Raw genomic sequence first — 57,671 nt, 5'->3', positions numbered from 1 at the left:
GGAATGTCGAACAGCTGCGGCACCTGGCCGACTTCCACCGCCTGGCCTGCGTACATCACGCACACGCGCTGGGCGGTTTCGGCAACCACCGCGAGGTCGTGAGTGATCAGCACCAGGCCCATGTTCTGCTCTTTTTGCAGGGCCAGCAGCAGTTCCATGATCTGCGCCTGGATGGTCACGTCCAACGCAGTGGTCGGTTCATCGGCGATCAGCAACTTGGGCTCACCGGCAATCGCCATGGCGATTGCCACGCGTTGGCTCATACCACCGGACAATTGATGCGGGTAGGCATCCATTCGGCTGGCAGCGCCTGGGATCTCGACCTTTTCCAGCAGCTCGATGGCGCGTTTGCGTGCTTGTTTGCCGGACATTTTCAAATGCAGGCGCAGCACTTCCTCGATCTGGAAACCCACGGTGTAGCTGGGGTTCAACGCGGTCATCGGGTCCTGGAACACCATCGCCAGGTCTTTGCCGACAATCTGGCGGCGCTGGCGGTTGCTCAACTTGAGCATGTCCTTGCCGTCGAAGTTCAGCGCATCGGCGGTGACGATGCCGGGATGCTCGATCAGGCCCATCAGCGCCATCATGGTCACGGATTTACCCGAACCCGACTCGCCAACGATCGCCAGGACTTCGCCTTTGTCGACGGAAATGTCGAGGCCATCGACCACCGGCACGGCGGTCTTGTCGCCGAAGCGCACGTTGAGATTCTTGATTTCTAACAGTGACATGGGAATCTCCTCAGGCGGCGTTCTTGAGTTTCGGGTCCAGCGCATCGCGCAGGCCGTCACCCATCAAGTTGATTGCCAGCACGCTGAGCAAAATGGTCAAGCCAGGCAGGCTCACGACCCACCAGGCGCGTTCGATGTAGTCTCGGGCCGAAGCCAGCATGGTGCCCCACTCAGGGGTTGGCGGTTGTACGCCAAGGCCGAGGAAGCCCAGGGCCGCGGCATCGAGAATCGCCGAGGAAAAGCTCAAGGTCGCTTGTACGATCAGCGGCGCCATGCAGTTAGGCAGCACGGTGATGAACATCAGGCGTGGCAGGCCGGCGCCAGCGAGGCGGGCGGCAGTCACGTAGTCGCGGTTCAGTTCGCCCATCACGGCGGCGCGGGTCAGGCGCACATAGGATGGCAACGACACGATGGCGATGGCGATCACGGTGTTGATCAGGCCAGGGCCGAGGATGGCGACAATCGCCACGGCCAGCAGCAGCGATGGCAGGGCCAGCATGATGTCCATCAGACGCATGATGGTTGGGCCGAGCAAGCGCGGGAAGAACCCGGCGAACAGGCCCAGCAGGATACCCGGGATCAGCGACATCACCACCGACGACAAACCGATCAGCAACGATAGACGCGAGCCCTGGATCAGGCGTGAGAGCAAGTCACGGCCCAGTTCGTCGGTGCCCAGCAGAAATTGCATTTGCCCGCCCTCCAACCACGCCGGTGGTGTGAGCAGGAAGTCACGGTATTGCTCGCTGGGGTTATGCGGTGCAACCCACGGGGCGAAGATCGCGCAGAACACGATCAGCAACATGAACAGCAGGCCGGCGACCGCGCCTTTGTTCTTGGAGAAGGCTTGCCAGAATTCTTTGTACGGGGACGGGTACAGCAGGCTCTGATCGACTGCTGACACTTGAGTAGGTGTGGTCATGGTCATGATCTCAGCGCTGGTGACGGATGCGTGGGTTGGCGAAGCCGTAGAGGATATCCACCACGAAGTTCACCAGGATCACCAGGCAGGCGATCAGCAGAATGCCGTTCTGCACCACCGGGTAGTCCCGCGCGCCAATGGCTTCGATCAGCCATTTGCCGATGCCGGGCCACGAGAAGATGGTTTCGGTCAGTACCGCACCGGCCAGCAGCGTGCCGACTTGCAGGCCGACCACGGTGAGCACCGGGATCAGTGCGTTACGCAGGCCGTGCACGAACACCACGCGGGCTGGCGACAGGCCCTTGGCCTTGGCGGTACGGATGTAGTCCTCACGCAGCACTTCGAGCATCGACGAACGGGTCATGCGCGCGATCACCGCCAGCGGGATGGTGCCGAGCACGATGGCCGGCAGGATTAGGTGGTGCAATGCATCCCAGAACGCGTCCGGCTCGTCGGCCAGCAGGGTGTCGATCAGCATGAAGCCGGTGCGCGGCTCGATGTCATAGAGCAGGTCGATACGCCCGGATACCGGGGTCCAGCCCAGGCTTACCGAGAAGAACATGATCAGGATCAGGCCCCACCAGAAGATCGGCATCGAATACCCCGCCAGGGAGATGCCCATCACCCCATGGTCGAACAGGGATCCTCGCTTGAGTGCCGCGATCACCCCGGCCAACAGGCCCAGGATACCGGCGAACAACAGCGCGGCCATGGACAGCTCCAGGGTCGCGGGGAAGAGAGCGGTGAATTCGGTCCACACGCTGGTGCGTGTGCGCAGCGATTCGCCAAGGTCGCCCTGGGCGAGCTTGCCGACATAGTCCAGGTATTGCGCATACAGCGGCTTGTTAAGGCCAAGGCGCTCCATTGCCTGTGCGTGCATTTCGGGGTCAACCCGTCGCTCGCCCATCATGACTTCTACGGGGTCGCCTGGAATCATGCGAATCAACGCAAAGGTCAGCAACGTGATGCCGAAGAACGTGGGGATCAATAACCCCAGTCGGCGGGCAATAAAACTAAACATCTTGGTGTGTACCTCAATCAGCCGGTTAGGCAGGTCCGGCACCGTCAGTGTCGACGGTGCCGAGCGTTTTTCTTATTACTTCACCTGGGTGGTGGCGAAGTTATTCGTACCCAGAGGGCTTTGGATGAAGCCTTCTACGTTCTTGCGCATGGCGGTGAATAGTTTCGGGTAAGCCATGGGAAGCCATGGTTGGTCTTTTTCGAAGACATCCTGTGCTTGTTCATAGAGCGCGGCCCGTAAGGCCGGTTCCTTTTCCGCACGAGCTTTGTCGATCAAGTCCTGAAACTCTTTGTTACACCAGCGGGCGTAGTTTTCGCCGTTTTTTGCCGCATCGCAACTCAGGTTCGGGGTGAGGAAGTTATCCGGGTCGCCGTTATCACCGACCCAGCCTGCCGACACCATGTCGTGCTCGCCGTTTTTAGCGCGTTTGAGCATTTCGCCCCATTCCATGACTTTGATATTGACCTTCAGGCCAACCTGCGCCAGATCCGCCTGCATACGCTGGGCGCCGAGCATCGGGTTAGGGTTTGTCGGGCCGCCGCCGTTACGGGTGAACAGCGTGAACTCGGTGCCTTCCGGCACGCCGGCTTCCTTGAGCAGGGCGCGCGCCTTATCCAGGTCGCGCGGTGGGTTTTTCAGCTTTTCACTGAAACCCAGCAAGGTCGGCGGATACGGGCCGGTGCCCACGACTGCATTGCCTTTGCCGAACAGCGCTTCGGTATAACCGGCCTTGTCGAACGCGATGTTGATCGCGTGACGTACTCGGGCATCGCTCATGTATTTGCGAGTGGTGTTCAATGCGGTGTAGCTGGTGGTCATCGCCGCCAGTTCATCGACCTTCAGGTTCGGGTCTTTCTTGATGCTTGGAATGTCATCCGGCTTGGGGAACAACGCGATCTGACATTCGTTGGCCTTGAGCTTTTGCAGGCGCACGTTGTTATCGGTGGTGATCGCCAGAATCAGCGGGTCGACCGCCGGCTTGCCGCGGAAGTAGTCCGGGTTGGCCTTGAAGCGCGCCTGGGCATCTTTCTGATAACGATTGAAGACGAATGGGCCAGTGCCGATAGGCTTGGCGTTGAGGTCTTCAGTTTTACCGGACTTGAGCAACTGGTCGGCGTATTCCTTCGAGTGGATTGAAGAGAATGCCATACCCAGGTCGGCCAGAAACGGAGCTTCCGGACGGGTCAAGGTAAAGACGACGGTGTGATCGTCGGTCTTTTCTACGCTCTTGAGCAGTTCCTTGAACCCCATGCTTTCGAAGTACGGGTAGCCCACGAGGGACTTGTTATGCCACGGGTGATTCGGGTCCAGCTGGCGCTGGAAGCTCCAAAGCACATCATCGGCATTCAGGTTGCGCGTGGGTTTGAAATAGTCGGTGGTGTGGAACTTGATGTCGTCACGCAGATGGAAGGTGTAGGTCAGGCCATCGGCGCTGATTTCCGGCAGGTCTTTGGCCAGGGCAGGGACCACTTCAGTGGTGCCGGGCTTGAAGTCCACCAGGCGGTTGAACATGGTTTCAGCGGCGGCGTCAGCAGTCACAGCAGTGGTGTACAGGACCGGGTCGAAACCTTCCGGGCTGGCTTCGGTGCAGACCACCAGCGGTTTGGCCGAAACGCCGATCGCCACGCTCAACAGCGCAGCGGCCATGGCGGCTTGTAGTGGGAGCATTTTCATTCAGAGCCCTCTGCAATCGATGGAGCCAGAAAAGCGTAGGCGGCGGGCTCGTCCTGAGCTCGCCGCCTGCCTGGCGCTAATTAAAGGATGTTGAACGGGATGGTGGTAACCAGACGGAACTCTTTGATGCTGCCGTCGGACTGGAACTCGCTGCCACGGTGCTCAACATAGGTTGCGCGCACGGTGGTGGCTTTGAGTGGGCCGCTCTGCAGCGCGTAAGAGGCGCCTACACCGTATTCCTGGTGCTTCTCGCCGTCCTGGGACTGGATGCCGTCATAAGCAAACTTGGCCCGGCCATTGTTGCCGGTGTAGTGGGTACCGTCGATGCCCCAGCCGCGTGCCGAGTAAGCGTTGAACTTCAGGCCGGGTACGCCGTATTCAGCCATGTTGATGGCATAGGCGATCTGGAAGGATTTCTCGTTCGGGCCGTTGAAGTCAGACGTCAGGGAGTTGGCCAGGTAGATACCGTTGGTTTCGTGCAGGTAGTCGAAGTACTCGTTACCGTTCACTTGCTGGTAGCCGAAGGTCAGGCTGTGTGCCTGGTGAGTCAGGCCCAGGGAGAGGGAGAAGGTATCGTTGTCGATTTCCCCCATCTCTTTTTTGCCTTCATCGACAGTCTTGTAGTAGTTGAAGCCGGTGGTCAGGCCCAACTGCTGCGCGTCGCCCAGCTCGTGGGTGGCGCCGAAGTAGTACTGGTTCCAGAAGTCCTTCACGTTGGCGGCGAAGAAGCTGGTTTTCAGGCTTTTCAGCGGCTGGTAGTTCACACCCAGGGTCGACACTTTGTCGGTTTCTGCGCCATTGCCGTATTCGCTACGGAATTTCGACAGGCTCTGCTCGCTACGTGGCGAAACGCGGTCGAACACGCCGCCCTGGAACGACAGGTTGCTGAACTCTTCGCTGTTGAAGCTCACACCCTGGAAGCTCGAAGGCAGAGCACGGTTGCCGATGGTGTCGACGATGCCGCTGCTGAAGTTCTGGCGACCGGCGGTCAGTGTGGTGTTGGACACGCGGAATTGCACGTTGGCCAGGCCCAGTTTGCTCCACTGGTCTACGGCGTCACCGTTGGAGTCGGCCAGGGTACGGTTGGAGCCGCCTTTGATATCACGCTTGCTGCGATCCAGCACCAGGGCGTTGTACACCGCCACTTCAGTCTTGACCCCTACGGTGCCCTGGGTGAAACCCGAGCTGGCGTTGAGGATGGTGCCCTGCACCCAGTTGGTACGGTTGCGATCGGTCAGGGTCTGGCCGTGCTTCTGGTACGAGAAGGTGCCCCCACGGTATTTGCTTTCATGGGAGTACCAGTTACGTGTGGTGCCGCCCAGGCTGAAATCTTCGATAAAGCCTTTGGCCTCGCTTTGGGCGCTGGTGCCGGCCAGGGTGGTAGGAACGAAGTCCTGGCTTTGCGTTTCAGCGTAGGCGGTGGCCGTGATGCTGCTGATGGCCAAGGCCAGAAGCGCTTTGCTGCTCAGTTTCATGGGTGAAGCTCCTTTGGTTCTCTTTTTTAATGCCGGTCTTTTTGGGTGATCCGGCTATTGGGTGTGGAACTCGTTCAAGCTATTGCAAACGTTTGGCGTAGGAAATTTCCCAACAAAAGCCTGCACGTTTGCCGGGGAGCGTATTTCGCTCCCCGCCATCCGGTTATTTTCTTATGGGTTGATGCTGACGCCCGAGAACACGTTGCGGCCGAAGGGGCTTACCTTGAAGCCTTCGACTTTGGCGCTTAACGGCTGGTTGACCGTCGAGTGGGCGATGGGCGTGATCGGCACCTGCTGCTTGAGCAGTTGCTGCGCCTGTTTGTACAGAACAGTCCTTTGTTCGCGGTCGGTCACGACCTTGGCTTGCTTGATCAGCTTGTCGTACGCCGGGTCGCACCACATGGAGTAGTTGTTCCCGCCGATGGCGTCGCAGCTGTAGAGGGTGCCGAGCCAGTTGTCCGGGTCACCGTTGTCGCCAGTCCAACCGATCAGGCTGACATCGTGCTCACCGTTCTTGGTGCGCTTGATGTACTCACCCCATTCATAGCTGACGATCTTGACCTTGAGGCCGATCTTGGCCCAGTCGTTCTGCAGCATTTCCGCCATCAGCTTGGCGTTGGGGTTGTACGGACGTTGCACTGGCATGGCCCACAGGGTGATCTCGGTGCCTTCCTTGACCCCGGCGGCCTTGAGCAACTGCTTGGCTTTTTCCGGGTCGTAGGTGGCGTCCTTGATGCTGTCGTCGTAGGACCACTGCGTCGGCGGCATGGCGTTGACCGCCAGTTGCCCGGCGCCCTGGTACACAGCATTGAGGATGCTCTGCTTGTTCACCGCCATGTCCAGCGCCTGGCGTACTTCAAGCTGATCGAATGGCTTGTGGCGCACGTTGTAGGAGATATAGCCCAGGTTAAAGCCCGGCTTGGTCAGCAGTTGCAGGTTCGGGTCGGCCTTTAGGGCCTCGACATCGGCAGGGCGTGGATGCAAGGTCACCTGGCATTCGCCGGCCTTGAGCTTCTGTACGCGTACCGAGGCGTCGGTGTTGATGGCGAAGATCAGTTGGTCCAGCTTGACGCGGCTCGGGTCCCAGTACTGCTTGTTGCCCACGTAGCGGATCTGCGAGTCTTTCTGATAGCGCTGGAACACAAACGGGCCAGTGCCGATCGGCTTCTGGTTGATGTCGCTGGGCCGGCCTTGCTTGAGCAACTGCTCGGCGTATTCCGCCGAAAGGATCGCGGCAAAGCTCATGGCGATGTTCTGCACGAACGCGGCGTCGACCGTGTTCAGCGTCATCACCACGGTGTACGGGTCGGTTTTCTCGACCTTGGCGATGTTCTTGTTCAGGCTCATCCCGTTGAAGTACGGAAACTCGGTGGGGTAGGCCTTGCGGAACGGGTGTTCGGGGTCAAGCATGCGGTTGAAGGTGAACAGCACGTCGTCGGCGTTGAAGTCCCGTGTCGGCTTGAATTCCTTGTTGCTGTGGAACTTCACCCCTTCACGTAGGTGGAAGGTGTAGGTCAGGCCATCCGGGGAAATATCCCACTTGGTTGCCAGCCCAGGGACGACGTCGGTCGCGCCTTTTTCGAACTCCACCAAACGGTTATACAAAGGCTCCGCCGCATCGTTGTCGGTCGCGGTGGTGTATTGCGCAGTGTCAAACCCTGCCGGGCTGCCTTCGGAGCAGAACACCAGGCTCTTTTTCTCGGCGGCTTGGCCCATGGTGGCCATGGCCAGCAGGCTGGTGGCAAACAGAGCGGATACAACGGTGGTATGGCGCATGACGATCCCGGTCCTTGTTTGTAGTTATCAACAGCGAGCCTTCCTGCTGGCTTACAGCCAGGCAGACATCACTGATCCCACACACAGCAAGTGCCCTTCCCAGAGTGATGCCTCTGCTGTCCTACGACCTTATGGGGCGCTGACCTTGCAGTAAATGCGTCAATTCTGACTGACCTTGTAGGCAACGGAGGCACGGGTCGCAGTTCATTGCTGTAAGACGGCAACGCTTGCAAACGTAGTCTGTTTCCTAAGGTCCAGGCGGATGGAATAACGGCGACGTTAGGAAACGTCGCCGTTATTGAACCTTACTTGCCGCTGACGCTAACGCCGTAGAAGGAGTTCAAGCCAAACGGGCTGATCTTGAAATCCTGCACGGTATTACGCATGGGTTGATACACCGTCGAGTGCGCGATAGGTGTCATCGGGACTGCATCTTTGAGGATATGTTGCGCCTGCTTATACAGCTCGGTGCGTTTGGCGACATCCGATGTGGCCTTGGCTTCTTTAACGATGCCGTCGAATTTCTTGTCGCACCATTTGGAGAAGTTGTTGCCCGACAGCGAGTCGCAGCCGAACAGCACGTTCAGCCAGTTGTCCGGGTCACCATTGTCGCCGCTCCAGCCAATGATCATGGCCTGGTTCTCGCCGCCTTTGGAGCGCTTGATGTACTCGCCCCACTCGTAGCTGACGATGTTGACCTTCAGGCCGATCTGTTTCCAGTCGTTCTGCAGCATCTCGGCCATCAATTTGGCGTTGGGGTTGTAGGGGCGCTGGACCGGCATGGCCCACAGGGTGATCTCGGTGCCTTCCTTGACGCCAGCGGCCTTGAGCAATTCCTTGGCCTTGGCAGGATCGTACTTGGCATCCTTGATGGTGGTGTCATAGGACCACTGGGTCGGCGGCATGGCGTTGACTGCCAGTTGGCCGGCACCCTGGTACACGGAGTCGATGATCTGCTGCTTGTTCACCGACATGTCCAGGGCTTCACGGACGCGCAGGTCAGCCAGCGGGTTCGCGGCGGTCTGGCCCTTGAGTACTGGCATGACGTTATAGGCGATGTAGCCCAGGTTGAAACCGGCCTGGTGCGGCAGTTTCAGGTCCTTGTCCTCACCCAGCGCCTTGAGGTCGGCCGGACGTGGGAACAGGGTGATCTGGCATTCGTTTTTCTTGAGCTTCTGGATACGCACCGACGGGTCGGTGGTGATAGCGAAGATCAGGTTATCGATCTTCACGTCTTCAGGTTTCCAGTAGTCCTTGTTGCCGGTGTAGCGAATGTTCGAGTCTTTCTGGTAGCTCTTGAACACGAACGGACCAGTACCGACCGGCTTCTGGTTGATGTCGGCAGGCTTGCCTTCCTTCAACAACTGCGCAGCGTATTCGGCGGACTGGATCGAGGCGAAGCTCATGGCCAGGTTCTGGATGAACGCGGCGTCCACGGTGCCAAGGGTGAACTTGACGGTGTGGTCATCGATTTTTTCGATGTTCTTGATGTTGGTGTCCATCCCCATGTCCGTGAAGTACGGGAACTCGGTGGGGTAGGCCTTACGGAATGGATCGTCTTTATTGATCATCCGGTTGAAGGTGAACAGTACGTCGTCAGCCGAAAATTCACGAGTTGGCTTGAAGTACGGGGTGGTATGGAACTTGACGCCTTCGCGAAGGTGGAAGGTGTACGTCAGGCCATCCGGGGACACGTCCCAGCTAGTGGCCAGGCCAGGAACGACGGCGGTGCCGCCACGTTCGAACTGGCTCAGGCGGTTGAACATGGTTTCGGCCGAGGCATCGAAGTCTGTTCCGGTGGTGTACTGGCCTGGATCAAAACCGGCCGGGCTCCCTTCGGAGCAGAACACCAGGTTAGTTGCCGCAAGGGCTACGGGGGCTGCGGCCATAAGGCCAGCGCTCACTAATAACGGAAGGACTGCGTGTTTAAGCATGTTGGCCTCATGATTTGTTGTCATTTTTGGTGGTGAGGGCGACCTCGTGAGTCGGCCTGCGGATACTTATGCAGGCGCCATACCCAATGCAAGATGCAGAGCGGTTGCAAAGGGAAAACTGTGGTACGAACGTACAGGAATGTCGCAATTATGAAAGTTTCGACACAAAAGTGCCTGTTTGGAGGGTTTTTTCGGTGCAAATGGCGCACCAAAAAAGCCCAGCCGAGGCGTCTAGCGCACTCGGTTGGGGCGCGGCTGTTACTTATCTAGACCCACACCGTAGAACGGCGTTAGCCCAAACGGGCTGATCTTGAAGTCACGCACTTGCTTGCGCATAGGCTGGAAAACCGTCGAGTTCGCAATAGGCGTTATAGGTACTTGTTCCTTAAGGATTTTCTGTGCCTGCTGATACCACTTGATGCGCTGCTCGCGGTCACTGCTGACCTTGGCTTGCTGCACCAGCTTGTCATAGGCCGGGTTACACCATTTGGCGTAGTTGCTGCCCTTGACCGCAGCACAACTGTAGAGCACGCCCAGCCAGTTATCGGGGTCGCCATTGTCGCCGGTCCAGCCATAAATCATTGCATCGTGTTCGCCATTTTTGGCGCGCTTGATGTATTCGCCCCACTCATAGCTGACGATGTTGGCCTTGATGCCGACCTTGGCCCAATCCTGTTGAATCATTTGTGCAGACATCCGCGCATTCGGATTTGAGGCGCGTTGTACGGTCATTGCCCACAGGTTGATGGTGGTACCTGGTGCAACCCCTGCTTCTTTTAGTAGCAACCTTGCCTTGGTCGGGTCGTAGGGGGCGTCCTGGATTTTCGGGTCATAAGACCACTGCGCGGGAGGTAGTGCGTTCTGCGCCAATTGCCCGGCGCCCTGGTACACGGCCTTGATGATTGCGGGCTTGTCGATGGCCATGTCCAGTGCCTGGCGAACCTTGAGTTGATCCAGCGGCGGGTGAGTCACGTTATAGGCCAGGAAGCCCAGGTTGAAGCCCGCTTGTTGCAGTACGCGCAGGTTGGGGTCTTGCTTCATCACCTCGATATCGGCGGGGCGTGGGTAACCGCTGACCTGGCATTCGCCCGCCTTGAGTTTCTGCAGGCGCGCGGCGGCGTCCGGGGTGATGGCGAACACCAGGTTATCGAGCTTCACGTCCTCGGGCTTCCAATACTGTTTATTGGCCACATAACGGATCTGCGAGTCTTTCTGGTAGCGCTTGAACACAAACGGCCCGGTGCCGACCGGTTGCTGGTTGATCTGCTCCGCCTTGCCTTCTTTCAACAACTGGGTGGCGTATTCAGCCGATTGCACAGAGGCGAAGCTCATGGCCAGGTTTTGCACGAACGAAGCATCGACCGTGTTCAGGTTGAACCGCACGCTGCGCTCGTCGAGTTTTTCGACGTTCTTGATCGTGGTGTTCAAGCCCATGTCGGTGAAGTAGGGCGACTCTGAGGGGTAGGCCTTGCGAAACGGGCTGTCGGCATCGAGCAGGCGATTAAAAGTGAACAGCACGTCATCGGCGTTGAAGTCACGAGTCGGGGTGAAGAAGTCGGTGGTATGGAACTTGACGCCTTCACGCAGGTGAAAGGTGTAGGTCAGGCCATCCTTGGAAACATCCCAACTGGTGGCCAGGCCAGGTTCGACTTCGGTACCGCCGCGCTTGAACTGGGTCAGGCGGTTGAACACGGTTTCGGCGGACGCATCGAAATCGGTGCCGCTGGTGTATTGGCTGGGGTCGAAGCCGGCGGGGCTGGCTTCGGAGCAGTAGACCAGGGTGGTGGCTGCCTGGGTCATTGGTATAAAGGCCAGAAGGCTTGCGGCGAGGAGCAGTGGCTTTACGGCGATTTTTTCCATGGAGACCCCTGAGGCGGCGGGCATCTTAAAGCAGCCCAAACAAAAACGGCGGTCACCGAGGTTACCGCCGTTCAGCTGGCTTAGGTAGGGGATACCTTTATGCGGGGGATACCTCTATACGGGTGGGAGCCGATTTATCGATTGTAACGGGCGGGCCGTCTATTTCATTACTTTCACGAAGGGTGAAAGTCCGAGTGGCTGTTATGTTCACGTCATCGACGAGGGTGGACTCACCTCTAACATCATATTTCAGGTGCCATTGGGTGACTATTGTGACCTCGGTCTCATTTTTTAGAGGGTTGTAGTCGATGAAGTACTGCCGGTCGCCAACGCTGCTGCTATAGCCGTCTTTCACTCGCGGAGGTTGCAATTCAAACCACGCAGGAGCGGAAGAACCTTGATGAGCAACCTCTGAAATTGCCGCTCGCATGTCAGGATTGGGCACGGTGCGCTCAAATGTATCGATCCCGTCCCTTACCAGACCCTCACGAATTGACCCTTCTAAGTTATCTGGGATGGTCATTCCTGCTAGCTGCCGGGGTATGTTGATCTCAACGTTCTCCAGGCCAGGGCGTCTTATTGTGTAAGGGTCTCGGTCGATGTCTTTGATAAAGTATTCGGAGTAATTGCTGCTACCAAACGAGGAGGGGGAGGCTGTTTCCGATTCAAGTACGGTGAAATCCGCGCTGTCTGCTGTCCAGGAAAAGACAGGACGATTTTCTAAAATACCGTTATTTTCCCTGAAAGTGACGCCATATTTATAGTTCGCTTGCTCTTCAACGTTGAAATACTTGTCGAATAGGTCAGCGCCTTTCATTTTGGTGCCGTCTAACTCAATAAAATTATCCGATACATGTGCGGGCGTTTTTAAATCGTTACTGGGTGTCGGGGACACAGGACGTTGCCACGGCCACGGCCATTTTATCCCGCCATCACCCGGTGCCCGCGCCCACTCTCCGTTACGCCCGGGTGTGATGACCATCAGCCCCGCGCCGTTATCGGGGTTGATGACTCTGGCAAATGCATCACCGGTCCGGTAACGCCCCGATATCTCAAATACCTTGCTCGCCCCCGTCTCGTCGGTAAGGCGCACTAACTGGCGCAGCACTCCCTGACTGTCGGTTACTCGATAAACACCCAACGCGTCGCGAGGCGCGTTCTTTATCAGCTGTTCACCCTCCGGGACGGCATATTGCGCCATTGGAATGAGTGAACGGGATCTGGGGAGTGGGGCGTTAACGGAGTCGCTAACCACAGGGGTGCCTGTGGACGTCCCAGGTTGTGGTTCGCGAGCGTTTGCCCTGGGGAGAGACTGGGGCTTAAGGCGCGGCAGTTCTTTTTCTGCGGGCAGTGCAAAAGGGTCTTCCGGCACAGCACTGGCACCGTAGGAAAACACTGTATTGAGTAAGCCATCGAACGCTTTGGAGGCGCCCTCATCCCGCTCTGTCACGGTGTCGCCAGACGAGGTTTTTTCTGCCCCTAGCACCACCTCGGTCAACCCGGCCGCCACCGCTGCGGCGGCTACGGGCGCGGCGATGGGCGCGAGTTTGACCAGCAGGCCGGCGGCTACGGTGATGTCGTTCAGCCACGTATCGCGAATCACCTCGCTGTCGGACTTGATGACTACATCGGCATCACTGTTCATCCGCTCTTTGGCGGCCGTCGCCAATGTGGAAAAAACGTCGTCTTTAATGGCAGCGTGGCTGCGGTCAATCGCTGACCCCTTCAACTCACCACTGGCCATTTTCGCCAAGAGGGTGTCCAGGCCATCCTTCTTTTCGCCCACATGGGTGAACCACAGAATGGGCATCAGTACTTTTGCCGCGCGTTCAGCAAAGCTCTTGGTCTGGTCCTGGCGATAGATCATCGGGAAGTGAGCCGCCAGTGCTTCGCGTTTTGCAGGGTCCTTGGCTTGCTCGAGCAGCCACTGATCCAGCTTCTCAATAGAATCAAAGCGCAAGAATGCGGGTTCGGCGCCCGGTATATAGAGCACTTGCCGGCCACCGTCCGCAGCGCTGAATCTCACTATATCGCTGGACGTAACCCCGTGGAGGCTCAGGGCATGCGCTTGAACGTTGCCGTTTGCCGGTGCTTTGGCCTTGAGTTGTTCCACGGTGATCGGGGCGTTTTCATCGAGCGTAAGGTTGGACACAGCACCCATCACCAAACGGTAGTCGTCACGGGTGAACTGGTGCTCGGGCGCTTGCAAGGAACGTTCAAGAGGGGGTCTGCTCTCGGCGCTTTTCAATTGCTTGCGGGCCTGGAAGATGAATTCACCTTTGATCGTCGTCTCATACTCGTCGTTATGCGTGCTCCAGAAGTGGTCAATCTTCTGGGTCATTTGGGTCTGAAAGTCGGTTTTCCAGCTTTCATGCATCACTTGGGACGGCTTGAGGTCGATTTGATTGTGTTTGCCGTAGCCGCCTTTTTCGCTTTGCCCAGCAGGCTGGGTATACAGCCCCGCTTCCAGGTCCAGGTTGCCGGGCACCCAGTCGTGCTCGGAGAAGTTCTTCAGCAAGGCGTCGGGCAAGCGCAGCGAAGACCAGGGTTCTTGAAAGGTGTGTTCCCAGCCGGTCGCCGTGTCTGCGCTTTCGCCACCTTTGAAACGGTTCAAGTACACGGTGTCGGAGTCGATAGGTTTGCCCGTGAGTTTGAGCAGCAGGTCATCCGCCCACTTTTTGGCCTCTGCCCGCGTATTGGGCAGGTTGTCTGCGACGTCAACGGCCAGGCGCTTGTAAGCCAAGGCTTGTGGTGCGGTGCTGTAGTAGTTGGCGGCGTTGTGTTTTTGCACCTGCAGCGCCTGTGGCGAGCGGCTGCTGGCAGGGCGCAGGCGGTCATCGGCGGGGATAGGATCGAAGGTGTCTTTGTGTTCCAGGTGCCTTATTTGTGTTCGAGCCTGTGACAGCTTTTGGGGAAGGGGCACACCTTCAAAGTTGGCCACCACTTTTGCGCTGACCTTGATGGAGTCCTTGCCCAGCCTCACACGTAAATCACCGTTATTTCCAGGGGCGATAATCTTTGCGGCGTCCAGCAATGGTCCTGAAATTTGTCCCCAGCCTGATGAATCCGAGAGATGGAAGGTTTTAGTTTTGCCCTCGACCTTGGCGGACAAGGTACCTGTAGACGGGTTGATTGAAAGCAAGGTGTCCGGGGCGAAGTGTTGTTCCTGCAGCCAGCCTTGTACCACGGCGTTTTCCAAATGCATGCGATACAGCCCAAGCCACTGGCCCAGAGTGCTCTGGGGCGGCACGGTTATAAGCCCGGCATTGCCGTGTAACACCTTACGTTGTGCGGCCTCGAGATAGGCCTTGAGCAGTGCTGTTTCGTCGGGTTGGGCGGTTTTTGCAGTGGGCGGTGTCGCCTGCGCTTGAATGGCCGACGTCGGTTTGGCGACTACGAGTGGCAGCGATAACCTGTGGGTTGAGTTGAGTGACAGGGACATAAATTCGGCTCTCATTGTATGAATAAATGCCAGCACATCCCTCCCTGGTAGCTATGGCAGTAATGAGTCGTGGAAGCCGGGCACTTGATTCCTGCGAGATGTACTGCTGGATATGACGTGGCGCTAACGCGCAAAAAAAAGGCGCAAGCCCCGTGGGGTTGCGCCGTTGTCCTGTCTAAAAAAGTTACTGTAAAACTTCGATCACGCCGTCGGCGCTCATGTTGACCTGGCTGGTGCCGGCTTCCACTTCAGGCGTCGGTGCTGAATCGGCCATGGCGGCTTTCATCATCATGCCGCCATTGCGGGCGTAGGGCATCGGGTAGCCATTAGTGTTGAAGTTCAGGTTGACGATCTTGTAGCCCTTGCCACCGAGTGCATCGGTAGCCAGTTGCGCACGCGCCTTGAATGCAGCCACGGCATCTTTGAGCAGCGCATCTTCGCTGGCCTTGCGCGTGGCATCGGCGATGGCGAAGTCCATGCTGTCCATCTTCAGAGTGTTGAGCAGCTCGCCGGTAAGTTTGGACAGTGCCGGGAAGTCCGCGCTTTCCATACGCAGTTCTGCACGTTCACGCCAGCCAGTGATCTTCTGGTTCTTGCTGTCGTAGATCGGGTAGCTGTTGCGGCTGCCCTGGCGCAAGGTCACGCCTTTGACTTCGCGAGCCTGGCCCAGCGCCTGGTTCAGGGTGGTGGTGATTTCGGCCGCGAGCTTGGCCGGGTCGGCGTTTTGCGATTCGGTGTAAAGGGTGACGATCATCTTGTCGCGGGCCACTTCCTGGCTGACTTCGGCGCGCAGGGAGATCTGGTTGTAATTCAGTGCATCGGCGGCCATGGCCGGCAGGCTGGCCAGGGCGCTGGCGCTGAGGGTGAGAACAACTGCACTGCGAGTGAAACGAGACATGGAAGCTCCTGGGGATATTCGTGTTCGGTAAGACTGTAGACGTAGCCTTGGGGTTCGTCGGGTTTACCCAATACAAATAAATTTCAGCGTGGCGTGCGCTACCCTCACGCCACGCGAGGACCCTGTTACAGGGTGGCCCCTTTTGGAGTAAACGTCACAGGCTTGTAGCTGAAATTCCACCATTTGAACGGGTGATCGAAAATCGAATATGGGTTGGTCTTCACCGGCTTGAATTCTTTACCCGAAACGCCATCGTCGGGACTGGGATGATCGAAGGTTACAGGGGGTTTGCCACTTTCGTAGATTGTCTGGTTATCTCCCAGGATCTCTTCGGGCGAGTACCTGGCAGTCAGTTCACCTACATAGCCTTTCACTGGGCGTCCGGTGAGTCGCTGAAATTGAGCGGCGAAGGAGTTCTCGCCCTGCGCCCCGGAGTAACAGCTCAGAATGCGAATATTGTCATAGCTCTCCGGGAAGATGCCATTGCGCTTGAGCGTGTTGTACAACCCCTGCGGGGTGTGTTTGCCGCCTTTGTAATAAATATGGGTGCCATCGCCGTGGCCAATGATGTTGAGGCGATGCTCCAGACCATTTTTATTCATGTCGGTGAAAATGTGCAGGTTGTCCTCGACTTTGACCAGGTTATCCTTGGTGCCCGTGAGGGTGACCAACTTACCGTCCGTCGACAGTGTTTCGGAGACTGGCGCCACAGGTTTCGATTCGGGGAGTAAGGAGGCAAAGTTATTGTCGACGTTAAGGTCGACCGAGGGCTTGCCCAGATGGGCATCAGTCACTGGCTGCCCAACAGGGCGTTGCGAACTGGCCGAGGCCCCTTCTTCCACCACTGTACCGGCCTGGGACACCAGGCGTGTGGCTACAGGCAGCGCGGCATTGAGCACGCCAAAAATCAAATGCCCGACGCCGCCGGGTTTGCCCTTGGCCAAATCGTCGGCGCCAATGCCTGCTTCGGTGATACCCGAGGCGATGTACAGCCCATCCAACGCCAAAGCCACTTCGGGCACGGCGATGGCCACCGGGGCAAAGAGCATCGCGATCATGGCTGCCTTGCTGAGGCCCGACAGGATATTGGCTTTGGTGACGTCGGCATCGGAGGTGATCTGCGACTTGGCGTCGTCGAACGACCGATCGTATTGGCGTTGGCCGATCTGTTGAAAGACATCGGCGGTGGCGTCGATATCAGGCCCGGTGTTTGAACGCCCGGTGGCGTTGAAGCGCTGGAGGCTCAAGGTCGTTGCAGGAGGCCAGGTACGGTGGTGCGCATATTTGGGCCACACGGCCATCCCTTTGAGCATTTCACGCACGCCGCTTTTGAACGGGCCGCTGTTCAAGTCCTTGAAGGTGAAGTGTCCTTCCAGTGCCTTGAGTTTTTCCGGGTCTGCGGCTTGGCTCGCCAACCACTGCTTCATTTGCTCTACGCTGTCAAAAGCGTGGATTGGCGAAGAGTTGCCCGGGATGACCAGCAGTGTGCGGTTGATCGGTTTGCCATCGGCACCCTGGCGGGTGTTTTTGTCGGTGATCACCATCAGGTCGGTGGATTTGTATTGCCCTACGCTCAACAGGCCTACGTCTAGTCCAGGATCAGGCGGCGTCGGGCGTGTGAGGTCGTTGAACTGCGTATCGGCCCAGGCCAGGGTGTTGCCAGGCAGCCCCGCTGCGCGCAGGACCAGTTGTTTGTCTTCCTGCGTCAGGCTGCCCTCCTGATGTTGCGAGTGTGCAGCTTTGACGAGTGCTGCCTTGGCCACAATAGGGTATTGACGGTCGTGCTTGTCCCAGAAGTCGTTAAGGAACTCGATGTAGGGGCGCTGGAAGTCGGTGGCCCAGATTTGCTCCTTGAAGTCCTTTGGCGATACTGACAGCTGGGTTGAAGGCGCATAGACCTGCGGGGTGCCGGGCGTGGAGGCGGTATAAATGCCTTGGTAGGTGTGGGTAATGTGGGCCGACTCGCGATTGGGGTTGAATCGGTCGGCGACGTCGAATACGCCTGGTGCAATATGGGGCAGGTCATCGACCAGCCTCACTGCTGGGCCGCCGACATAATGAGGAACCAGCGCCCCTCTTCCTTCGGGCGTGGTCTGGCTGTTTTTTACCAGGGCGTCCGTCAGCGTAATCTGTTCGACCAGCTTGGCCGGGTAGGGCGGCTTGCCGGTAGTGTTGTAGTTGAACGTCGTCAGATACGTTCTGTCCGGGTCGATGTCCAGGTTCCACTTGTCTTTGAACAGTTGCTTGACCGTCTGCGCGGCATCTTGCGTTACCGACTTGAAGGCCAAGGCCAGGTTCTCGGCATTGCTGGCGCTGTCGATATTGATCCCCACATCCACGGGTACAATTGTTTTGTCATGGGCTCCCACCGTCTTGCCGGGATCGTGGTTCACGCTGACGAGTTCGTAACCGTCACCACCGTTATTGGATAAATCCCTGCGCACGCTTTCCACGAGGTATTGCTCGTTGTTTGGGCTCTGGTCTATTGCACGTCGCTGGCGGCTAAGAGTGGCACCAGATGGCGGTTCAGCGGTGTAGGGCCTTTGAGTGGGGAGTGCGTTATTCATCTGCATGAAATCGTTCCTGAGTGGCGAGGCATGATGATGCCCATCGGTGGGCGGTAGGCCTCTGGGTGGTCCGATGCTCACCTTGGTTCCTGTAAGTAATGCGCCAAATTATGTGGGCAGGAGAAGGCCGCGCTGTGGCGGTTTGCCGCATAAGCCCTGCCGTCCTCGTGTCTTGGTTATACTCGGTGCGATATACCTGCAGCGCTCATCAGGAGAGCTCATGCTCGCCGCCGTAAAACTGACTTCCGCCACCCGCCAGAACCTTTGGCGCCTGACGTTCATTCGCACCCTGGTATTGGCCGCACAGGCCGGTTCCGTCGGGCTTGCCTATTGGTTCGACCTGCTGCCGCTGCCCTGGCTGCAATTGGCCGTGACCCTGGGGTTCTCCACCGTATTGTGTGTGTTCACCGCCATTCGACTGCGCACCACTTGGCCTGTGACCGAGCTGGAATACGCCCTGCAACTGGCCTGTGACCTGTTTATCCACAGCGTGTTGCTGTACTTCTCCGGTGGTTCTACCAACCCCTTCGTCTCCTACTACCTGGTGCCTTTGACCATCGCTGCCGTCACCCTGCCGTGGCGCTATTCGGTGGTGCTGTCGGGCATTGCGCTGACGCTGTACACCCTGCTGTTGGCGCAGTTCTACCCCTTGCAGACATTCCCGATCGCCCGGGAAAACCTGCAGATCTACGGGATGTGGTTGAGCTTTGCCTTGTCTGCGGCAGTCATTACCTTCTTTGCCGCGCGCATGGCCGAAGAATTGCGCCGCCAGGAAGAACTGCGCGCCATTCGCCGTGAAGAGGGCCTGCGTGACCAGCAACTGCTGGCCGTTGCCACCCAGGCCGCTGGCGCCGCCCATGAGTTGGGCACGCCGCTGGCGACCATGAGCGTGCTGCTCAAGGAAATGACCCAGGACCATCACGATCCGGCCCTGCAGGATGATTTGAGCGTACTGCAGGAGCAGGTCAAACAGTGCAAGTTGACACTCCAGCAACTGGTGCGCGCCGCCGAAGCCAACCGCCGTCTGGCGGTCGAAATGCAAGATGTCACCCAGTGGCTCGATGAGGCGCTCAACCGCTGGCACCTGATGCGCCCCGAAGCCAGTTACCGTTTCAACCTGTTGGGCCAAGGCAGCGTACCGCGCATGGCGCCACCGCCGGACCTGACCCAGGCGCTGCTCAACTTGCTGAACAATGCAGCCGACGCCTGCCCTGAAGGCCTCGGGGTGCAGTTGGACTGGGACGCGGAAAACGTCACCATCAGCATTCGTGACCACGGCGCGGGCGTGCCGCTGGCCATTGCCGAGCAAATCGGCAAACCCTTCTTTACCACCAAGGGCAAAGGCTTCGGCCTGGGCCTGTTTTTGAGCAAGGCCAGCGTGACCCGCGCGGGCGGCTCAGTGAAGCTCTATAGTCATGAGGAAGGTGGCACGCTCACCGAGCTGCGCCTGCCCCGTGTCGCACGAGGAGATATCGATGAGTGACGAGATCCAAGTCGAAGGCGAAGAACTGCCGCACCTGTTGCTGGTAGATGACGACGCGACCTTTACCCGCGTGATGGCGCGCGCCATGAGCCGGCGCGGTTTTCGCGTCAGCACCGCAGGTTCCGCCGAAGAGGGCCTGACCATCGCCCAGGCCGACCTGCCGGACTACGCCGCCCTCGACCTTAAAATGGACGGCGACTCTGGCCTGGTGCTGCTGCCCAAGCTGCTGGAACTCGACCCGGAAATGCGCGTGGTGATCCTCACCGGTTACTCCAGCATCGCCACCGCCGTCGAGGCGATCAAGCGCGGCGCCTGCAATTACCTGTGCAAACCCGCGGATGCCGACGATGTGCTGGCCGCCTTGCTGTCCGAGCATGCCGACCTCGACACCCTGGTGCCGGAAAATCCGATGTCGGTGGACCGCCTGCAGTGGGAACACATCCAGCGCGTGTTGACCGAACACGAAGGCAACATCTCCGCCACCGCCCGCGCCCTGGGCATGCACCGCCGCACGCTGCAACGCAAGTTGCAGAAGCGCCCGGTACGACGCTGAACGGCGACTGAACAACTCGCTTCAGGCTGCACGGACGCACGAACCGATCACCTATGATCGGTTCAAACGCCTGTGACTTTTTCCTACCGAGCCTGAACGATGAATCAGAATGCTGAATATCGCGCGGTCAACGACGCGGTGCGTGGGCAATTCTTCCGCCGAACCTGGGCGATGATCACACCCTATTGGCGCAGTGAAGAGAAGGGCAGGGCCTGGCTGCTGCTGGCCGCAGTGATTGGCCTGTCGCTGTTCAGCGTGGCGATTTCCGTGTGGATCAACCACTGGTACAAAGACTTCTACAACGCCCTGGAGAAGAAAGACACCGCGGCCTTCTGGCAACTGATCGGCTATTTCGGCGGGATCGCGGCGGTGGCGATACTCGGCGCGGTGTACCGCCTTTACCTGACCCAGATGCTGACAATCCGCTGGCGCGCCTGGCTCACCGAAAAACACTTCAGCCGATGGCTGGCCCACAAGAATTATTACCAGCTGGAGCAGGGCGGCTACACCGATAACCCGGACCAGCGGATTTCCGAAGACCTTAACAACTTCACCTCCGGTACCTTGAGCCTGGGCCTTGGGTTGCTGCGTAACGTGGTCAGCCTGGTGTCATTCTCGATCATCCTGTGGGGCGTCTCGGGTAGCATCGAAGTGTTCGGCGTCACCATCCCCGGTTACATGTTCTGGTGTGCACTGCTGTACGCCGCTGTGGGCAGTTGGCTGACGCACTTGATCGGCCGGCGCTTGATCGGCCTGAGCAACCAACAGCAACGCTTCGAAGCGGACCTGCGTTTTTCCATGGTGCGGGTGCGTGAGAATGCCGAAAGTATTGCCCTGTACAACGGCGAGCCGAATGAAAGGCAACGCCTGAGTTCGCGCTTCGGCAAAGTCTGGCAGAACTTCTGGGACATCATGAAAGTGTCCAAGCGCCTGACCTTTTTCACCGCTGGCTACAGCCAGATCGCGATCATCTTCCCCTTTATCGTCGCCGCGCCGCGCTACTTCACTGGCAAGATCGAGCTGGGGGAGCTGATGCAAATCAACTCGGCGTTCGGCAACGTGCAAGAGAACTTCAGTTGGTTTATCAACGCCTATTCGGAACTGGCGACATGGCGCGCCACCAGCGACCGTCTGCTGAGTTTCCAGCAGGCCATGAGCGACAACGAGCAACGCACGCCGGCGATCGACGTGCGCCCTGAAGGCGAGCGCCTGGTGATCAAGGACCTGGGCATGGACCTGGCCGACGGCCGCCATTTGCTCACCGACGCCGACATGACCGTGGAGCCTGGCCAGCGCGTCATGCTCAGCGGGCGTTCCGGCAGCGGCAAGAGCACTTTGCTGCGGGCGATGGGGCATCTGTGGCCCGCCGGTCATGGCAGCATTCGCTTGCCGGCGACGCGCTACCTGTTCCTGCCGCAAAAGCCTTACCTGCCGATTGGTACACTCAAGGCCGTGTTGAGTTATCCACAGGACGACAGCGTCTATTCACCAGAACGTTATGCACAGGTGCTGGAAACCTGTCGCCTGCCCCATTTGGTCAGCCGCCTGGATGAAGCCAACCACTGGCAACGCATGCTCTCGCCCGGCGAGCAACAGCGCCTGGCCTTTGCCCGTGCGCTGTTGTTTGCACCGCGATGGCTGTACATGGATGAGGCAACCTCGGCCATGGATGAAGAAGACGAAGCAACCTTGTACCAGGCGTTGATCGATGAGTTGCCGGGGTTGAGCATCGTCAGCGTCGGCCACCGCAGCAGCCTCAAGCGTTTCCATGGGCGGCATGTGCGCATCGACGGTGGGCGGTTGCAGGAACAACAACTCACTTGAGTGCCTGCTCGCTCAATGTGGGAGCCGGGCTTGCCCGCGATGGCGGAGTGCCTGAGGCAGGTGTGTCAACGGGCACACCGCTATCGCAGGCAAGCCAGCTCCCACAGGGGCATGGTGTTGTCTGATGGTTCAGGCACCCAACAAAAAGCCCGGCAGATCATCGATCAGCCGGGCTTTTTGTTGCTCGAAGATGACTTACTTCTTCAAGCCGTAATGCTCATCCAACATGCCTGGAGCGTTCGGCGTCTTTGGCGCGTAGTCCCGTGGTGGCTCCTGGTTTTCCCGAGGCGGGGTCAGGCGTTCCCGTGGGGTTTGCGGTGCATCGGAATGCAGCGCGGCCAGCAGGCGCTGGCGGGTGATGTCGTCGAGGGCCAGGCGGTTAGCGCCATCGGCGAGGTGATCCTGTACTTCCTGGTAGCTCTGGGTGAGCTTCTTGACCAGGGTCGCGGTGCTGTTGAAGTGGGTAACAACCTCGTTCTGATAACTGTCAAAACGTTCCTGAATGTCATCCAACTGACGCTGCGTGCGGTTAGGCGCGGCATTCGGCAGCAGGCGGGCAACCAGGAAACCAATGGCGACACCGGCAACCAGGGCAAGAGTCGGCAACAACCAAACTAAGAGCGAGTGTTCCACGAGTCCTTCCTCTATAAACGGCTTTGCTTTACGTTAACGGCTCAAACCTGCGCTGTATACCGCGATTAAGCTCGCAATGATGCCATGCACAGACTTTTAGCTAGACGAGTCGACCCCTTGAGAGGTCACGGAGTTCATCCTTGCTCATGCGTGAAACCCCCGTTTTGATCGATGGCCCGGTAGGCCAATTGGAAGCCTTGTACCTGGATCACCCCGAACCACGTGGCCTGGCGCTGGTTTGCCACCCTAACCCGGTGCAGGGGGGGACCATGCTCAATAAGGTCGTCTCGACCCTGCAACGCACTGCCCGCGATGCGGGTTTGATTACTTTGCGCTTCAATTACCGTGGCGTGGGTGCCAGTGCCGGTACTCACGATATGGCCACCGGTGAGGTCGACGATGCTGAAGCGGCCGCCGCCTGGCTGCGTGAAAAGCACCCGGACCTGCCAATCACCTTGCTCGGTTTTTCTTTCGGTGGATATGTGGCCGCCAGCCTTGGCGGCCGCCTGGAAGCCAAAGGTGAAAAGCTCGCACACCTGTTCATGATTGCGGCTGCGGTGATGCGCCTGCGCGATACCGACGCGTTACCGCTGGGCTGCCCGTTGACCCTGATCCAACCGGAAAGCGACGAAGTGGTTGACCCGCAGCTGGTCTACGACTGGTCCGCCGCCCTCAAACGCCCCCATGAGTTGCTGAAAGTGGCAGAATGCGGACACTTTTTTCACGGCAAGCTGACCGATCTCAAGGATCTGGTGCTGCCACGCCTTTCGAATTGATGACAAGCGATCACCCATGACGACCCGTACCCGTATCCTCACCGGCATCACCACCACCGGCACGCCGCACCTGGGCAACTACGCCGGTGCGATTCGCCCGGCGATCCTCGCCAGCGAAGACGCGAATGCCGATTCCTTCTACTTCCTGGCCGACTACCATGCCCTGATCAAATGCGATGACCCGCAGCGCATCCAGCGCTCGCGTATGGAAATCGCCGCGACCTGGCTGGCCGGTGGCCTGGATGTGAACCGGGTGACCTTCTACCGCCAGTCGGACATCCCGGAAATCCCCGAGCTGACCTGGCTGCTGACCTGCGTTGCCGCCAAGGGCCTGCTCAACCGCGCCCATGCCTACAAGGCCTCGGTGGACAAGAACGTGGAAAACGGTGAAGACCCGGATGCGGGCATCAGCATGGGCCTGTACAGCTACCCGGTGCTGATGGCAGCGGACATCCTGATGTTCAACGCGCACAAGGTGCCGGTGGGCCGCGACCAGATCCAGCACGTGGAAATGGCCCGCGACATCGGCCAGCGCTTCAACCACCTGTTCGGCAACGGTAAAGAATTCTTCACCATGCCCGAGGCGCTGATCGAAGAAAGCGTCGCCACCTTGCCGGGCCTGGATGGTCGCAAGATGTCCAAGAGCTACGACAACACCATCCCGTTGTTCACCAGCGCCAAGGACATGAAGGACGCGATCTCGCGGATCGTCACCGACTCGCGCGCGCCAGGCGAAGCCAAGGATCCGGACAATTCGCACCTGTTCACCCTGTACCAGGCGTTCGCGACCAAGGCCCAGGAAGCCCAATTCCGTGGTGAGCTGCTAGAAGGCCTGGGCTGGGGCGAGGCGAAGAACCGTCTGTTCCAACTGCTCGACGGCCAGCTCGGCGAAGCGCGCGAGCGTTACCATCAACTGATGGCGCGCCCATCGGACATGGAGGACCTGCTGCAGGTCGGCGCCAAGAAGGCCCGCGCTGTGGCGGCACCGTTCCTGGCCGAGCTGCGTGAAGCGGTGGGCCTGCGTTCGTTCGTCAACCAGGCGGCGGCGCCGGTCGCCACCAAGAAAAAAGCAGCGAAGGCTGCACGGTTTGTGAGCTTCCGTGAAGACGATGGCAGCTTCCGCTTCCGCCTGTTGGCCGCCGACGGCGAGCAATTGCTGTTGTCGCGCAACTTTACCGATGGCAAAGCAGCCGGCGCGGTGACCAAGCAACTGCAAAGTGGCGATGCGCTGGACGTACGCGCCGAGGCTTTGGGCTTCAGCGTATGGCTGGACGGCGCCGCAGTAGCTGACAGTGCCGAGTACGCCAATGAAGCATCGCGTGACGCGGCCATCGAAGCCTTGCGCGCTGCGTTAGCCCCAATCGAGGATTAACCCGACCAAGGGTTGATTGCCATTATCCAGGGCCGTCGTTACAGTGTCGGCCCGTTTTTGTTGCCTTGCTAACGAAATTATGACGCCCCTAGAACGATATCAAGCTGATCTGAAACGCCCCGAGTTCTTCCACGACGCGGCCCAGGAAAATGCCGTGCGTCATTTGCAGCGCCTGTACGAGGACCTCGTGGCCGCGTCGCAAAGCAAGCCAGGGATGTTCAGCAAGCTGTTTGGCAAGAAAGACCACACGCCGGTCAAGGGCCTGTATTTCTGGGGCGGCGTGGGCCGTGGCAAGACTTACCTGGTAGACACCTTCTTTGAAGCGCTGCCGTTCAAGGAAAAGGTGCGTACGCACTTCCACCGCTTCATGAAGCGCGTGCACGAAGAGATGAAGACCCTGCCGGGCGAGAAAAACCCGCTGACCATCATCGCCAAGCGTTTCTCCCAAGAGGCCCGGGTGATCTGCTTCGATGAATTCTTCGTCTCCGACATCACCGACGCCATGATCCTTGGCACGCTGATGGAAGAACTGTTCAAGAACGGTGTGACCCTGGTGGCCACGTCGAACATCGTGCCCGATGGCCTGTACAAGGATGGCTTGCAACGTGCGCGCTTCCTGCCGGCCATTGCGCTGATCAAGCAGAACACCGATATCGTCAACGTCGACAGCGGCGTCGACTACCGCTTGCGTCACCTGGAGCAAGCCGAGCTGTTCCACTTCCCGCTCAACGAAGCGGCGCACGAAAGCCTGAAGAAAAGCTTCCGTGCGCTGACGCCGGAATGCACCCAGGCGGTGGAAAACGACAAGCTGATGATCGAGAACCGCGAAATCATCGCGCTGCGCACCTGCGATGACGTGGCCTGGTTCGAGTTCCGCCAACTGTGCGATGGGCCACGCAGCCAGAACGATTACATCGAGCTGGGCAAGATCTTCCACGCCGTGATCTTGAGTGGTGTGGAACAGATGGGCGTGACCACCGACGATATCGCCCGACGGTTCATCAACATGGTCGATGAGTTCTACGACCGTAACGTCAAGCTGATCATCTCGGCGGAAGTCGAACTCAAGGATCTCTATACCGGTGGTCGCTTGAACTTCGAATTCCAGCGCACCTTGAGTCGCCTGCTGGAAATGCAGTCCCACGAGTTCCTGTCGCGCGGCCACAAGCCTTAATCAATCTCCGGCTCAATGGAGATCTAATGTGGGAGCCGGGCTTGCCCGCGATGGGGGTGTATCAGTCAACTATAGGCTGGCTGATACACCGTCATCGCAGGCAAGCCAGCTCCCACAATGGTTTGTGTTGGCCTGGAGTCAGGCGGCCTGCTGAAATTGCTGGCGATACTGGTTGGGCGACAACTCCGTGTGCTGCCTGAACAACCGCGCAAAGAAACTCGCATCGTCGTAACCCACCTCGTAGCTGATGGTCTTGATGCTCTTGCGGCTGCCCGAGAGCAGGCCCTTGGCGGTCTCGATGCGCAGGCGTTGCAGGTAATGCAGCGGCTTGTCACCGGTCGCGGTCTGGAAGCGGCGCATGAAGTTGCGGATGCTCATGCCGTGTTCCCGGGCGACGTCTTCAAAGCGGAATTTGTCGGCAAAGTGCTCTTCAAGCCAATGCTGGATCTGCAGGATGATCACGTCCTGATGCAGCTTCTGCCCGCCAAACCCGATCCGCCCCGGTGAATAGTTGCGCTGCACCTCATAGAGAATGTCGCGGGCCACCGCCTGGGCGATGTTGGCGCCGCAGAAGCGTTCGATCAGGTAGATATAAAGGTCGCAGGCCGACGTGGTGCCACCGGCGCAATACAGGTTATCGGCATCCGTGAGGTGCTTGTCCTGATTGAGCTGCACCTTGGGGAAACGCTCGCTGAAGGCATTGAAGAAGCGCCAGTAGGTGGTCGCCTCCTTGCCATCGAGCAGCCCGGCTTCGGCCAGCCAGAACACCCCGGTGGCCTCGCCGCAGAGTACGGCGCCGCGGGCGTGCTGTTCGCGCAGCCACGGCAGCACTTGCGGGTAGCGCGAGCACAGGGCATCGAAGTCGTCCCAGAAAGCTGGCAGCACAATGATGTCGGCGTCTTCGAGGCCGCCGTCCACCGGCATGATCACATCGCTGAAGCTGCGCACGGACTGGCCGTCGGGGCTGACCAGGCGCGTTTCGAACCCTGGGGTCAGGCCCAGGCCTTGCTGTTTGCCATGGCGCAGGCTGGCGAGATGGAAGAAATCCTTGGCTTGCATGAGGGTTGAAGCGAATACCCGATCAATGGCCAAAATGCTGACGCGCCGCAACGGCGTGGAGATTTGGTTAGACATAATTTCATTTATTCTTATAGGGGAAAGTGGTCACCAGACGGCTGGATCGTCTTATTTTTTGTCGCATGTGTCCAGTGTCCCGTGACGCCTTCGGGGCATAGGCTCTGTGGGCTCGTCCTTGTCCGACAATCCACGCAGGTGACCCATGATCCCCAGAACCTTGTTCAGCTCGGAGCACGAACTCTTCCGTGAGAGCGTGCGCACCTTTCTCGAAAAGCACGCCGTGCCCTTCCATGGGCAATGGGAAAAGCAGGGCTATATCGAACGTAACCTGTGGAACCAGGCGGGGGAGGCGGGCATGTTGTGTTCCCACCTGCCAGAGGAATATGGCGGGCTGGGCGCGGATTTTCTCTACAGCGCGGTGGTGATCGAAGAAGTCAGCCGCCTGGGTTTGACCGGCATCGGCTTTTCCCTGCACTCGGATATCGTCGCGCCTTACATCCTGCATTACGGCAGTGAAGCACTGAAGCACAAGTACCTGCCCAAGTTGATCTCCGGGGAGATAGTCACGGCCATTGCCATGACCGAGCCGGGCGCTGGTTCCGACCTGCAGGGCGTCAAGACCACAGCGGTTTTGGAGGGTGATGAGTACGTGATCAACGGCTCCAAGACCTTTATCACCAACGGCTACCTGGCCGATCTGGTGATTGTCGTCGCCAAGACCGACCCCAAGGCCGGCGCCAAGGGCACCAGTCTGTTCCTGGTGGAAGCCGACACGGCGGGCTTCGACAAGGGCAAGCGCCTGGAGAAAGTCGGCATGAAGGCCCAGGACACCTCGGAACTGTTCTTCCAGGATGTGCGCGTGCCCAAGGAAAACCTGCTTGGCCAGGCGGGCATGGGCTTTGCCTACCTGATGCAGGAACTGCCACAAGAACGCCTGACTGTGGCGATTGGCGCGCTGTCTTCAGCCGAAGCGGCGTTGCAATGGACCCTTGAGTACACGCGAGAGCGCAAGGCGTTCGGCAAGGCGATTGCCGATTTCCAGAACACCCGGTTCAAGCTGGCGGAGATGGCCACCGAGATTCAGATTGGCCGCGTGTTTGTCGATCAGTGCATGGCCTTGCATCTGGAAGGCAAGCTGGACGTGCCCACGGCGGCGATGGCCAAGTACTGGGCCACCGACCTGCAGTGCAAGGTGCTCGATGAGTGCGTGCAGTTGCATGGCGGCTACGGCTTCATGTGGGAATACCCGATTGCCCGGGCCTGGGCGGATGGGCGGGTGCAGCGCATTTATGCGGGGACCAATGAGATCATGAAGGAGATCATTGCGCGGGCGCTTTGATTGTTAGGTGCTCTTGATTGATCGTTCCCACTCCGCGTGGGAACGCCTCATGTGACGCTCCGCGTCACGACTCTGAAAGCGGACGCAGAGCGTCCAAGGCGGCATTCCCACGCAGAGCGTGGGAACGATCAGTGCGGATCAATCAAGGCGCTGGATTCGGATGATCCTTCTGAATCGCCTCAATCCCTTCCAGCACCTCTTTCGACAATTTCAGATCGGCACTGGCGATGTTGCTTTCCAGCTGTTCCAGCGATGTGGCTCCAATAATATTGCTGGTCACAAACGGCTGCTGTGTCACAAACGCCAGCGCCATCTGCGCCGGGTCCAGGCCATGCTCGCGCGCCAACGCCACATAGCGGCTGCACGCGGCCTCCGACTGTGGGTTGAAATAACGGCTGAAGCGGCTGTACTCGGTCAGGCGTGCCTTGGCTGGGCGTGCGCCATTTTCGTACTTGCCACTGAGCATGCCGAACGCCAGGGGCGAATAAGCCAGCAAGCCGCACTGCTCACGAATGGCAACCTCCGCCAGGCCCACTTCAAAGCTGCGGTTGAGCAGGTTGTAGGGGTTCTGGATTGACACTGCACGTGGCCAGCCGCGGGCTTCGGCCAGGGCGAGGAACTTCATGGTGCCCCACGGCGTTTCGTTGGACAGGCCAATGTGGCGGATCTTGCCGGCCTTCACCTGTTCGTCCAGGGCTTCGAGCGTTTCCTCCAGTGGCGTGAGGTCGTCTTCGTCCTTGTGCTTGTAGCTCAACTGGCCGAAGAAGTTGGTGCTGCGCTCCGGCCAATGCAGTTGGTAGAGGTCGATCCAGTCGGTCTGCAGGCGCTTGAGGCTGGCGTCGAGGGCTGCGCCGATGTGCTTGCGGTTGTGGCGCAGGTGGCCATCGCGGATGTAGTCGATGGTGTTGCCGGGGCCGGCGATTTTGCTGGCAAGGATCCAGTCGGCGCGGTCACCACGGCTTTTGAAGTAGTTGCCGATGTAGCGCTCGGTGGTGGCGTAGGTGTCGGCCTTGGGCGGCACCGGGTACATTTCTGCAGTGTCGAGGAAGTTGATCCCCGCGGCCTTGGCCCGTTCGATCTGCGCGAAGGCCTCTGCCTCGCTGTTCTGCTCGCCCCAGGTCATGGTGCCCAACGCGATCGCGCTGACATTCAGATCGGTGCGGCCCAGCTGTCGGTAATCCATCGGGTACTCCTTCGGGGGAAAACAATCATAAAAGCAGGTTGAATTTTTTTTCGCAATCTGCATAATTGCCCACCTCTTTCTGCAGTGGAAGTGATGCGCCGCCTGCCGAAGAATCTTGCCGTTGAACGGACGCGCCGACCCGAGCCCCCGATAGCGTCTGTATCCGGCTGCCTTTGACCTTGTCAAAGTACGCACTATTCAGTAAGATCCGCCGTCTAAATTTACAGGCGGCCCCTGAGGCTATTAAAGAATGACAACTTTTACTGCAAAACCGGAAACAGTTCAGCGCGACTGGTTTGTCGTCGACGCCGCTGGTCAGACCCTGGGTCGTCTGGCCACTGAAGTCGCCAGCCGTCTGCGTGGCAAGCACAAGCCTGAATACACCCCGCACGTTGATACCGGCGACTACATCGTCATCATCAACGCTGAGCAGGTTCGTGTAACCGGCAACAAAGCAAGCGACAAAATGTACTACCGTCACTCCGGTTTCCCAGGCGGTATCAAGTCTTCCAACTTCGAAGGCCTGATTGCCAAGAAGCCTGAAGCCCCGATCGAAATCGCGGTCAAAGGCATGCTGCCTAAGGGCCCACTGGGTCGCGATATGTTTCGCAAGCTGAAAGTCTATGCGGGCGCTGTACACCCTCATGCTGCTCAGCAGCCCCAAGAACTGAAGTTTTAACGGAATAGTTCATTATGTCGGCGACTCAAAATTACGGCACTGGCCGTCGCAAAACCGCAACCGCACGCGTTTTCCTGCGTCCGGGCACTGGTAACATCTCGATCAACAACCGCTCCCTGGACAACTTCTTCGGTCGCGAAACTGCCCGCATGGTAGTTCGTCAGCCGCTGGAATTGACCGAGACCGTTGAAAAGTTCGACATCTACGTCACCGTTATCGGTGGCGGTGTAAGTGGTCAAGCTGGCGCAATCCGCCACGGTATCACTCGCGCTCTGATGCAGTACGACGAAACCCTGCGTGGCGCTCTGCGCAAAGCTGGCTTCGTGACTCGCGATGCTCGTGAAGTTGAACGTAAGAAAGTCGGTCTGCGTAAAGCGCGTAAGCGTCCGCAGTACTCGAAGCGTTAATTCGCTTTACGTTCCACAAAAACGCCCAGCCTCCTCACGGAGCTGGGCGTTTTTTATTGCCTGTGATTTATGCACATTTTTCGCCGTGACAACTTGCCACATCCGTAGACCCCCTATACTACAAGGCCTGGAGACGGAGCCCCGGGCAATTCCCTTGTCATACGTGGGGCTTTTCATTACCATCCGTCAAAATTTTTATAAGTAAAGATTCAACACTTAGTAGACGCCTGATTTAACAGGCCAAAAAGCTGATGGGAGAGGACTGAATGAGCAATGACGGCGTGAATGCAGGCCGGCGTCGCTTCTTGGTAGCAGCCACATCCGTGGTGGGTGCTGCAGGAGCGGTGGGGGCTGCGGTCCCGTTCGTGGGGTCATGGTTTCCCAGTGCCAAGGCGAAAGCCGCAGGTGCACCGGTGAAGGTGAATGTCAGCAAGATCGAGCCAGGCCAGCAGATGATTGCTGAGTGGCGCGGCCAGCCGGTTTTCATTGTTCGTCGTACCGAGGAAATCCTGGGGAATCTGAAGAAGATCGAAGGCCAGCTGTCTGACCCGACATCCGAAAAGTCCGACCAGCCCGCCTACGCCAAGAACGAAGCACGTTCGATCAAGCCAGAGATTCTGCTGCTGGTTGGTCTTTGTACCCATCTGGGTTGCTCACCTACCTTCCGCCCGGAAGTGGCGCCTGTCGATTTGGGCAAAGACTGGGTCGGCGGTTATTTCTGCCCGTGCCACGGTTCCCACTATGACCTTGCGGGCCGCGTCTACAAATCCCAGCCCGCCCCCCTGAACCTGCCGGTTCCTCCTCACAATTACGAATCTGACGACATCATTGTCATTGGCCTCGACAAGGAGAACGCGTGATGAGCAAGTTCATGGATTGGGTGGATGCGCGCTTCCCCGCCACTAAAATGTGGGAAGACCATCTCAGCAAATATTACGCGCCGAAAAACTTCAACTTCTTCTACTTCTTCGGCTCCCTGGCCCTGTTGGTGCTGGTCAACCAGATCGTCACCGGCGTGTGGTTGACGATGAGCTACACGCCGTCGGCGGAAGAGGCGTTTGCCTCTGTCGAATACATCATGCGTGATGTCGAGTACGGCTCGATCCTGCGCCTGCTGCACTCCACCGGCGCGTCGGCGTTTTTTATCGTCGTCTACCTGCACATGTTCCGCGGCCTGCTCTACGGCTCGTACCAGAAGCCCCGTGAGCTGGTGTGGGTCTTCGGCATGTTGATCTATCTGGCGCTGATGGCCGAAGCCTTCATGGGCTACCTGCTACCTTGGGGCCAGATGTCTTACTGGGGCGCCCAGGTGATCATCTCGCTATTCGGCGCAATCCCGGTGATCGGCAACGACCTGACCCAGTGGATTCGTGGTGACTACCTGATCTCCGGCATCACCCTGAACCGCTTCTTCGCCTTGCACGTGGTGGCCTTGCCGATCGTGATCCTGGGCCTGGTGGTATTGCATATCCTGGCGCTGCACGAAGTGGGTTCCAACAACCCGGATGGCGTGGACATCAAGAAGCACAAGGACGAAAACGGCATCCCGCTGGATGGCATTCCGTTCCACCCGTACTACACCGTGAAAGACATTGTCGGCGTGGTCGTGTTCCTGTTTGTGTTCTGCTCGATCGTGTTCTTTTTCCCGGAGATGGGTGGTTATTTCCTGGAGAAGCCTAACTTCGAACAGGCCAACGCCTTCAAGACACCTGAGCACATTGCCCCGGTCTGGTACTTCACGCCTTTCTACGCGATCTTGCGTGCGATCCCCGACAAACTCATGGGCGTGATCGCCATGGGCGCGGCCATCGCGGTGTTGTTCGTGCTGCCGTGGCTCGACCGTAGCCCGGTCAAGTCAATGCGCTACAAAGGCTGGCTGAGCAAGATCTGGCTGTGGGTGTTCTGCATTTCGTTCGTGATCCTGGGTGTGTTGGGTGTATTGGCGCCCACCCCTGAACGGACCTTGCTGTCGCAGGTCTGCACCTTCCTGTACTTCGCCTACTTTATTCTGATGCCGTTCTATACCCGGCTCGAGAAGACCAAACCGGTTCCGGAAAGGGTGACTGGCTGATGAAAAAATTACTCGTTGCATTCGTGCTTGCGGCGCTGCCGCTACTATCCTTCGCTGCCGAACATGGTGCGCAGCTGGAAAAAGTCGATATCGATGTGTCTGACAAAGCCGCCATGCAGGATGGGCTGCGTACATTCACCAACTACTGCATGGGGTGCCACAGCGCCAAGTTCCAACGGTACGAGCGCGTTGCCGATGACCTGGGAATTCCCCATGAGGTGATGCTCAGCCATGCGGTGTTCACAGGCGCCAAGATCGGCGACCACATGAACATCGGCATGCAGCCGGCCGACGCCAAGACCTGGTTCGGCGCCGCGCCGCCCGACCTCACCCTGGTGGCTCGTGTACGCGGTACCGACTGGCTCTACGGTTACCTCAAATCCTTCTACGAAGACCCTGCACGCCCCTATGGCGTGAACAACAAAGTCTTCCCGAACGTCGGCATGCCGAACGTTCTGGTCGGCCTGCAGGGGCGCCAGGTGGTAGGATGCAAACAGGTTCAGGTCGTTGAAGACGGCAAGAAGCAATATGATCCGTTGACCGGCACGCCGCTGACCCATGAAGCGTGCGATCAACTGACCATCGTGCCCAAGACCGGTACGCTGAACGAAGAGCAGTTCGACGAGAAGGTCAAGAACCTGGTGACCTTCCTGGCCTACTCGGCCAACCCGGTCAAACTGCAGCATCAGCGCATCGGTACCTACGTCTTGCTGTACCTGGCTTTCTTCTTTGTATTCGCTTATTTGCTCAAGCGTGAATACTGGAAGGATGTGCATTGATCCAACCGTAAGCAATTGCTGTTAATCTTGCGCGCCCAGCGGCATCTCTGAACACGTAGCGTCGGTTTGAACCGGACGTTACAGGGATGCTTTCTGGGCGCGCTCGTTTTTGAGCTTTCGATAATTTCAACAAGCGAGGAGGACCGCCATGGGCGTGACCAACCGGTTGGCCTGTTACTCCGACCCCGCCGACCACTATTCCCACCGAGTACGCATCGTGCTCGCAGAGAAGGGTGTCAGCGCCGAGATCATCAGTGTGGAGGCGGGCCGTCAGCCGCCGAAGCTGATCGAAGTGAACCCTTACGGCAGCTTGCCCACCCTGGTCGATCGTGACCTGGCGTTGTGGGAGTCGACCGTGGTGATGGAATACTTGGATGAGCGTTACCCTCATCCGCCTTTGCTGCCGGTGTACCCGGTGGCGCGTGCCAACAGCCGCCTGCTGATCCATCGGATCCAGCGTGACTGGTGCGGGTTGGTGGATGTGATCCTGGATTCGCGTTCCAAAGAAGCCGCTCGTGTGCAGGCGCGCAAGGAATTGCGCGAGAGCCTCACCGGCGTTTCGCCGTTGTTCGCCGATAAACCTTTTTTCCTCAGTGAGGAACAAAGCTTGGTGGATTGCTGCCTATTACCCATACTCTGGCGCTTGCCGATTCTGGGCATTGAACTGCCACGGCCGGCCAAGCCGTTGCTTGATTACATGGAGCGCCAGTTTGCGCGTGAGGCTTTCCAGGCAAGTCTGTCTGGTGCCGAACGTGATATGCGCTAAGGCTTAAGGAGCCGTTGATGAACTCCAGTCGACCTTACCTGGTCCGCGCGCTCTATGAGTGGATTGTGGACAACGATTGCACCCCGCACATGCTGGTCAATTCCGAATTTCCTGCGGTTCAGGTACCCCAGGGTTTTGCCAGTGACGGACAGATTGTGCTGAACGTATCGCCCAGTGCCGTGCGCCACCTGCACATGGACAACGAAGCGGTGAGCTTCGAAGGGCGTTTCGGCGGTGTGCCCCATACGCTGTTCGTGCCCATCGGTGCCATCCTCGGGATCTACGCCCGGGAAAATGGCCAGGGCATGGTGTTCGATCTGGAGTCGCCTTTGGAGGATGACGAAACGATCGAAGGCGAAGACGGTGATGATGTACCGCCACCGGATACCGAGCCGCCGCGCCCTAGCGGTCGGCCAAGCTTGAAAGTGGTGAAGTAGGCGGATTTCGCTTACACACCCGTCTGAAAAATGCCCCGACGTCGGTCGGGGCATTTTTTTTGCGTGAAGGATATGGATGAAAGTCGCGCCAGAACGGTGATCGTACAACCACCATGGGCTATGATGCGGTCTTTAGTTCGTCGAGAAAGATGGTTCATCATGGAAAACGCCAGCGCCGCCCCACGTCTTCCCCGCAAGCGCCGCAGCCTTGCCCAGGAATTGGTCACGGTGTTGTCCGAGCAGATCCGCGATGGCCAGCTCAAACGCGGCGACAAGCTGCCGACCGAGTCGGCGATCATGGACGCCCATGGCGTCAGCCGGACGGTGGTCCGTGAAGCCATCTCGCGCCTGCAAGCGGCGGGGCAGGTCGAGACTCGCCACGGTATCGGCACCTTCGTGCTGGACACGCCAAGCCCCAGCGGTTTTCGCATAGACCCGGCCACCGTGGTGACCTTGCGCGATGTGCTGGCGATTCTGGAGCTGCGTATCAGCCTGGAAGTGGAGTCTGCGGGGCTCGCGGCGCTGCGTCGCAGCGATGAGCAACTGGCGGCCATGCGTGCGGCCCTCGATGCCTTGAATGAAAGTGCCGCCCACGCCGGCGATGCGGTGGCGTCAGACTTTGCCTTCCACCTGGAAATTGCACTGTCTACCGGCAACCGCTACTTCACCGACATCATGACCCACCTGGGCACCAGCATCATTCCGCGTACCCGCCTGAATTCGGCGCGCCTGGCCCATGATGATCAACAGCACTACATGAGCCGCTTGAGCCGCGAACACGAAGAGATCTATGAGGCGATAGCCCGCCAGGATTCGGATGCGGCGCGGGCTGCGATGCGCTTGCATTTGACCAACAGTCGCGAACGACTGCGCCATGCCCATGAAGAGGCAGAGGCGCAGCGGGTCTGATCGTTCCCACGCTCTGCGTGGTAACGCCTCTATGGACGCTCCGCGTCCCGATGCGCGTGAATTTCTCAATCCCTCGCAGGGTGACGCGGAGCGTCATAGGCTGTATTCCCACGCAGAGCGTGGGAACGATCATGCCAGCCGTTAGTTGGCGGGTTGGTTTGGCTTGTAGTCTTTAAGCAGCAAATACGTACTCCACCCCCACCAATCATTGGTCCAGTGCTTGTCGTTCAAATCGTTGACGTCCTTGCGCCGCAGCACCTTGTCCCCCTCCATCTTGAACAGCGGCGAGAAGTTATTCGCCGGGTTTTGCGCGGCGTTCAGGTCGGGCACATACAGCGGTGCCTTGAATTCAGCCGGGGAGGGCGCGATGCCGCTGATGAAGGTTTCGAAGATTTCATCTGCCGAGGCCTGTACTGCCCGTTTGACCTGCACGCGATTGTCGGCGTCAATGCTGTCGAAGTAGCGCTTGTCGCCGTAGGCATGCCACTGAGCGCCCATGGCATTGCGCACCTTGAGCCCGAATTTACTGTCTTCATCGTGCATGAAGCGGCTGATCAGCGAGCCGAGTTCTCCTGGCGTCACCACTGCCGCCAGTTGTTTACGCGGTACCCGCAGGTGGCCGGCGGAAAACAGGTCGGTCAAAAAGTGATCGGCAAAGCTGTTCATGGCATAGGCCAATTCCAGCGCCTGGTCGGTGCCGGTCTGATGGGCCACCACTGCCTGTTGCAGTGCTGCCGTATGGCCGGCCAAGTAGGCGGACAGGGCCCATTCACCGAAGTGGTCGGCGTTGTCCGCTGCCAGTTTCAGGTAGCGGCCGAGTGGCACGAGGGCCGAAACAGCGCTGCCGCCGCCGGTGATGCGGTTCCACTCCTCGGACAACGTATCACCCAGGGCGTCGTAGGCTTCGTGCGGCTGTTTGCCGTCCTTGATCGCCTGGTTGACGGCGTTGATCTCCTTTTGCATCACCGCCAGGATCTTCTGCGCTTCTTCCCGTGAAGCAGGCAACACGGCAAGAGAATTGAAGGCCGCGGTGAAGCGTTGCACGCGCTCGGCCGGAGAGTTGCCATCGCTGATCGGTTGGCCGGGGATGCCATAGAAGTCGCCGCCCAGGGCGATCACTTGGCCATAGGTCAGCGCAAGCCCGTTGGGCAGGTGCAGTTCGACTTGGCGCGCAGGAATGGCCGGGGCGTCCTTGACGAAGCGAAGCAGGGTGTCATCGCCGATGGCGGTGTGTTCACCGCCTTCGAAGCGCAGGGTAGGTGGTGTTTTTTCGGGTGCTGCGAGTTCAAGACCTGACATGTTAGCTCCTTGCTATGTCGTAGGAATCTTCCGTGATAACTGTATATGCATACAGTTATCTGAATCATAGGTGAGAAAATTCCTACGTCAAGAGCCGCGTCTTAAGCCTTCGCAGGAGTACGCCGGATGAATTGCAGTTGACGAATTTATTTATAGTTGTACGATGACGTACGACATCATCAAAACCAACAACAACCTTTCGTTAGAAAGTCTTCGCCCAGGGTGTTCGAATAATGAATCCACAAGAACTGAAGTCCATCCTCTCCCACGGTCTGCTGTCTTTCCCGGTGACCGATTTCAACGCCCAGGGTGATTTCCACCAGGCGGGTTACATCAAGCGCCTGGAATGGCTGGCCCCTTATGGCGCCAGCGCCTTGTTCGCCGCAGGCGGCACAGGTGAGTTTTTCTCCCTGGCGGCCAGCGAATATTCCCAGGTGGTGAAAACCGCCGTGGATACCTGCGCGTCCAGCGTGCCGATCCTGGCCGGTGTGGGCGGTGCTACCCGCCAAGCCATCGAGTACGCCCAAGAGGCCGAACGCCTCGGCGCCAAAGGTTTGCTGCTGCTGCCGCACTACCTCACCGAAGCCAGCCAGGACGGGGTTGCCGCCCACGTTGAAGCCGTGTGCAAGTCGGTCAAGATCGGCGTGGTGGTGTACAACCGCAACGTCTGCCGCCTGACCGCACCGCTGTTGGAGCGCCTGGCCGAGCGTTGCCCGAACCTGATCGGCTACAAGGATGGCCTGGGTGATATCGAGTTGATGGTGTCGATCCGCCGTCGCCTGGGCGACCGTTTCAGCTACCTCGGTGGTTTGCCGACCGCAGAGGTTTACGCCGCAGCCTACAAGGCCCTGGGCGTGCCGGTGTACTCCTCGGCGGTGTTCAACTTCATCCCCAAGACGGCGATGGATTTCTACCATGCCATTGCCCGCGAAGATCACGCCACCGTCGGCAAGATCATCGACGACTTCTTCCTGCCGTACCTGGATATCCGTAATCGCAAGGCCGGTTACGCGGTGAGCATCGTCAAGGCCGGTGCGAAAATCGTCGGTTATGACGCCGGCCCCGTGCGCACGCCACTGACCGACCTGCTGCCGGAAGAGTACGAAGCCCTCGCCGCGCTGATCGACAAGCAAGGCGCGCAATAAATTATCCACAAGGCCGCTGAGCAATCAGCGGCCTTTTGCGTCAGGAGAAGATTCGTGTCCCAAGCAAAGCGTTTTGAGAACTACATCAATGGTGAATGGGTAACCGGCGCCGACTACTGCACCAACATCAACCCCTCGGATGTGTCCGACGCCATTGGCGAATATGCCAAAGCCGACGTGGCCCAAGTCAACGCGGCCATCGACGCTGCCCGCGCCGCGTTCCCGGCGTGGTCCACCTCCGGTATCCAGGCGCGTCACGATGCGCTGGATAAAGTCGGCAGCGAGATTCTCGCCCGTCGTGAAGAACTCGGCACCCTACTGGCCCGCGAAGAGGGCAAGACCCTGCCCGAAGCCATTGGCGAGGTGACCCGCGCCGGCAGTATCTTCAAATTCTTCGCCGGTGAATGCTTGCGCCTGTCGGGCGATTACGTGCCGTCGGTGCGCCCGGGCGTCAACGTTGAAGTGACCCGCGAAGCCCTCGGTGTGGTGGGTCTGATCACCCCGTGGAACTTCCCGATCGCCATCCCCGCGTGGAAAATCGCCCCGGCCCTGGCCTACGGCAACTGCGTGGTGATCAAGCCTGCCGAGCTGGTGCCGGGCTGCGCCTGGGCCTTGGCCGAAATCATCTCCCGCGCCGGTTTCCCCGCCGGTGTGTTCAACCTGGTGATGGGCAGTGGCCGTGTGGTCGGCGACGTGTTGGTCAACAGCCCGAAAGTCGATGGCATCAGTTTCACCGGGTCGGTGGGCGTTGGGCGTCAGATCGCGGTCAGTTGTGTATCGCGCCAGGCCAAGGTGCAGTTGGAGATGGGTGGCAAGAACCCGCAAATCATTCTCGACGATGCCGACCTCAAGCAGGCTGTCGAGCTGTCGGTACAGAGTGCGTTCTACTCTACCGGCCAGCGTTGCACGGCCTCGAGCCGCTTGATTGTCACCGCGGGGATCCACGACCAGTTTGTCGCCGCCATGGCCGAGCGCATGAAGTCGATCAAGGTGGGCCACGCTTTGAATAGCGGCACCGACATTGGCCCGGTGGTATCCCAGGCCCAGTTGGATCAGGACCTGAAATACATCGACATCGGCCAGAGCGAAGGTGCCCGGCTGGTGAGTGGGGGCGGCCTGGTGACCTGCGACACCGAAGGCTATTACCTGGCGCCCACACTGTTTGCCGACAGTGAAGCGGCGATGCGCATCAGCCGTGAAGAGATCTTCGGCCCGGTGGCCAACGTGGTGCGCGTGGCGGACTACGAGGCGGCGCTGGCCATGGCCAATGACACCGAGTTCGGCTTGTCGGCCGGTATTGCCACCACCTCGCTCAAATATGCCAACCACTTCAAGCGCCACTCCCAGGCTGGGATGGTGATGGTCAACCTGCCGACGGCGGGGGTGGATTACCACGTTCCATTTGGTGGCCGTAAGGGCTCATCCTACGGTTCGCGTGAGCAGGGTCGCTATGCGCAAGAGTTCTACACCGTGGTGAAAACCAGCTACATCGGTTCGTAACACGCAGCATCCTCTCTGTAGGAGCGAGCTTGCTCGCGAAAAACTCAAATTCACCGCGTGCATCCTGAATGCCCGCGTGATCGTTGAAGTTCTTCGCGAGCAAGCTCGCTCCTACAGGGAGGCGCAACCAGGCAATACAAAATCATTACCCGCAAAAAAAATAATTAGTGGGAGTACTTCTACATGCAAGCGACCAAGCCGACCCACGTCCGCTATTTGATCCTGCTCATGCTGTTCCTGGTGACCACGATCAACTACGCCGACCGGGCCACCATCGCTATCGCCGGCTCCAGCCTGCAAAAAGACCTCGGTATCGACGCGGTCACCCTCGGTTATATCTTCTCTGCATTCGGTTGGGCCTACGTGGCCGGGCAAATTCCCGGTGGCTGGCTGCTCGACCGTTTCGGCTCGAAAAAAGTCTATGCCCTGAGCATTTTCACCTGGTCGCTGTTCACCGTGCTGCAAGGCTATGTCGGTGAGTTTGGCGTCTCCACTGCGGTGGTCGCGCTGTTTATGCTGCGCTTCATGGTGGGCTTGGCCGAGGCGCCGTCGTTTCCTGGAAATGCCCGTATTGTTGCGGCGTGGTTTCCTACGGCTGAACGCGGCACTGCGTCGGCGATCTTCAACTCGGCCCAGTACTTCGCCACGGTGCTGTTCGCGCCGTTGATGGGCTGGATCGTCTATCGCTTCGGCTGGCAGCACGTGTTTATCGTGATGGGCGTGATCGGCATTGTTTTCTCGCTGATCTGGCTGAAAGTTATCCACAGCCCGCGCCAGCACCCGATGATCAACGAGGCCGAGTTCAATCACATCGCTGCCAATGGCGCGATGGTCGATATGGATCAGGACAAGGACAAGGGTAAAAAAACCGACGGGCCGAAGTGGGATTACATCCGCCAGCTCCTGACCAACCGCATGATGCTCGGCGTCTACCTGGGCCAGTACTGCATCAACGGCATCACCTACTTCTTCCTGACCTGGTTTCCGGTGTACTTGGTGCAGGAGCGTGGCATGACCATCCTCAAGGCCGGCTTCATTGCCTCGTTACCGGCGATCTGCGGCTTTATCGGCGGAGTGCTCGGCGGGGTGATTTCCGACTACCTGCTGCGCAAAGGCCATTCGCTGACCTTCGCACGCAAGGCGCCGATCATCGGTGGCCTGCTGATTTCCAGCAGCATCGTGGCGTGCAATTACGTGGACATCGAATGGATGGTGGTGGGCTTCATGGCCTTGGCCTTCTTCGGCAAAGGCGTTGGCGCACTGGGTTGGGCGGTGGTGTCCGACACCTCACCGAAACAAATCGCAGGCCTCAGTGGCGGCTTGTTCAACACCTTCGGTAACCTGGCCTCGATCACCACGCCGATTGTGATTGGCTACATCATCAGCACCACCGGCTCGTTCAAATGGGCGCTGGTGTTCGTGGGCGCCAACGCGCTGGTGGCGGTGTTCAGTTACCTGGTGATTGTCGGCCCGATCAAGCGCGTGGTGCTCAAGGAGCCGCCTACCCAGGGCCCTGAGTTGACCAACCTTTCTCAAGCGCATTCCTGAGGTTCGTGTGATGCAGTTGATTGAACATGCCGACTCGCCGCGCTCGATCCGTTTGCACGAGCGCGACAATGTGGTGATCGTGGTGAACGATCAAGGGGTACCCGCCGGTACCGAGTTTCCCGACGGGCTGGTCACCGTGGATTTCATCCCGCAGAGCCACAAGGTGACGCTGGAAGACATCCCCGAGGGCGGCCAGATTATTCGCTACGGCCAGACCATCGGTTATGCCCTGGCGCCGATTCCGCGTGGCAGTTGGGTGCAGGAGGACCAGTTGCGCATGCCCACCGCACCGCCGCTGGACAGCTTGCCGCTGTCCACCGAGGTGCCTGAAACCCAGGCGCCCCTGGAGGGGTTTACCTTCGAGGGCTATCGCAATGCGGACGGCACCGTGGGAACGCGCAACATCCTCGGCATTACCACCACCGTGCAATGCGTTACCGGCGTGCTGGACCATGCGGTCAAGCGCATCAAGGACGAGTTGCTGCCCCAGTACCCGCATGTCGATGACGTGGTGGCGCTGACCCACAGCTACGGCTGCGGCGTGGCGATTACGGCGACGGATGCCTACATCCCCATCCGCACCGTGCGCAACCTGGCGCGCAACCCCAACCTGGGCGGCGAAGCCTTGGTGATCAGCCTGGGCTGTGAAAAGCTCCAGGCCGGCCAGGTGATGCACGACAACGACAGCTCCGTGGACCTGAGCGAGCCGTGGCTGTATCGCTTGCAGGATTCCAGCCATGGTTTTACCGAAATGATCGAGCAGATCATGGCCCTGGCCGACGTGCGCTTGAAAAAACTCAACCAGCGTCGCCGCGAAACCGTGCCGGCCTCCGAGTTGATCCTGGGCATGCAGTGCGGCGGCAGCGATGCGTTCTCCGGCATCACAGCCAACCCGGCGCTGGGGTATGCCTCGGACCTGTTACTGCGCGCCGGCGCGACGGTGATGTTTTCCGAAGTGACTGAAGTGCGCGATGCGATTTACCTGCTGACCTCACGCGCGAAGAACCCGGACGTTGCCCGCGAGCTGGTCCGGGAAATGGACTGGTATGACCGTTACCTGGCCAAGGGCGAGGCAGACCGCAGCGCCAATACCACGCCGGGTAACAAGAAGGGCGGGCTGTCGAATATTGTCGAGAAGTCGTTGGGTTCCATCGTCAAATCCGGCAGCAGTGCCATCAACGGCGTACTTGGCCCTGGCGAGCGCTTCAAGGAAAAGGGCCTGATCTTCTGCGCCACACCGGCCAGTGATTTTGTCTGCGGCACCTTGCAACTGGCAGCGGGGATGAACCTGCACGTGTTCACCACCGGGCGCGGCACGCCGTATGGGCTGGCGATGGCGCCGGTGGTGAAGGTTTCGACCCGCACCGAACTGGCCCAGCGTTGGCCGGACCTGATCGATATCGACGCCGGGCGCATTGCGACGGGGCGGGCGAGTATCGAGGAGCTGGGTTGGGAGCTGTTCCACTTCTATCTGGATGTGGCCAGCGGCAAGAAGCAGACCTGGGCAGAGCGGCATAAGCTGCATAACGACATCACGCTGTTCAACCCGGCGCCGATTACCTGAAACCAGGCGCTAACCCTGTAGGAGCGAGCTTGCTCGCGAAAGACGCCAACGATAACGCGTGTTAACTGAATGAACGCGGCGCCTGGGAGTTTCTCGCGAGCAAGCTCGCTCCTACGACGGCAAGCCAGCTCCCACATTTGAATGGCGTTGCCCACACGAACCCGCTCGGACTGGCTTATCATTAGCCAACTAACGACGCCCACCAAGGTTCTCCCCGGCATGCTGGCAATCTTCCTCACCACCCTCACCATCACCGCGCCGGTGTTTGCCATGCTGTTCCTGGGCGTGTTTCTAAAGCGCATCAACTGGATCAATGACAACTTTATCCACACCGCATCGTCCCTGGTGTTCAACGTCGCCATGCCGGCGCTGCTGTTCCTTGGCATTCTGCATGCCGACCTGCACTCGGCGCTCAAGCCGGGCCTGCTCATCTACTTCTGCGTCGCCACCCTGGTGAGCTTTGCCGTGGCCTGGGGTTGGGCGATCTTTCGCTGCAAGCGCGAAGACCGAGGCATCTACGCCCAAGGCGCGTTTCGTGGCAATAACGGGGTCATCGGCCTGGCACTGGCGGCCAGTATGTACGGCGATTACGGCATATCCCTGGGCGCGATCCTCGCCGCGCTGGTGATCCTCTTTTACAACACGCTGTCGACCATTGTGCTGGCGGTCTATAGCCCGGTGATCAAGTCCGACCCGTGGAGCATCTTCAAAAGCGTATTGGCCAACCCGCTGATTATCAGCGTGATCGTCGCTACGCCGTTCGCGTACTTCCAGATCGGCGTGCCCGGTTGGCTTGAGAAATCCTTGCAGTACCTGTCCGATACCACGCTGCCACTGGCGTTGATTTGCATCGGTGGCACCTTGTCCATGGCCGCGCTGCGCAAGAGCGGCAACATGGCGTTGAGCGCGAGCCTGATGAAGATGATCTGGCTACCGGTGATCGCCACCCTGGGCGCGTGGTTGCTGGGGTTCCGAGGGCCGGAGTTGGGGATTCTGTTTCTGTATTTCGGCGCGCCGACCGCCGCCGCAAGCTTTGTGATGGCCCGGGCGGCGCAGGGTAATCATGAGCTGGCGGCCGCGATTATCGTGATCACCACGCTGATGGCGGCGGTGACCACGAATATCGGGATTTTTGTGTTGCAGGCGGGTGGTTGGATCTGAAATCGGCGGGCAGCTTGAGGCCCCATCGCAGCGATGCGGCGACCCGACAAGCCAGCTCCCACATGTGGACGTGTGAATACCCTCAAGTGTGGGGGCTGGCTTGCCTGCGATAGCTACAGGACAGTCACTGCTGATCGGCCTGATACGCCTCAATCACTTCCTGCGCCGCCCGAAACGCATCAATCGCCGCCGGCACCCCTGCATACACCGCGCAATGCAGCAGCGCTTCGCGGATCTCCTCCACCGTACAGCCATTATTCAGCGCACCGCGCACATGGCCCTTGAGTTCCTGCGGGCACTTGAGGGCGGTGAGGGCGGCGAGGGTGATCAGGCTGCGGGTCTTGAGCGGTAACCCTTCGCGGTTCCAGACGCTGCCCCACGCGTGCTCATTGACGAAGTCCTGCAGCGGTTGGGTGAACGCCGTGGCATTACCCAGGGCGCGGTCGACGAACGCATCGCCCATGACCTGGCGACGTACTTCAACCCCGGGTTTTTTCTGTTCGGTCATTGCGATTCCCTCTTGTGTTGGCGGTGCCAGGCGCGCAGTGAGGTGAACAACAGCAGAGCCCCTAACGCTGGCAGGACGTAATACAGCATCAATTGTTCAAGCTTGTTGGCCAGCGGCATGCCAGTGGTGAAGGCCATGACATGCAGACCGTACGCCAGGTACAGCCCCAGCAGCACCAGCCCTTCGATACGTGTTACCCGATAGCCGGTATAGAACACCGGCAGGCACAGGATGATGGCGCCGAGCATCACCGGTAAATCGAAGTCCAGGGCGTTGGGCGAGACCGACAGCGGCGTCGGCGCCACCAGTGCGGTGAAGCCCAGCACGCCGAGCAGGTTGAACACGTTGCTGCCGATCACGTTGCCCACGGCGATCTCCCGTTCGCCACGCAACGCGGCGATCAGCGACGTGGCAAGGCACGGCAGCGAGGTGCCGACGCCGATCAACGTGAGGCCGATGACGCGCTCCGACAATCCGAGATCGCCCGCTACATCCACCGCTGCGCCGAGCAACAAATGCCCGGCCAGCACCAGCACCAGCAAACCGCCGAGCATCAGCAGCACACTGCTCAGCCATGGCGCCTTCGCCACGGTGTCCAGAGTGCGCGGGCGGCGGGAATGACGCGTCTGGTAATGCAATACGCCAACGTAGGCCACCAGCGCCACCAGCAGCACGGCGCCATCGAAGGGCGTCAGCATTTCGTTAGCCGCCAGGATAAATACCAGCAGGCCGGCGACGATCATCACCGGGATATCTACGCGCACCAGTTGCCGCGAGACCCGCAACGGAATGATCAGTGCGGACAAGCCCAGGGTCACGAGGATGTTGAAGATACTGCTGCCGATGACACTGCCCACAGCGATATCCGTGTTGCCGGCCAGCGTGGCCTGAAGGCTGACGGTCATCTGCGGCGCACTGCTGCCGAAGGCGACGATGCTCAAGCCGATGATCAGTGGCCGCACCTTGAGGCTCGCCGCCAGGCGTACTGCGGCGCGTACCAGGATTTCAGCGCCGATGATCAGCAAGATCAGGCCGCCCACCAGTTCGAGCAGGCTCCAGGGTGAGAGGGCGTTCAATCCGAAAATGCTCAAGGCTGCCTCGATCAGTTGTTCAGGGCTTGCACGCGTACCCGTGCGGTACCGCTGCGCAGCATGCGCAACTGCTCGGCAGCTTTGCGTGAAACGTCGATCAGGCGGCCACGGGTATGCGGGCCGCGATCAGTGATACGCACCACGACAGAACGGTTGTTGTCGAGGTTGGTCACCTTGACCTGCGTACCGAAGGGCAGGCGCCGATGGGCGGCGGTCAAGGCGTTCTGGTTGAAAGGTTCACCGCTGGCGGTTTTCTTGCCATGGTGCTTGGCGCCGTAATAGGACGCGGTGCCGGTTTCGTCGTAGCCGTTGGGGTCGATGAGGCCGCTGGCGCAACCGGCCAGCAGGGAGGACAGGGCCAGGAGGCCGAGTAGACGCTTCATTTCAAGATGTCCCCGTTGGATCGTTCCCACGCTCTGCGTGGGAATGCAGCTGGTGACGCTACGCGTCACAAAAGCGGACGCGGAGCGTCCCGTGAGGCGTTCCCACGCAGAGCGTGGGAACGATCATGGATCAGCCTTCGAGCTTGCTTTTGAGCAGTTCGTTCACCTGTTGCGGGTTGGCTTTGCCCTTGGAGGCTTTCATCGCCTGGCCGACAAAGAAGCCGAACATCTTGCCGCGCTTGGCTTCGTCTGCGGCGCGGTATTGCTCGACCTGTTCGGCATTGGCCGCGAGCATTTCATCGAGCACGGCCGAGATGGCGCCGCTGTCGGTGACTTGCTTGAGGCCACGCTTCTCGATGATCTCGTCGGCATTGCCTTCACCGGCGGCCATCGCTTCGAACACGGTCTTGGCAATTTTGCCGGAGATGGTGTTGTCCTTGATGCGCAGCAGCATGCCACCTAGTTGTTCGGCGGTGACCGGCGCTTCGTCGATTTCCAGGCCCTGTTTGTTCAACAGGCTGCCCAGCTCGACCATCACCCAGTTGGCCGCCAGCTTGGCGTCGCCGGCAATGCTCACGACTTTTTCGAAGTAGTTGGCTTGTTCACGGCTGGAGGCCAGGACGCTGGCATCGTAGACCGACAGGCCGAACTGCTCCTGGAAGCGCTCGCGTTTTTGCTGCGGCAGTTCCGGCAGGGTGGCGCGGATGTCATTGAGGAAGGAATCCTCCAGCACCACTGGCAACAGGTCAGGGTCGGGGAAGTAACGGTAGTCGTTGGCTTCCTCTTTGCTGCGCATGGCGCGGGTTTCGTCTTTGTTCGGATCGTACAGGCGCGTTTGCTGGATCACCTTGCCGCCGTCTTCGATCAGCTCGATCTGGCGACGTACTTCGCTGTTGATCGCCTTCTCGATGAAGCGGAACGAGTTGACGTTCTTGATCTCGCAGCGGGTGCCGAACTCGACCTGGCCCTTGGGGCGGATCGACACGTTGCAGTCGCAACGCAGCGAGCCTTCGGCCATGTTGCCGTCGCAGATGCCCAGGTAGCGCACCAGCGCGTGGATGGTCTTGACGTAGGCCACGGCTTCCTTGGCGCTGCGCATGTCCGGCTCGGACACGATCTCCAGCAGCGGCGTGCCAGCACGGTTCAGGTCGATACCGGTAGCGCCCGGGAATTCTTCGTGCAGGCTTTTGCCGGCGTCTTCTTCCAGGTGCGCACGGGTGACGCCGACGCGCTTGATGGTGCCGTCTTCCAGGGGAATGTCCAGGTGGCCCTTGCCGACAATCGGCAGTTCCATCTGGCTGATCTGGTAGCCCTTGGGCAGGTCCGGGTAGAAGTAGTTCTTGCGCGCAAACACGTTGTGCTGGCCGATTTCGGCGTCAATCGCCAAGCCGAACATCACGGCCATGCGCACTGCTTCCTGGTTCAGCACCGGCAGCACGCCGGGCATGCCCAGGTCGACCAGGCTGGCCTGGGTATTGGGCTCGGAGCCGAACGTGGTGGCGCTACCGGAGAAAATCTTCGATTGGGTGGCGAGTTGGGTATGAATCTCCAGCCCGATCACAACTTCCCATTGCATAGTGTTCTCCTCAGAAGCCGGTAGGGGTGCGGGTGTGCCAGTCGGTGTTCAACTGGTACTGGTGCGCCACATTGAGCAGGCGGCCTTCCTGGAAATATGGGGCGAGCAATTGCACGCCCACCGGCAGGCCATCGACGAAACCTGCGGGCATGGACAAGCCCGGCAAGCCCGCGAGATTGGCGGTGATGGTGTAGAGGTCTTCCAGGTACTCGGCGATCGGGTCGCCGGTCTTGGCGCCGATCTTCCACGCCAGGTTTGGCGCGGTCGGGCCGAGGATCACATCGACTTCTTCAAAGGCGGCCATGAAATCGTTCTTGATCAGGCGACGGATTTTTTGCGCCTTGAGGTAGTACGCGTCGTAGTAGCCGGCGGACAGGGCGTAGGCCCCGACCATGATCCGGCGCTGCACTTCACTGCCGAAGCCTTCGCCGCGGGAGCGTTTGTACAGGTCGGTGAGGTCTTTCGGGTTCTCGCAGCGGTAGCCGAAGCGCACGCCGTCGAAACGCGACAGGTTGGAAGAGGCCTCTGCTGGCGCGATCACGTAGTAGGCGGGAATCGCGTGCTGGTTGTTCGGCAGGCTGATTTCCTTGATCACGGCGCCAAGCTTTTCGAGCTCTTTGATGCTGTTTTGCACCAGTTCGGCGATACGCGGGTCGAGGCCGGCGCTGAAGTATTCCTTCGGCACGCCGATGCGCAGGCCCTTGATCGAGGTGTTCAGGCTGGCGCTGTAGTCCGGCACTGGCTCGTCGATGCTGGTGGAGTCCTGTTTATCGAAGCCTGCCATGCCTTGTAACAATATTGCGCAGTCTTCAGCCGTGCGTGCCAGGGGGCCGCCCTGATCGAGACTTGAGGCGTAGGCGATCATGCCCCAGCGGGAAACGCGACCGTAGGTCGGCTTCAGGCCGGTGAGGTTGGTGAAGGCGGCTGGCTGGCGGATCGAACCGCCGGTATCGGTGGCGGTAGCGGCCGGCAGGAAGCGCGCGGCCACGGCCGCCGCCGAACCACCGGACGAACCACCCGGGACGTGTTCCAGGTTCCACGGGTTTTTCACCGCGCCGTAGTAGCTGGACTCGTTGGCCGAACCCATGGCGAATTCGTCCATGTTGGTCTTGCCCAGGGTCACGGCGCCGGCGGCGGCCAGCTTGGCGACCACAGTGGCGTCGTAGGGTGCCTTGAAGTTGTCGAGCATCTTCGAGCCGCAGCTGGTGCGAATGCCCTGGGTGCAGAACAGGTCCTTGTGGGCGATCGGTGCGCCGAGCAGCGCGCCGTTCTCACCGTTGGCGCGACGGGCGTCGGCGGCCTTGGCCTGGCTCAGGGCCAGCTCCTCGGTGAGGCTGATGAAGCTGTTGACCTTCGGATCGAGCGCGGCGATACGCGCCAGCAAGGTCTGGGTCAGCTCTTCGGAAGAAAACGATTTGTCGGCGAGACCGCGGGCGATCTCGGCCAGAGTCATGTGATGCATGAAAGGCTCTTTCCCTTTAGTCGATGACTTTCGGAACCAGGTACAGGCCGTTTTCGACCGCTGGCGCGATGGACTGGTAGGCCTCGCGATTATTGCGTTCGGTCACGACGTCTGCGCGCAGGCGCTGGCTGGCTTCCAGTGGGTGAGCCAGGGGCTCGATGCCGTCGGTATTCACGGCCTGCATTTGGTCGACCAGCCCGAGAATGCTGTTCAGGGCTGCGGTGGTCTGTGGAAGATCGGCATCATTAAGGCCAAGCGAGGCCAAATGTGCGATTTTTTCCACGTCGGAGCGTTCAAGCGCCATGGGATTCTCCAGTGGAAAACAGAACGGAGGGCGTCCGTGTGTTAGATTGTCGGAACACTACCGCATTTCTACGGTCATAAGGCCGCGATTGTGGGGGTTGGTGCACAGAAAGTCGGCCAATTTAGCACATTGGCGCCTTGCCCAAAATCCCTGTCGTTGTTAGAGTTTGCCGCACTTTTTTACCCACGCGTTGCCTAGGGTCCTTTCCCCATGTTCAAGAAACTGCGTGGCATGTTTTCCAGCGATCTCTCCATTGACCTGGGCACTGCCAACACCCTTATTTACGTGCGCGAGCGCGGTATCGTTCTGAATGAGCCATCGGTTGTGGCCATTCGGACCCATGGTAATCAGAAAAGTGTCGTTGCCGTTGGCACCGAGGCCAAGCGCATGCTCGGCCGTACACCAGGCAATATTGCTGCCATTCGTCCGATGAAGGATGGCGTGATCGCCGATTTCAGCGTCTGTGAAAAGATGCTGCAGTACTTCATCAACAAAGTTCACGAAAACAGTTTCCTGCAGCCCAGCCCTCGCGTGCTGATCTGCGTTCCGTGCAAGTCCACCCAGGTGGAGCGTCGCGCCATCCGTGAATCGGCCCTTGGCGCCGGTGCCCGTGAAGTATTCCTGATCGAAGAGCCAATGGCGGCTGCGATCGGTGCCGGCCTGCCGGTGGAAGAAGCGCGCGGTTCGATGGTGGTGGATATCGGTGGTGGTACTACCGAAATCGCCCTGATTTCCCTGAACGGTGTGGTGTATGCCGAATCCGTGCGCGTGGGCGGCGACCGCTTCGACGAAGCGATCATCACTTATGTGCGTCGTAACTACGGCAGCCTGATCGGCGAATCCACCGCCGAGCGCATCAAGCAGGAAATCGGCACCGCTTACCCAGGCGGTGAAGTGCGCGAAGTCGATGTGCGCGGTCGCAACCTGGCCGAAGGCGTTCCACGTGCCTTCACCCTGAACTCCAATGAAGTGCTGGAAGCTCTGCAAGAGTCCCTGGCCACCATCGTTCAGGCGGTGAAAAGTGCCCTGGAACAATCGCCGCCGGAGCTGGCTTCCGATATTGCCGAGCGTGGCCTGGTACTGACCGGTGGTGGCGCCTTGCTGCGCGACCTCGACAAGTTGCTGGCCCAGGAAACCGGCCTGCCAGTGATCGTCGCCGAAGACCCGCTGACCTGCGTTGCCCGTGGCGGTGGTCGTGCGCTGGAAATGATGGATAAACACACCATGGACCTGCTCTCCAGCGAATAAGATTGCCTGGATGGTTCATGCTTCGTCGGCAGGCAGCACTTTGCAGTGCTGCCTGTTGGCGTTTATCTTCTTCAATCTGCATCCAGGCCGGTTTGATGCCGTATGAATAAAGAGAACATTTGCCTGGGAGGAGCGGCTTATTAAACCGCTTTTCGCCAAAGGCCCCTCATTGGGTGTGCGCTTATTGGTGCTGACCGTGCTTTCGGTCGCGCTGATGGTGGTCGATGCCCGCTTTGCACTGCTCAAGCCGGTGCGCAGCCAGATGTCGCTGGTGTTGATGCAGACCTACTGGATCACCGACCTGCCGCAACGTCTCTTCCAGGGCGTGTCCAGCCAATTTGGCAGCCGCACCGAACTGGTCGCCGAGAACGAAAAACTCAAGACTGAAAACCTGCTGTTGCAGGGGCGCATGCAAAAGCTGGCGGCCCTCACCGAGCAGAACGTTCGGCTGCGCGAGTTGCTCAATTCTTCCGCGCTGGTCAACGAAAAGGTCGAAGTGGCCGAGCTGATCGGCATGGACCCCAACCCCTTTACCCACCGCATCATCATCAACAAGGGTGAGCGCGACGGTGTGGTGCTTGGCCAGCCGGTGCTCGATGCCCGTGGCCTGATGGGCCAGGTGGTGGAGTTGATGCCCTACACCTCGCGGGTACTGTTGCTGACGGATACGACCCACAGCATTCCGGTGCAGGTCAACCGTAACGGCTTGCGCGCAATCGCCAGCGGCACCGGTAACCCGGAACGCCTGGAGCTGCGCCATGTGGCGGATACCGCTGACATCAAGGAAGGCGACCTGTTGGTCAGCTCTGGCCTGGGCCAGCGCTTCCCGGCGGGTTATCCGGTGGCGACGGTCAAAGAGGTGATCCACGATTCCGGCCAGCCGTTCGCTATCGTTCGGGCGGTACCGACTGCCGCGCTGAACCGCAGCCGTTACCTGCTGCTGGTGTTCAGCGACAACCGCACCCCGGAAGAGCGCGCTAACGACGCTGCCCAGGCCCAGGAAGCGGAGGACCAGCAGAATGGCACCGCGCCTATCGTGCCGGCCACGGTGCCAAAACCTGCTTTTGTTGGCCCACCTGCACCCGCCCCAGCCACGTCACCTGCACCGGCAGCTGCAGCACCTGTGGCAACGCCGGCCAAACCTGCCGCGCATAACGCGCGCCCGGCTAAACCGACCGCCGCTCCGGCCACCACACCGCAGAGGGGGGACTAATGGCGGGTACTCATTCACGCAATGGCTGGATCGTCTGGCTGACCTTCGCCATCGGCTTGCTGCTCAGCGTCTCGCCGCTGCCGCAGTTCATGGAAATCCTGCGCCCGCTCTGGCTGGCCTTGTTGCTGGCGTTCTGGTCATTGAACCTGCCGCACAAGGTGGGCATGCTCACGGCCATGTGCCTGGGGTTGGCCGAAGATGTGCTGTATGGCACCTTGCTAGGCCAGAACGCGTTGATCCTGACCCTGATTACCTTTCTGGTGCTGTCGCTGCAGCAGCGCTTGCGCATGTTCCCGATGTGGCAGCAGTGCCTGGTGATCCTGGTGATATTCGGCCTGGCGCAGTTGGTGCAACTATGGCTCAGCGCGTTGACCGGCAACCGCCAGCCGACCCTGGCCTTGGTTCTGCCGGCGCTGGTCAGCGCCTTGTTATGGCCCTGGATCAGTTTTGGCCTGCGTGGGCTGCGTCGTCGCTATAAAATCAATTGAATGGATTGCGAGGCTCTGCCTGGTTATCGAACCCCACAGGGAGAGTCTGCAATGAATTCGCTTTATCTGGCCTCGGGCTCCCCGCGGCGACGTGAACTGCTGGCCCAGATCGGTGTGCCCTTCACCCTGGTCAGCGCCGCTATTGATGAAACTCCCCTGAACGACGAACCTGCCGTTGCCTATGTCGAGCGCCTTGCGCGGGGCAAGGCGACGGCAGGTTTTGTCGCGCTTGGCCACACCTCGAGCACCTGCGTACTGGGGGCCGACACGGCGGTGATTGTCGATGGGCGGATCCTGGGCAAGCCGGTGGACCAGGCTGATGCACTGGCCATGCTGATGGCCCTTTCCGGCCGCGAGCATGAAGTGCTCACCGCCATCGCCCTGACCGACGGCCAGCAATGTGAAACCCGATGTGTCAGCAGCCGTGTACGTTTCCGCGAGGTTTCTGTGCGGGAGGCTACCGCCTACTGGCACAGTGGCGAACCGCAGGACAAGGCCGGCGGCTATGCTATCCAAGGGCTGGGCTCGGTGTTTGTGGCCGGGCTGAATGGCAGTTATTCCGCCGTGGTGGGCCTGCCAGTCTGCGAAACCGCGCAACTGCTCGCCCAATTCGGCATACCCTGTTGGCAAAACCTTACCGTGTGCTGAACGCCGTATTCCAGCGCCAAGCCTTAAGCGAACGGTCACTATTGTGAAAACGCCTGAACGAGACCCAGCCATGAGTGAAGAGATTCTGATCAATATCACGCCGATGGAATCGCGCGTGGCGGTGGTAGAGAACGGTGTTCTGCAAGAAGTGCATGTCGAGCGCACCCAGAAGCGCGGGATCGTCGGCAATATCTACAAAGGCAAGGTGGTGCGCGTATTGCCGGGCATGCAGGCGGCCTTCGTCGACATCGGCCTGGACCGTGCAGCGTTTATCCATGCCTCGGAAATTTCCTTGCGCGAGGGCCCTGCGGTGGAAAGCATCAGCGCTCTGGTGCACGAGGGCCAGAGCCTGGTGGTGCAAGTCACCAAGGACCCCATCGGTTCCAAGGGCGCCCGCTTGACCACCCAGCTGTCGATTCCCTCGCGCTATCTGGTGTACATGCCGCGCACCGCCCATGTGGGCATTTCCTTGAAGATCGAAGATGAAGCCGAGCGCGAGCGCCTGAAGAAGGTGGTCAGCGACTGCGTCGCCGCCGAGGGCATCAAGGAAGCGGGCGGGTTTATCCTGCGCACCGCCGCAGAAGGCGCTGGCGCTGACGAGATCCTCATGGATATTCGCTACCTGCGGCGCTTGTGGGACCAAATCGACGCGCAGATCAAGACCATTGGCGCGCCCAGCGTCATTTATGAAGACCTTGGCCTGGCGTTGCGCACGTTGCGCGATCTGGTCAGCCCGAAGATCGAGAAAATTCGCATCGACTCGCGGGAAACCTTCCAGCGCACCACGCAATTTGTCGCTGAGTTGATGCCAGAAATCGCCGATCGCCTGGAACACTACCCCGGCGAGCGGCCGATATTCGACCTGTATGGCGTCGAAGACGAAATCCAGAAAGCCCTGGAGCGCAAGGTGCCACTCAAGTCCGGCGGCTACCTGGTGGTGGACCCGGCAGAAGCCATGACCACCATCGACGTCAACACCGGTGCCTTCGTGGGCCATCGCAACCTTGAAGAGACGATCTTCAAGACCAACCTCGAAGCGGCCACGGCCATCGCTCGTCAACTGCGCCTGCGTAACCTGGGCGGCATCATCATCATCGACTTTATCGACATGGAAGATGAAGAGCACCAGCGCCAGGTGCTGCGTACGCTTGAAAAACAACTGGAGCGCGATCACGCCAAGACCAACATCATCGGCATCACCGAGTTGGGCCTGGTGCAGATGACCCGCAAGCGCACGCGTGAAAGCCTGGAACAGGTACTGTGCGAGCCGTGCAGCAGTTGCCAGGGGCGCGGCAAACTGAAGACCCCGGAAACGGTTTGCTACGAGATTTTCCGCGAGATCCTGCGCGAGGCGCGCGCCTATCAGGCCGAAGGTTATAGAGTGCTTGCCAATCAGAAGGTGGTGGATCGCCTTCTGGACGAAGAGTCCGGTAACGTCGCCGAGCTGGAAAGTTTTATCGGTCGCACGATTCGCTTCCAGGTCGAAACCATGTATTCCCAGGAACAATACGACGTGGTGTTGCTCTGATCCCCAACTGTGCATTTTCTTCGAGACCGGCAGACCTTGATCTGCGGTCCGCTAACCGTTTTTGAGGGTCGCCTGACATGGAGCGTCTGATACGCTTTTTTGCCGCTTTGACCCGTTGGGGCCTGGGCCTGTGCGCGTTGTTGCTGGTATTGGCGGCGGTGTACGTGAGCCTGGGGCGCGAACTCACCCCGCTGGTGGCCGAATACCGCGCCGAAGTGGAGGCCAAGGCCCAGGCTGCGCTGGATACGCCGCTGCATATCGGCAGCCTTGAAGGCCGCTGGAGCGGGTTTGCCCCGGTATTGCTGGCTCACGACGTCATGGTCGGCGAGGGCAGCAGTGCCTTGCGCCTGGACCAGGTGGAAGTGGTGCCGGATATGTGGGCCAGCCTGTTGGCCCGCGAAGTGCGTATCGCCCATCTGCAAGTCAGTGGCTTGCAACTGAGTGTCAAGGAAGACCAGGACGGCCGCTGGACCCTGCAAGGCTTGCCGGTGCAGGACGACCAGCCGTTGGACCCGCAACAACTGCTGACGCGCATGCAAATGGTCAAGCGCGTGTCGGTGCTGGACAGCCAGGTGACCCTGCAACCCTTCGACCAGGCACCAGTGACCGTGACCTATGTGGGCCTGAGCCTGCATACCGGCATGAGCCAGCAGCGTCTGGACGCTCGCCTGACATTGCCCGATGGCCAACCGTTGGCGGTCAGCCTGCGTAGCCGCATTCGTGCCAGCCAGTGGCAAGACGCTGAGGTCGATGCCTACCTGAGCCTGCCGCAAAGCGACTGGGCCAAGTGGATTCCCGCCAAACTGACCCAGCAATGGAAGCTGACGCAATTGAAGGCTGGCGGCGAGTTTTGGCTCAGTTGGGCCAAAGGCACGGTGCAAAGCGCGGCGGTACGCCTCAATTCGCCCCAAGTGAAGGGCAGTTACGCCGACCGTAAGCCGGTGCACCTTGAAAACCTGGCCCTGACCGCCTACCTGCAGCGCAGTGACGCTGGCCTTAAGGTGCTGTTTGATTCCCTGGCGATGAACATTGGCGAAACCCGCTGGGAGTCGCGCCTGCAATTGCAGCAAAGCCTGGCGACCGACAAGGAACAGGAAGTGTGGAAATTGCAGGCCGACCGCCTCGACCTGACCCCCATTACCCCGTTGCTCAACGCCTTGGCGCCGCTACCGGACGGTTTCGCCAAGGCCGTCGAACACCTCAAAGCCACTGGCCTGTTACGCAATGTGCTGGTGGACTTCCGACCGCAAGACATCACCGATCGCAAACTCAGTTTTGCCGCCAACCTGGAGCGTGTCGGCTTCGATGCCTACTTTGGCGCGCCGGCCGCACGCAATGTGTCCGGCAGCATCAGTGGCGACCTGGGCCAAGGTGAGTTGCGCATGGACAGCAAGGACTTTTCCTTGCATCTGTATCCGATCTTCGCCAAGCCGTGGCAGTACATCCAGGCCAATGCGCGCCTGACCTGGAAGTTGGACAAGCAAGGCTTCACCCTGATCGCCCCGTATATCAAGGTACTGGGCGAGGAAGGCAAGGTGGCGGCGGACTTCCTGATTCGCCTGCATTTCGACCACAGCCAGGAAGACTACATGGACCTGCGGGTCGGCATGGTCGATGGCGATGGCCGTTTCACCCCCAAGTACCTACCGGCCGTGTTGAGCCCGGCGCTGGATGAATGGCTGCGCACGGCGATCCTCAAGGGCGCGGTGGACGAAGGCTTCTTCCAGTACCAGGGCTCGCTCAGCCACAATGCGCTGCCCGCATCGCGCAATATCAGCCTGTTCTTCAAGGTGCATGATGCCGAACTCGCCTTCCAGCCGGGCTGGCCTCATGTGAACAAGGTCAATGGCGAAGTGTTTGTCGAGGAGAGCGGCGTACGCATTCTGGCGAGCAAGGGCCAGTTGCTCGACACCCAGGTCAAGGATGTCTACGTCAATATCCCCCACGCCCCAGCGGGCGGGGACAGTCATCTGCTGCTCACGGGCGGGTTCTCCGGCGGTTTGGGCGACGGCCTGAAGATCCTTCAAGAAGCCCCTATCGGCACGGCGTCTACGTTCGCCGGCTGGAAAGGCGAGGGCGACCTGCAAGGTAGCCTGGACCTGGACGTACCGCTGGCCAAAGGCACTGAGCCCAAGATCTTGGTGGACTTCAAGACCGACAAGGCGCGTCTGCAATTGGCCGAGCCGCCGCTGGACCTGACCCAGCTCAAGGGTGATTTTCGCTTCGACAGCGCCAAGGGCCTGAGCGGGCAGAAGATCTCGGCCCAGGCGTTCGACCGCCCCATCACGGCGCAGATCTTTGCCGAAGGCAAACCGGGCAATATCAGCACGCGGGTGACTGCCAATGGCCAGGTCACCGTCAAGCGCCTTACGGACTGGTTGAAAATCAGCCAGCCGTTGCCGGTCTCCGGCGATATTCCGTACCAGTTGCAAGTGATCCTCGACGGCGCGGACAGCCAGTTGATGGTCAACTCCAACCTCAAGGGTGTCGCGGTGGACCTGCCGGCACCGTTCGGCATGCCCGCCAGCCAGGGGCGTGACAGCACCTTTCGCATGACCTTGCAGGGTGCTGAGCGCCGTTACTGGTTTGATTACGGCGAGTTGGCGAATTTCACTTTTGCCGCGCCGCCGGACAAGTTCAATGATGGCCGCGGCGAACTGTTCCTCGGCGACGGCGATGCCGTGTTGCCCGGTGCCAAGGGCCTGCGCATTCGTGGCGTGCTGTCGGAACTGGATATCGATCCCTGGAAGAAGCTTGCTGATCGCTACGCGGGCAATGATCCAGGTGGCAATGCCAAGCAACTGCTCAGCGGTGCGGACTTCAAGGTGGGCAAACTGACCGGGTTTGGTACCCAGTTTGATCAGGTCAGCTTGCAGCTCGATCGCAAACCAGCGGCCTGGGGCCTGCAACTCGATAGCCAGCAAGCCAAGGGCGCGGTGAACCTGCCGGACGCCAAAGGCGCGCCGATTGCGGTCAACCTCAAGTATGTGAAATTGCCTGCGCCAGACCCGACCGCGCAGGCGGACGAAAACGCGCCGGACCCGCTGGCCGATATCGACCCAAAAAGCATTCCGGCGCTGGATATTGCCGTCGACCAGCTGTTCCAGGGCTCGGACCTGATCGGGGCCTGGTCGCTGAGGATCCGCCCCACCGCCAAAGGGCTGGCCTTCAATAACCTCGACCTTGGCCTCAAGGGCATGCTGCTCAAGGGCGCCGGGGGTTGGGAAGGTGCGCCAGGCGCCA

Annotated in this window: 47 protein-coding genes (2 of these 47 running past the window's edge); 26 read left to right on the top strand and 21 right to left on the bottom strand. The window is 59.5% G+C overall.

The window, feature by feature from the left end:
* The 11 genes from HBO10_RS05300 to HBO10_RS05250 all read right to left on the bottom strand — a co-directional run.
* A protein-coding gene (locus HBO10_RS05300) for an ABC transporter ATP-binding protein (protein ID WP_034126279.1) crosses the window boundary here: on the bottom strand, positions 1 to 731 show its 5' portion. The gene continues 238 nt to the left of window position 1, outside the view; only the first 731 of its 969 coding nucleotides appear in the window; the start codon lies at positions 729 to 731; the stop codon falls past the left edge of the window.
* A 10-nt stretch (positions 732 to 741) separates the two neighbouring features.
* Entirely contained in the window at positions 742 to 1,653 is a 912-nt protein-coding gene (locus HBO10_RS05295; protein WP_003188486.1) for an ABC transporter permease subunit, read from the bottom strand.
* Between the two features lie 10 nt (positions 1,654 to 1,663).
* Positions 1,664 to 2,674, bottom strand: coding sequence for an ABC transporter permease subunit (locus tag HBO10_RS05290; protein WP_003171721.1), 1,011 nt, complete (start codon positions 2,672 to 2,674; stop codon positions 1,664 to 1,666).
* 75 nt (positions 2,675 to 2,749) lie between these two features.
* Positions 2,750 to 4,348: an ABC transporter substrate-binding protein gene (locus tag HBO10_RS05285; RefSeq protein WP_034126280.1), complete on the bottom strand. Its 1,599-nt coding sequence runs from the start codon at positions 4,346 to 4,348 to the stop codon at positions 2,750 to 2,752.
* 80 nt (positions 4,349 to 4,428) lie between these two features.
* Positions 4,429 to 5,823 carry an OprD family outer membrane porin gene (locus HBO10_RS05280; protein ID WP_003188488.1) on the bottom strand — a complete coding sequence of 465 codons (1,395 nt, stop codon included), beginning with the start codon at positions 5,821 to 5,823 and terminating at the stop codon, positions 4,429 to 4,431.
* 171 nt (positions 5,824 to 5,994) lie between these two features.
* The gene (locus HBO10_RS05275; RefSeq protein ID WP_034126281.1) at positions 5,995 to 7,599 is read right to left on the bottom strand and encodes an ABC transporter substrate-binding protein; all 1,605 of its coding nucleotides are present in this window, start codon (positions 7,597 to 7,599) and stop codon (positions 5,995 to 5,997) included.
* Positions 7,600 to 7,904: 305 nt separating this feature from the next.
* Entirely contained in the window at positions 7,905 to 9,533 is a 1,629-nt protein-coding gene (locus HBO10_RS05270; protein WP_034126282.1) for an ABC transporter substrate-binding protein, read from the bottom strand.
* Positions 9,534 to 9,791: 258 nt separating this feature from the next.
* A complete protein-coding gene (locus HBO10_RS05265) occupies positions 9,792 to 11,393 on the bottom strand; it encodes an ABC transporter substrate-binding protein (protein ID WP_034126283.1) in 1,602 nt (533 codons plus the stop codon).
* A 97-nt stretch (positions 11,394 to 11,490) separates the two neighbouring features.
* Entirely contained in the window at positions 11,491 to 14,835 is a 3,345-nt protein-coding gene (locus HBO10_RS05260) for a DUF6543 domain-containing protein (RefSeq protein ID WP_034126284.1), read from the bottom strand.
* Between the two features lie 184 nt (positions 14,836 to 15,019).
* Positions 15,020 to 15,733 (bottom strand): SIMPL domain-containing protein, encoded by a 714-nt coding sequence (locus tag HBO10_RS05255; protein WP_034126285.1) that lies wholly within the window; start codon positions 15,731 to 15,733, stop codon positions 15,020 to 15,022.
* A gap of 125 nt (positions 15,734 to 15,858) precedes the next feature.
* Positions 15,859 to 18,306 (bottom strand): DUF6543 domain-containing protein, encoded by a 2,448-nt coding sequence (locus tag HBO10_RS05250; RefSeq protein ID WP_169921943.1) that lies wholly within the window; start codon positions 18,304 to 18,306, stop codon positions 15,859 to 15,861.
* A gap of 214 nt (positions 18,307 to 18,520) precedes the next feature.
* On the opposite strand from HBO10_RS05250, the gene HBO10_RS05245 reads away from it, so the two are divergent.
* The 3 genes from HBO10_RS05245 to HBO10_RS05235 all read left to right on the top strand — a co-directional run bounded on the left by HBO10_RS05245 (position 18,521) and on the right by HBO10_RS05235 (position 22,160).
* On the top strand, positions 18,521 to 19,783 hold the full coding sequence (locus HBO10_RS05245) for an ATP-binding protein (protein ID WP_003188495.1): 1,263 nt from the start codon (positions 18,521 to 18,523) through the stop codon (positions 19,781 to 19,783).
* Positions 19,776 to 20,336, top strand: coding sequence for a response regulator transcription factor (locus HBO10_RS05240; RefSeq protein ID WP_003171731.1), 561 nt, complete (start codon positions 19,776 to 19,778; stop codon positions 20,334 to 20,336). Before HBO10_RS05245 ends, HBO10_RS05240 begins: the two co-directional genes overlap by 8 nt.
* A 99-nt stretch (positions 20,337 to 20,435) precedes the next feature.
* Positions 20,436 to 22,160: an ABC transporter ATP-binding protein/permease gene (locus tag HBO10_RS05235; protein ID WP_034126286.1), complete on the top strand. Its 1,725-nt coding sequence runs from the start codon at positions 20,436 to 20,438 to the stop codon at positions 22,158 to 22,160.
* 195 nt (positions 22,161 to 22,355) lie between these two features.
* On the opposite strand, the gene HBO10_RS05230 is transcribed toward HBO10_RS05235, so the two are convergent.
* A complete protein-coding gene (locus HBO10_RS05230; protein ID WP_003171734.1) occupies positions 22,356 to 22,793 on the bottom strand; it encodes a DUF1043 family protein in 438 nt (145 codons plus the stop codon).
* 146 nt (positions 22,794 to 22,939) lie between these two features.
* Here HBO10_RS05230 and HBO10_RS05225 point away from each other — a divergent pair, with 146 nt between their 5' ends.
* The 3 genes from HBO10_RS05225 (at position 22,940) to zapE (ending at position 26,115) form a co-directional block, all read left to right on the top strand.
* Positions 22,940 to 23,569, top strand: coding sequence for an alpha/beta fold hydrolase (locus tag HBO10_RS05225; RefSeq protein ID WP_034126287.1), 630 nt, complete (start codon positions 22,940 to 22,942; stop codon positions 23,567 to 23,569).
* A gap of 16 nt (positions 23,570 to 23,585) precedes the next feature.
* Complete coding sequence (locus HBO10_RS05220; RefSeq protein WP_034126288.1) at positions 23,586 to 24,941, top strand: tryptophan--tRNA ligase; 1,356 nt, start codon at positions 23,586 to 23,588, stop codon at positions 24,939 to 24,941.
* A 79-nt stretch (positions 24,942 to 25,020) separates the two neighbouring features.
* A complete protein-coding gene (zapE, locus tag HBO10_RS05215) occupies positions 25,021 to 26,115 on the top strand; it encodes a cell division protein ZapE (protein ID WP_003188500.1) in 1,095 nt (364 codons plus the stop codon).
* Positions 26,116 to 26,253: 138 nt separating this feature from the next.
* On the opposite strand, the gene HBO10_RS05210 is transcribed toward zapE, so the two are convergent.
* The gene (locus tag HBO10_RS05210) at positions 26,254 to 27,174 is read right to left on the bottom strand and encodes a GlxA family transcriptional regulator (RefSeq protein WP_169918830.1); all 921 of its coding nucleotides are present in this window, start codon (positions 27,172 to 27,174) and stop codon (positions 26,254 to 26,256) included.
* 220 nt (positions 27,175 to 27,394) lie between these two features.
* Between HBO10_RS05210 and HBO10_RS05205 the strand changes: the two genes are divergently transcribed.
* Positions 27,395 to 28,531 carry an acyl-CoA dehydrogenase family protein gene (locus HBO10_RS05205; protein WP_034126289.1) on the top strand — a complete coding sequence of 379 codons (1,137 nt, stop codon included), beginning with the start codon at positions 27,395 to 27,397 and terminating at the stop codon, positions 28,529 to 28,531.
* 142 nt (positions 28,532 to 28,673) lie between these two features.
* Here the strand turns inward: HBO10_RS05205 and HBO10_RS05200 are convergent, their stop codons facing one another.
* On the bottom strand, positions 28,674 to 29,714 hold the full coding sequence (locus HBO10_RS05200) for an NADP(H)-dependent aldo-keto reductase (RefSeq protein ID WP_034126290.1): 1,041 nt from the start codon (positions 29,712 to 29,714) through the stop codon (positions 28,674 to 28,676).
* A 250-nt stretch (positions 29,715 to 29,964) separates the two neighbouring features.
* On the opposite strand from HBO10_RS05200, the gene rplM reads away from it, so the two are divergent.
* The 8 genes from rplM to HBO10_RS05160 all read left to right on the top strand — a co-directional run bounded on the left by rplM (position 29,965) and on the right by HBO10_RS05160 (position 35,762).
* The gene (gene rplM, locus HBO10_RS05195) at positions 29,965 to 30,393 is read left to right on the top strand and encodes a 50S ribosomal protein L13 (protein ID WP_003188508.1); all 429 of its coding nucleotides are present in this window, start codon (positions 29,965 to 29,967) and stop codon (positions 30,391 to 30,393) included.
* Between the two features lie 14 nt (positions 30,394 to 30,407).
* Complete coding sequence (rpsI, locus tag HBO10_RS05190; RefSeq protein ID WP_002555064.1) at positions 30,408 to 30,800, top strand: 30S ribosomal protein S9; 393 nt, start codon at positions 30,408 to 30,410, stop codon at positions 30,798 to 30,800.
* 266 nt (positions 30,801 to 31,066) lie between these two features.
* Entirely contained in the window at positions 31,067 to 31,660 is a 594-nt protein-coding gene (petA, locus tag HBO10_RS05185) for a ubiquinol-cytochrome c reductase iron-sulfur subunit (protein WP_003188524.1), read from the top strand.
* Positions 31,660 to 32,871, top strand: a complete 1,212-nt coding sequence (locus HBO10_RS05180) for a cytochrome bc complex cytochrome b subunit (RefSeq protein WP_003188526.1) — start codon at positions 31,660 to 31,662, stop codon at positions 32,869 to 32,871. The genes petA and HBO10_RS05180 overlap by 1 nt, the downstream gene beginning before the upstream one ends.
* Positions 32,871 to 33,650, top strand: coding sequence for a cytochrome c1 (locus HBO10_RS05175; RefSeq protein ID WP_014716911.1), 780 nt, complete (start codon positions 32,871 to 32,873; stop codon positions 33,648 to 33,650). Before HBO10_RS05180 ends, HBO10_RS05175 begins: the two co-directional genes overlap by 1 nt.
* A gap of 148 nt (positions 33,651 to 33,798) precedes the next feature.
* Positions 33,799 to 34,416, top strand: a complete 618-nt coding sequence (locus tag HBO10_RS05170) for a glutathione S-transferase N-terminal domain-containing protein (protein WP_003188529.1) — start codon at positions 33,799 to 33,801, stop codon at positions 34,414 to 34,416.
* A 17-nt stretch (positions 34,417 to 34,433) separates the two neighbouring features.
* Positions 34,434 to 34,853, top strand: a complete 420-nt coding sequence (locus HBO10_RS05165; RefSeq protein WP_014716912.1) for a ClpXP protease specificity-enhancing factor — start codon at positions 34,434 to 34,436, stop codon at positions 34,851 to 34,853.
* 159 nt (positions 34,854 to 35,012) lie between these two features.
* Positions 35,013 to 35,762, top strand: coding sequence for a FadR/GntR family transcriptional regulator (locus HBO10_RS05160; RefSeq protein ID WP_034126291.1), 750 nt, complete (start codon positions 35,013 to 35,015; stop codon positions 35,760 to 35,762).
* Positions 35,763 to 35,903: 141 nt separating this feature from the next.
* On the opposite strand, the gene HBO10_RS05155 is transcribed toward HBO10_RS05160, so the two are convergent.
* Complete coding sequence (locus HBO10_RS05155; RefSeq protein WP_034126292.1) at positions 35,904 to 37,061, bottom strand: hypothetical protein; 1,158 nt, start codon at positions 37,059 to 37,061, stop codon at positions 35,904 to 35,906.
* 233 nt (positions 37,062 to 37,294) lie between these two features.
* On the opposite strand from HBO10_RS05155, the gene kdgD reads away from it, so the two are divergent.
* The 5 genes from kdgD to HBO10_RS05130 all read left to right on the top strand — a co-directional run bounded on the left by kdgD (position 37,295) and on the right by HBO10_RS05130 (position 43,979).
* On the top strand, positions 37,295 to 38,206 hold the full coding sequence (kdgD, locus tag HBO10_RS05150) for a 5-dehydro-4-deoxyglucarate dehydratase (protein ID WP_003188537.1): 912 nt from the start codon (positions 37,295 to 37,297) through the stop codon (positions 38,204 to 38,206).
* A 54-nt stretch (positions 38,207 to 38,260) separates the two neighbouring features.
* Positions 38,261 to 39,706, top strand: a complete 1,446-nt coding sequence (locus HBO10_RS05145) for an aldehyde dehydrogenase family protein (protein ID WP_034126293.1) — start codon at positions 38,261 to 38,263, stop codon at positions 39,704 to 39,706.
* A 183-nt stretch (positions 39,707 to 39,889) separates the two neighbouring features.
* A complete protein-coding gene (locus HBO10_RS05140; RefSeq protein ID WP_034126294.1) occupies positions 39,890 to 41,254 on the top strand; it encodes an MFS transporter in 1,365 nt (454 codons plus the stop codon).
* 10 nt (positions 41,255 to 41,264) lie between these two features.
* The gene (gene garD, locus HBO10_RS05135; RefSeq protein WP_032903376.1) at positions 41,265 to 42,818 is read left to right on the top strand and encodes a galactarate dehydratase; all 1,554 of its coding nucleotides are present in this window, start codon (positions 41,265 to 41,267) and stop codon (positions 42,816 to 42,818) included.
* Between the two features lie 219 nt (positions 42,819 to 43,037).
* Positions 43,038 to 43,979, top strand: a complete 942-nt coding sequence (locus tag HBO10_RS05130; protein WP_034126295.1) for an AEC family transporter — start codon at positions 43,038 to 43,040, stop codon at positions 43,977 to 43,979.
* Positions 43,980 to 44,103: 124 nt separating this feature from the next.
* Here the strand turns inward: HBO10_RS05130 and HBO10_RS05125 are convergent, their stop codons facing one another.
* The 6 genes from HBO10_RS05125 to gatC form a co-directional block, all read right to left on the bottom strand.
* A complete protein-coding gene (locus HBO10_RS05125) occupies positions 44,104 to 44,487 on the bottom strand; it encodes a carboxymuconolactone decarboxylase family protein (RefSeq protein WP_034126296.1) in 384 nt (127 codons plus the stop codon).
* On the bottom strand, positions 44,484 to 45,563 hold the full coding sequence (locus HBO10_RS05120; RefSeq protein WP_034126297.1) for a calcium/sodium antiporter: 1,080 nt from the start codon (positions 45,561 to 45,563) through the stop codon (positions 44,484 to 44,486). Before HBO10_RS05120 ends, HBO10_RS05125 begins: the two co-directional genes overlap by 4 nt.
* Positions 45,564 to 45,589: 26 nt before the next feature.
* Positions 45,590 to 45,961, bottom strand: coding sequence for a septal ring lytic transglycosylase RlpA family protein (locus tag HBO10_RS05115; RefSeq protein ID WP_034126298.1), 372 nt, complete (start codon positions 45,959 to 45,961; stop codon positions 45,590 to 45,592).
* A 130-nt stretch (positions 45,962 to 46,091) separates the two neighbouring features.
* The gene (gatB, locus tag HBO10_RS05105; protein WP_005784800.1) at positions 46,092 to 47,537 is read right to left on the bottom strand and encodes an Asp-tRNA(Asn)/Glu-tRNA(Gln) amidotransferase subunit GatB; all 1,446 of its coding nucleotides are present in this window, start codon (positions 47,535 to 47,537) and stop codon (positions 46,092 to 46,094) included.
* Positions 47,538 to 47,547: 10 nt separating this feature from the next.
* Entirely contained in the window at positions 47,548 to 48,999 is a 1,452-nt protein-coding gene (gene gatA / locus HBO10_RS05100) for an Asp-tRNA(Asn)/Glu-tRNA(Gln) amidotransferase subunit GatA (RefSeq protein ID WP_014716920.1), read from the bottom strand.
* Positions 49,000 to 49,015: 16 nt separating this feature from the next.
* Positions 49,016 to 49,303, bottom strand: coding sequence for an Asp-tRNA(Asn)/Glu-tRNA(Gln) amidotransferase subunit GatC (gene gatC, locus HBO10_RS05095; protein ID WP_003188556.1), 288 nt, complete (start codon positions 49,301 to 49,303; stop codon positions 49,016 to 49,018).
* A gap of 210 nt (positions 49,304 to 49,513) precedes the next feature.
* Here gatC and mreB point away from each other — a divergent pair, with 210 nt between their 5' ends.
* From mreB to HBO10_RS05065, 6 genes are all read left to right on the top strand, one after another.
* A complete protein-coding gene (gene mreB / locus HBO10_RS05090; RefSeq protein WP_002555108.1) occupies positions 49,514 to 50,551 on the top strand; it encodes a rod shape-determining protein MreB in 1,038 nt (345 codons plus the stop codon).
* 139 nt (positions 50,552 to 50,690) lie between these two features.
* Positions 50,691 to 51,764 carry a rod shape-determining protein MreC gene (gene mreC, locus HBO10_RS05085; RefSeq protein WP_072447076.1) on the top strand — a complete coding sequence of 358 codons (1,074 nt, stop codon included), beginning with the start codon at positions 50,691 to 50,693 and terminating at the stop codon, positions 51,762 to 51,764.
* Positions 51,764 to 52,252 carry a rod shape-determining protein MreD gene (gene mreD / locus HBO10_RS05080; protein WP_034126300.1) on the top strand — a complete coding sequence of 163 codons (489 nt, stop codon included), beginning with the start codon at positions 51,764 to 51,766 and terminating at the stop codon, positions 52,250 to 52,252. The genes mreC and mreD overlap by 1 nt, the downstream gene beginning before the upstream one ends.
* A gap of 51 nt (positions 52,253 to 52,303) precedes the next feature.
* On the top strand, positions 52,304 to 52,900 hold the full coding sequence (locus HBO10_RS05075) for a Maf family protein (RefSeq protein WP_034126301.1): 597 nt from the start codon (positions 52,304 to 52,306) through the stop codon (positions 52,898 to 52,900).
* Positions 52,901 to 52,970: 70 nt separating this feature from the next.
* A complete protein-coding gene (gene rng, locus HBO10_RS05070; RefSeq protein WP_003188562.1) occupies positions 52,971 to 54,428 on the top strand; it encodes a ribonuclease G in 1,458 nt (485 codons plus the stop codon).
* A 77-nt stretch (positions 54,429 to 54,505) separates the two neighbouring features.
* A protein-coding gene (locus tag HBO10_RS05065) for a YhdP family protein (protein ID WP_169921942.1) crosses the window boundary here: on the top strand, positions 54,506 to 57,671 show its 5' portion. It continues 650 nt past the right edge of the window; 3,166 of the gene's 3,816 nt are visible here — the first part of the coding sequence; it begins with the start codon at positions 54,506 to 54,508; the stop codon falls past the right edge of the window.

Origin of the sequence: Pseudomonas sp. WS 5503 (genome assembly GCF_012985385.1) — a bacterium.
GTDB classification, from domain to species: domain Bacteria; phylum Pseudomonadota; class Gammaproteobacteria; order Pseudomonadales; family Pseudomonadaceae; genus Aquipseudomonas; species Aquipseudomonas paracarnis.
The sequence above is the reverse complement of the archived record's forward strand: the minus strand, read 5'-3'. Positions and strand labels throughout refer to the sequence as shown.

Excerpts from the sequence above, each read along its gene's own strand:
- HBO10_RS05295 (WP_003188486.1), bottom strand. The coding sequence starts at position 1,653 with ATGACCACACCTACTCAAGTGTCAGCAGTCGATCAGAGCCTGCTGTAC.
- HBO10_RS05290 (WP_003171721.1), bottom strand. The coding sequence starts at position 2,674 with ATGTTTAGTTTTATTGCCCGCCGACTGGGGTTATTGATCCCCACGTTC.
- HBO10_RS05285 (WP_034126280.1), bottom strand. The coding sequence starts at position 4,348 with ATGAAAATGCTCCCACTACAAGCCGCCATGGCCGCTGCGCTGTTGAGC.
- HBO10_RS05280 (WP_003188488.1), bottom strand. The coding sequence starts at position 5,823 with ATGAAACTGAGCAGCAAAGCGCTTCTGGCCTTGGCCATCAGCAGCATC.
- HBO10_RS05275 (WP_034126281.1), bottom strand. The coding sequence starts at position 7,599 with ATGCGCCATACCACCGTTGTATCCGCTCTGTTTGCCACCAGCCTGCTG.
- HBO10_RS05270 (WP_034126282.1), bottom strand. The coding sequence starts at position 9,533 with ATGCTTAAACACGCAGTCCTTCCGTTATTAGTGAGCGCTGGCCTTATG.
- HBO10_RS05265 (WP_034126283.1), bottom strand. The coding sequence starts at position 11,393 with ATGGAAAAAATCGCCGTAAAGCCACTGCTCCTCGCCGCAAGCCTTCTG.
- HBO10_RS05260 (WP_034126284.1), bottom strand. The coding sequence starts at position 14,835 with ATGTCCCTGTCACTCAACTCAACCCACAGGTTATCGCTGCCACTCGTA.
- HBO10_RS05255 (WP_034126285.1), bottom strand. The coding sequence starts at position 15,733 with ATGTCTCGTTTCACTCGCAGTGCAGTTGTTCTCACCCTCAGCGCCAGC.
- HBO10_RS05250 (WP_169921943.1), bottom strand. The coding sequence starts at position 18,306 with ATGCAGATGAATAACGCACTCCCCACTCAAAGGCCCTACACCGCTGAA.
- HBO10_RS05245 (WP_003188495.1), top strand. The coding sequence starts at position 18,521 with ATGCTCGCCGCCGTAAAACTGACTTCCGCCACCCGCCAGAACCTTTGG.
- HBO10_RS05240 (WP_003171731.1), top strand. The coding sequence starts at position 19,776 with ATGAGTGACGAGATCCAAGTCGAAGGCGAAGAACTGCCGCACCTGTTG.
- HBO10_RS05235 (WP_034126286.1), top strand. The coding sequence starts at position 20,436 with ATGAATCAGAATGCTGAATATCGCGCGGTCAACGACGCGGTGCGTGGG.
- HBO10_RS05225 (WP_034126287.1), top strand. The coding sequence starts at position 22,940 with ATGCGTGAAACCCCCGTTTTGATCGATGGCCCGGTAGGCCAATTGGAA.
- HBO10_RS05220 (WP_034126288.1), top strand. The coding sequence starts at position 23,586 with ATGACGACCCGTACCCGTATCCTCACCGGCATCACCACCACCGGCACG.
- zapE (WP_003188500.1), top strand. The coding sequence starts at position 25,021 with ATGACGCCCCTAGAACGATATCAAGCTGATCTGAAACGCCCCGAGTTC.
- HBO10_RS05210 (WP_169918830.1), bottom strand. The coding sequence starts at position 27,174 with ATGCAAGCCAAGGATTTCTTCCATCTCGCCAGCCTGCGCCATGGCAAA.
- HBO10_RS05205 (WP_034126289.1), top strand. The coding sequence starts at position 27,395 with ATGATCCCCAGAACCTTGTTCAGCTCGGAGCACGAACTCTTCCGTGAG.
- HBO10_RS05200 (WP_034126290.1), bottom strand. The coding sequence starts at position 29,714 with ATGGATTACCGACAGCTGGGCCGCACCGATCTGAATGTCAGCGCGATC.
- rplM (WP_003188508.1), top strand. The coding sequence starts at position 29,965 with ATGACAACTTTTACTGCAAAACCGGAAACAGTTCAGCGCGACTGGTTT.
- rpsI (WP_002555064.1), top strand. The coding sequence starts at position 30,408 with ATGTCGGCGACTCAAAATTACGGCACTGGCCGTCGCAAAACCGCAACC.
- petA (WP_003188524.1), top strand. The coding sequence starts at position 31,067 with ATGAGCAATGACGGCGTGAATGCAGGCCGGCGTCGCTTCTTGGTAGCA.
- HBO10_RS05180 (WP_003188526.1), top strand. The coding sequence starts at position 31,660 with ATGAGCAAGTTCATGGATTGGGTGGATGCGCGCTTCCCCGCCACTAAA.
- HBO10_RS05175 (WP_014716911.1), top strand. The coding sequence starts at position 32,871 with ATGAAAAAATTACTCGTTGCATTCGTGCTTGCGGCGCTGCCGCTACTA.
- HBO10_RS05170 (WP_003188529.1), top strand. The coding sequence starts at position 33,799 with ATGGGCGTGACCAACCGGTTGGCCTGTTACTCCGACCCCGCCGACCAC.
- HBO10_RS05165 (WP_014716912.1), top strand. The coding sequence starts at position 34,434 with ATGAACTCCAGTCGACCTTACCTGGTCCGCGCGCTCTATGAGTGGATT.
- HBO10_RS05160 (WP_034126291.1), top strand. The coding sequence starts at position 35,013 with ATGGAAAACGCCAGCGCCGCCCCACGTCTTCCCCGCAAGCGCCGCAGC.
- HBO10_RS05155 (WP_034126292.1), bottom strand. The coding sequence starts at position 37,061 with ATGTCAGGTCTTGAACTCGCAGCACCCGAAAAAACACCACCTACCCTG.
- kdgD (WP_003188537.1), top strand. The coding sequence starts at position 37,295 with ATGAATCCACAAGAACTGAAGTCCATCCTCTCCCACGGTCTGCTGTCT.
- HBO10_RS05140 (WP_034126294.1), top strand. The coding sequence starts at position 39,890 with ATGCAAGCGACCAAGCCGACCCACGTCCGCTATTTGATCCTGCTCATG.
- garD (WP_032903376.1), top strand. The coding sequence starts at position 41,265 with ATGCAGTTGATTGAACATGCCGACTCGCCGCGCTCGATCCGTTTGCAC.
- HBO10_RS05130 (WP_034126295.1), top strand. The coding sequence starts at position 43,038 with ATGCTGGCAATCTTCCTCACCACCCTCACCATCACCGCGCCGGTGTTT.
- HBO10_RS05125 (WP_034126296.1), bottom strand. The coding sequence starts at position 44,487 with ATGACCGAACAGAAAAAACCCGGGGTTGAAGTACGTCGCCAGGTCATG.
- HBO10_RS05115 (WP_034126298.1), bottom strand. The coding sequence starts at position 45,961 with ATGAAGCGTCTACTCGGCCTCCTGGCCCTGTCCTCCCTGCTGGCCGGT.
- gatB (WP_005784800.1), bottom strand. The coding sequence starts at position 47,537 with ATGCAATGGGAAGTTGTGATCGGGCTGGAGATTCATACCCAACTCGCC.
- gatA (WP_014716920.1), bottom strand. The coding sequence starts at position 48,999 with ATGCATCACATGACTCTGGCCGAGATCGCCCGCGGTCTCGCCGACAAA.
- gatC (WP_003188556.1), bottom strand. The coding sequence starts at position 49,303 with ATGGCGCTTGAACGCTCCGACGTGGAAAAAATCGCACATTTGGCCTCG.
- mreB (WP_002555108.1), top strand. The coding sequence starts at position 49,514 with ATGTTCAAGAAACTGCGTGGCATGTTTTCCAGCGATCTCTCCATTGAC.
- mreD (WP_034126300.1), top strand. The coding sequence starts at position 51,764 with ATGGCGGGTACTCATTCACGCAATGGCTGGATCGTCTGGCTGACCTTC.
- HBO10_RS05075 (WP_034126301.1), top strand. The coding sequence starts at position 52,304 with ATGAATTCGCTTTATCTGGCCTCGGGCTCCCCGCGGCGACGTGAACTG.
- rng (WP_003188562.1), top strand. The coding sequence starts at position 52,971 with ATGAGTGAAGAGATTCTGATCAATATCACGCCGATGGAATCGCGCGTG.